The sequence below is a fragment of the Exiguobacterium sp. s56 genome, assembly GCF_018618255.1.
Lineage (GTDB): Bacteria > Bacillota > Bacilli > Exiguobacteriales > Exiguobacteriaceae > Exiguobacterium > Exiguobacterium chiriqhucha.
In genome coordinates this window covers 1-57671 of the sequence record NZ_JACSLR010000017.1, presented here as the reverse complement: position 1 = coordinate 57671, position 57671 = coordinate 1, and the positions used below count along the sequence as shown (strand labels likewise).

General features: G+C 47.0%; 53 protein-coding genes (1 of these 53 running past the window's edge). 26 read left to right on the top strand and 27 right to left on the bottom strand.

The genetic code is table 11. The features are described 5' to 3' along the window. Positions 1 to 701: the 3' portion of an MBL fold metallo-hydrolase gene (locus KNP71_RS13890; protein ID WP_251131465.1), read on the top strand. Its footprint begins 394 nt before the window's first position; 701 of the gene's 1095 nt are visible here — the last part of the coding sequence; its start codon lies beyond the left edge, outside the window; the stop codon is at positions 699 to 701. Positions 702 to 723: 22 nt separating this feature from the next. On the opposite strand, the gene KNP71_RS13885 is transcribed toward KNP71_RS13890, so the two are convergent. Further along, on the bottom strand, positions 724 to 1941 hold the full coding sequence (locus KNP71_RS13885; RefSeq protein ID WP_131471020.1) for an MFS transporter: 1218 nt from the start codon (positions 1939 to 1941) through the stop codon (positions 724 to 726). Positions 1942 to 2104: 163 nt separating this feature from the next. Between KNP71_RS13885 and relB the strand changes: the two genes are divergently transcribed. Further along, complete coding sequence (gene relB, locus KNP71_RS13880; RefSeq protein ID WP_029595913.1) at positions 2105 to 2323, top strand: type II toxin-antitoxin system RelB family antitoxin; 219 nt, start codon at positions 2105 to 2107, stop codon at positions 2321 to 2323. 54 nt (positions 2324 to 2377) lie between these two features. Here relB and KNP71_RS13875 read toward each other — a convergent pair whose 3' ends face one another. After that, positions 2378 to 3073, bottom strand: coding sequence for a DsbA family oxidoreductase (locus tag KNP71_RS13875; RefSeq protein WP_214799020.1), 696 nt, complete (start codon positions 3071 to 3073; stop codon positions 2378 to 2380). An 86-nt stretch (positions 3074 to 3159) separates the two neighbouring features. Continuing rightward, positions 3160 to 3804, bottom strand: a complete 645-nt coding sequence (gene trhA / locus KNP71_RS13870; protein WP_029595912.1) for a PAQR family membrane homeostasis protein TrhA — start codon at positions 3802 to 3804, stop codon at positions 3160 to 3162. A 124-nt stretch (positions 3805 to 3928) separates the two neighbouring features. Between trhA and KNP71_RS13865 the strand changes: the two genes are divergently transcribed. Then, complete coding sequence (locus KNP71_RS13865) at positions 3929 to 4453, top strand: DUF1836 domain-containing protein (protein WP_214799018.1); 525 nt, start codon at positions 3929 to 3931, stop codon at positions 4451 to 4453. A gap of 40 nt (positions 4454 to 4493) precedes the next feature. On the opposite strand, the gene KNP71_RS13860 is transcribed toward KNP71_RS13865, so the two are convergent. The 3 genes from KNP71_RS13860 to KNP71_RS13850 form a co-directional block, all read right to left on the bottom strand. Then, on the bottom strand, positions 4494 to 5108 hold the full coding sequence (locus tag KNP71_RS13860) for a PH domain-containing protein (RefSeq protein WP_021066768.1): 615 nt from the start codon (positions 5106 to 5108) through the stop codon (positions 4494 to 4496). A gap of 13 nt (positions 5109 to 5121) precedes the next feature. Continuing rightward, on the bottom strand, positions 5122 to 5955 hold the full coding sequence (locus KNP71_RS13855) for an aldo/keto reductase (RefSeq protein ID WP_214830924.1): 834 nt from the start codon (positions 5953 to 5955) through the stop codon (positions 5122 to 5124). A gap of 63 nt (positions 5956 to 6018) precedes the next feature. Further along, entirely contained in the window at positions 6019 to 6930 is a 912-nt protein-coding gene (locus tag KNP71_RS13850) for an MBL fold metallo-hydrolase (protein ID WP_214830922.1), read from the bottom strand. A gap of 362 nt (positions 6931 to 7292) precedes the next feature. Here KNP71_RS13850 and abc-f point away from each other — a divergent pair, with 362 nt between their 5' ends. From abc-f to KNP71_RS13835, 3 genes are all read left to right on the top strand, one after another. Then, the gene (gene abc-f, locus KNP71_RS13845; RefSeq protein WP_214830921.1) at positions 7293 to 8987 is read left to right on the top strand and encodes a ribosomal protection-like ABC-F family protein; all 1695 of its coding nucleotides are present in this window, start codon (positions 7293 to 7295) and stop codon (positions 8985 to 8987) included. Positions 8988 to 8999: 12 nt separating this feature from the next. After that, positions 9000 to 9776 (top strand): hypothetical protein, encoded by a 777-nt coding sequence (locus KNP71_RS13840; protein WP_214755708.1) that lies wholly within the window; start codon positions 9000 to 9002, stop codon positions 9774 to 9776. A 115-nt stretch (positions 9777 to 9891) separates the two neighbouring features. Next, a complete protein-coding gene (locus KNP71_RS13835; RefSeq protein WP_029595906.1) occupies positions 9892 to 10803 on the top strand; it encodes a cation diffusion facilitator family transporter in 912 nt (303 codons plus the stop codon). Positions 10804 to 10843: 40 nt separating this feature from the next. On the opposite strand, the gene KNP71_RS13830 is transcribed toward KNP71_RS13835, so the two are convergent. From KNP71_RS13830 to KNP71_RS13820, 3 genes are all read right to left on the bottom strand, one after another. Further along, positions 10844 to 11983 (bottom strand): zinc-dependent alcohol dehydrogenase, encoded by a 1140-nt coding sequence (locus KNP71_RS13830; RefSeq protein ID WP_029595905.1) that lies wholly within the window; start codon positions 11981 to 11983, stop codon positions 10844 to 10846. Between the two features lie 106 nt (positions 11984 to 12089). Further along, positions 12090 to 12947: a metallophosphoesterase gene (locus KNP71_RS13825; protein WP_029595904.1), complete on the bottom strand. Its 858-nt coding sequence runs from the start codon at positions 12945 to 12947 to the stop codon at positions 12090 to 12092. Between the two features lie 95 nt (positions 12948 to 13042). Next, positions 13043 to 13456, bottom strand: a complete 414-nt coding sequence (locus KNP71_RS13820; protein ID WP_021066776.1) for an organic hydroperoxide resistance protein — start codon at positions 13454 to 13456, stop codon at positions 13043 to 13045. Between the two features lie 118 nt (positions 13457 to 13574). Between KNP71_RS13820 and KNP71_RS13815 the strand changes: the two genes are divergently transcribed. Further along, on the top strand, positions 13575 to 14021 hold the full coding sequence (locus KNP71_RS13815) for a MarR family winged helix-turn-helix transcriptional regulator (protein ID WP_214830920.1): 447 nt from the start codon (positions 13575 to 13577) through the stop codon (positions 14019 to 14021). A gap of 19 nt (positions 14022 to 14040) precedes the next feature. After that, positions 14041 to 14967 carry a CAP domain-containing protein gene (locus KNP71_RS13810; protein WP_214830919.1) on the top strand — a complete coding sequence of 309 codons (927 nt, stop codon included), beginning with the start codon at positions 14041 to 14043 and terminating at the stop codon, positions 14965 to 14967. A gap of 43 nt (positions 14968 to 15010) precedes the next feature. Here the strand turns inward: KNP71_RS13810 and KNP71_RS13805 are convergent, their stop codons facing one another. Further along, positions 15011 to 15484 carry a glutathione peroxidase gene (locus tag KNP71_RS13805; RefSeq protein ID WP_029595900.1) on the bottom strand — a complete coding sequence of 158 codons (474 nt, stop codon included), beginning with the start codon at positions 15482 to 15484 and terminating at the stop codon, positions 15011 to 15013. Between the two features lie 163 nt (positions 15485 to 15647). Here KNP71_RS13805 and KNP71_RS13800 point away from each other — a divergent pair, with 163 nt between their 5' ends. Continuing rightward, the gene (locus tag KNP71_RS13800; protein ID WP_214830918.1) at positions 15648 to 16169 is read left to right on the top strand and encodes a VanZ family protein; all 522 of its coding nucleotides are present in this window, start codon (positions 15648 to 15650) and stop codon (positions 16167 to 16169) included. A gap of 290 nt (positions 16170 to 16459) precedes the next feature. Continuing rightward, a complete protein-coding gene (locus tag KNP71_RS13795; protein ID WP_214830917.1) occupies positions 16460 to 17752 on the top strand; it encodes a murein hydrolase activator EnvC family protein in 1293 nt (430 codons plus the stop codon). A gap of 33 nt (positions 17753 to 17785) precedes the next feature. On the opposite strand, the gene KNP71_RS13790 is transcribed toward KNP71_RS13795, so the two are convergent. From KNP71_RS13790 to KNP71_RS13780, 3 genes are all read right to left on the bottom strand, one after another. Continuing rightward, the gene (locus KNP71_RS13790; protein ID WP_214830916.1) at positions 17786 to 17992 is read right to left on the bottom strand and encodes a hypothetical protein; all 207 of its coding nucleotides are present in this window, start codon (positions 17990 to 17992) and stop codon (positions 17786 to 17788) included. A 42-nt stretch (positions 17993 to 18034) separates the two neighbouring features. Further along, positions 18035 to 18880, bottom strand: coding sequence for a GNAT family N-acetyltransferase (locus KNP71_RS13785; protein WP_214830915.1), 846 nt, complete (start codon positions 18878 to 18880; stop codon positions 18035 to 18037). An 85-nt stretch (positions 18881 to 18965) separates the two neighbouring features. Continuing rightward, complete coding sequence (locus KNP71_RS13780) at positions 18966 to 20180, bottom strand: dicarboxylate/amino acid:cation symporter (RefSeq protein WP_214830913.1); 1215 nt, start codon at positions 20178 to 20180, stop codon at positions 18966 to 18968. A 211-nt stretch (positions 20181 to 20391) separates the two neighbouring features. On the opposite strand from KNP71_RS13780, the gene zapA reads away from it, so the two are divergent. The 7 genes from zapA (at position 20392) to KNP71_RS13745 (ending at position 27556) form a co-directional block, all read left to right on the top strand. After that, positions 20392 to 20613, top strand: coding sequence for a cell division protein ZapA (gene zapA / locus KNP71_RS15895; RefSeq protein WP_021066785.1), 222 nt, complete (start codon positions 20392 to 20394; stop codon positions 20611 to 20613). Between the two features lie 8 nt (positions 20614 to 20621). Next, the gene (locus KNP71_RS13770; protein WP_021066786.1) at positions 20622 to 21158 is read left to right on the top strand and encodes a CvpA family protein; all 537 of its coding nucleotides are present in this window, start codon (positions 20622 to 20624) and stop codon (positions 21156 to 21158) included. A gap of 69 nt (positions 21159 to 21227) precedes the next feature. Then, a complete protein-coding gene (gene polX / locus KNP71_RS13765; protein ID WP_214830911.1) occupies positions 21228 to 22937 on the top strand; it encodes a DNA polymerase/3'-5' exonuclease PolX in 1710 nt (569 codons plus the stop codon). Further along, positions 22938 to 25292: an endonuclease MutS2 gene (locus KNP71_RS13760; RefSeq protein ID WP_131471036.1), complete on the top strand. Its 2355-nt coding sequence runs from the start codon at positions 22938 to 22940 to the stop codon at positions 25290 to 25292. Positions 25293 to 25299: 7 nt separating this feature from the next. Continuing rightward, on the top strand, positions 25300 to 25716 hold the full coding sequence (locus KNP71_RS13755) for a DUF350 domain-containing protein (RefSeq protein ID WP_144429829.1): 417 nt from the start codon (positions 25300 to 25302) through the stop codon (positions 25714 to 25716). Positions 25717 to 25985: 269 nt separating this feature from the next. Then, positions 25986 to 26447 (top strand): hypothetical protein, encoded by a 462-nt coding sequence (locus KNP71_RS13750; protein ID WP_131471037.1) that lies wholly within the window; start codon positions 25986 to 25988, stop codon positions 26445 to 26447. A 155-nt stretch (positions 26448 to 26602) separates the two neighbouring features. Beyond that, on the top strand, positions 26603 to 27556 hold the full coding sequence (locus tag KNP71_RS13745; RefSeq protein WP_131471038.1) for a sensor domain-containing diguanylate cyclase: 954 nt from the start codon (positions 26603 to 26605) through the stop codon (positions 27554 to 27556). Between the two features lie 95 nt (positions 27557 to 27651). Here KNP71_RS13745 and KNP71_RS13740 read toward each other — a convergent pair whose 3' ends face one another. From KNP71_RS13740 to KNP71_RS13730, 3 genes are read right to left on the bottom strand one after another with little or no spacing between them, the layout of a single operon-like run. Then, positions 27652 to 28272, bottom strand: a complete 621-nt coding sequence (locus tag KNP71_RS13740; protein WP_214830909.1) for a hypothetical protein — start codon at positions 28270 to 28272, stop codon at positions 27652 to 27654. Next, positions 28184 to 30820, bottom strand: a complete 2637-nt coding sequence (locus KNP71_RS13735; protein ID WP_214830908.1) for an ABC transporter permease — start codon at positions 30818 to 30820, stop codon at positions 28184 to 28186. Before KNP71_RS13735 ends, KNP71_RS13740 begins: the two co-directional genes overlap by 89 nt. Further along, entirely contained in the window at positions 30813 to 31505 is a 693-nt protein-coding gene (locus KNP71_RS13730; RefSeq protein ID WP_214830906.1) for an ABC transporter ATP-binding protein, read from the bottom strand. The genes KNP71_RS13735 and KNP71_RS13730 overlap by 8 nt, the downstream gene beginning before the upstream one ends. Positions 31506 to 31710: 205 nt before the next feature. On the opposite strand from KNP71_RS13730, the gene KNP71_RS13725 reads away from it, so the two are divergent. Both KNP71_RS13725 and KNP71_RS13720 read left to right on the top strand, forming a co-directional pair. Then, positions 31711 to 31914 (top strand): hypothetical protein, encoded by a 204-nt coding sequence (locus tag KNP71_RS13725; protein ID WP_021066795.1) that lies wholly within the window; start codon positions 31711 to 31713, stop codon positions 31912 to 31914. A gap of 9 nt (positions 31915 to 31923) precedes the next feature. After that, positions 31924 to 32250, top strand: coding sequence for a nucleoside triphosphate pyrophosphohydrolase (locus KNP71_RS13720; protein ID WP_058763135.1), 327 nt, complete (start codon positions 31924 to 31926; stop codon positions 32248 to 32250). Between the two features lie 43 nt (positions 32251 to 32293). On the opposite strand, the gene KNP71_RS13715 is transcribed toward KNP71_RS13720, so the two are convergent. From KNP71_RS13715 to KNP71_RS13700, 4 genes are read right to left on the bottom strand one after another with little or no spacing between them, the layout of a single operon-like run. After that, entirely contained in the window at positions 32294 to 32758 is a 465-nt protein-coding gene (locus KNP71_RS13715) for a hypothetical protein (protein ID WP_214799003.1), read from the bottom strand. Further along, positions 32758 to 34776: an AAA family ATPase gene (locus tag KNP71_RS13710; protein WP_214799001.1), complete on the bottom strand. Its 2019-nt coding sequence runs from the start codon at positions 34774 to 34776 to the stop codon at positions 32758 to 32760. Before KNP71_RS13710 ends, KNP71_RS13715 begins: the two co-directional genes overlap by 1 nt. Position 34777: 1 nt before the next feature. Next, positions 34778 to 34966 carry a hypothetical protein gene (locus KNP71_RS13705; protein WP_058763140.1) on the bottom strand — a complete coding sequence of 63 codons (189 nt, stop codon included), beginning with the start codon at positions 34964 to 34966 and terminating at the stop codon, positions 34778 to 34780. Between the two features lie 20 nt (positions 34967 to 34986). Continuing rightward, the gene (locus KNP71_RS13700) at positions 34987 to 36375 is read right to left on the bottom strand and encodes a DNA phosphorothioation system restriction enzyme (protein ID WP_214798999.1); all 1389 of its coding nucleotides are present in this window, start codon (positions 36373 to 36375) and stop codon (positions 34987 to 34989) included. Positions 36376 to 36496: 121 nt separating this feature from the next. On the opposite strand from KNP71_RS13700, the gene dptF reads away from it, so the two are divergent. From dptF to dptH, 3 genes are read left to right on the top strand one after another with little or no spacing between them, the layout of a single operon-like run. Next, entirely contained in the window at positions 36497 to 38797 is a 2301-nt protein-coding gene (gene dptF, locus KNP71_RS13695; RefSeq protein WP_214798997.1) for a DNA phosphorothioation-dependent restriction protein DptF, read from the top strand. A gap of 23 nt (positions 38798 to 38820) precedes the next feature. Further along, positions 38821 to 40230: a DNA phosphorothioation-dependent restriction protein DptG gene (dptG, locus tag KNP71_RS13690; protein ID WP_214830905.1), complete on the top strand. Its 1410-nt coding sequence runs from the start codon at positions 38821 to 38823 to the stop codon at positions 40228 to 40230. After that, on the top strand, positions 40211 to 44248 hold the full coding sequence (gene dptH / locus KNP71_RS13685) for a DNA phosphorothioation-dependent restriction protein DptH (RefSeq protein ID WP_214798993.1): 4038 nt from the start codon (positions 40211 to 40213) through the stop codon (positions 44246 to 44248). Before dptG ends, dptH begins: the two co-directional genes overlap by 20 nt. Positions 44249 to 44298: 50 nt before the next feature. Here dptH and KNP71_RS13680 read toward each other — a convergent pair whose 3' ends face one another. The 7 genes from KNP71_RS13680 to dndD (KNP71_RS13650) all read right to left on the bottom strand — a co-directional run bounded on the left by KNP71_RS13680 (position 44299) and on the right by dndD (KNP71_RS13650) (position 53384). Beyond that, positions 44299 to 45417, bottom strand: coding sequence for a cysteine desulfurase family protein (locus KNP71_RS13680; protein WP_214798991.1), 1119 nt, complete (start codon positions 45415 to 45417; stop codon positions 44299 to 44301). A gap of 1 nt (position 45418) precedes the next feature. After that, complete coding sequence (locus tag KNP71_RS13675) at positions 45419 to 45799, bottom strand: DndE family protein (RefSeq protein WP_214798990.1); 381 nt, start codon at positions 45797 to 45799, stop codon at positions 45419 to 45421. After that, positions 45783 to 47807: a DNA sulfur modification protein DndD gene (gene dndD / locus KNP71_RS13670; protein WP_214798988.1), complete on the bottom strand. Its 2025-nt coding sequence runs from the start codon at positions 47805 to 47807 to the stop codon at positions 45783 to 45785. The genes KNP71_RS13675 and dndD (KNP71_RS13670) overlap by 17 nt, the downstream gene beginning before the upstream one ends. Beyond that, entirely contained in the window at positions 47797 to 49452 is a 1656-nt protein-coding gene (gene dndC / locus KNP71_RS13665; RefSeq protein WP_058763153.1) for a DNA phosphorothioation system sulfurtransferase DndC, read from the bottom strand. The genes dndD (KNP71_RS13670) and dndC overlap by 11 nt, the downstream gene beginning before the upstream one ends. Positions 49453 to 49480: 28 nt before the next feature. Next, on the bottom strand, positions 49481 to 50581 hold the full coding sequence (dndB, locus tag KNP71_RS13660; protein ID WP_214798987.1) for a DNA sulfur modification protein DndB: 1101 nt from the start codon (positions 50579 to 50581) through the stop codon (positions 49481 to 49483). Positions 50582 to 50737: 156 nt separating this feature from the next. Then, positions 50738 to 51133 (bottom strand): hypothetical protein, encoded by a 396-nt coding sequence (locus KNP71_RS13655; RefSeq protein ID WP_214798985.1) that lies wholly within the window; start codon positions 51131 to 51133, stop codon positions 50738 to 50740. 4 nt (positions 51134 to 51137) lie between these two features. Beyond that, positions 51138 to 53384 (bottom strand): DNA sulfur modification protein DndD, encoded by a 2247-nt coding sequence (gene dndD / locus KNP71_RS13650; RefSeq protein ID WP_214798984.1) that lies wholly within the window; start codon positions 53382 to 53384, stop codon positions 51138 to 51140. A 150-nt stretch (positions 53385 to 53534) separates the two neighbouring features. Between dndD (KNP71_RS13650) and KNP71_RS13645 the strand changes: the two genes are divergently transcribed. From KNP71_RS13645 to KNP71_RS13630, 4 genes are all read left to right on the top strand, one after another. Continuing rightward, a complete protein-coding gene (locus KNP71_RS13645; protein ID WP_251131468.1) occupies positions 53535 to 53783 on the top strand; it encodes a hypothetical protein in 249 nt (82 codons plus the stop codon). Between the two features lie 127 nt (positions 53784 to 53910). Next, entirely contained in the window at positions 53911 to 55449 is a 1539-nt protein-coding gene (locus KNP71_RS13640) for a hypothetical protein (protein WP_214830904.1), read from the top strand. Positions 55450 to 55627: 178 nt separating this feature from the next. Continuing rightward, positions 55628 to 57205: an AAA family ATPase gene (locus KNP71_RS13635; RefSeq protein WP_214830903.1), complete on the top strand. Its 1578-nt coding sequence runs from the start codon at positions 55628 to 55630 to the stop codon at positions 57203 to 57205. After that, positions 57205 to 57612, top strand: a complete 408-nt coding sequence (locus KNP71_RS13630; RefSeq protein ID WP_214830902.1) for a hypothetical protein — start codon at positions 57205 to 57207, stop codon at positions 57610 to 57612. Before KNP71_RS13635 ends, KNP71_RS13630 begins: the two co-directional genes overlap by 1 nt. Positions 57613 to 57671: the final 59 nt, after the last annotated feature.

Below are 57671 nucleotides of genomic sequence, written 5' to 3'. Positions count from 1 at the left end.
AGCGGTTCAGCGAAGACTTGCCGTTCGAGCTCGACGACTTGCCGGACATCGATGTCGTCTTGCTCACGCACGACCATTACGACCATTTGGACTATGCGACGATTCAAGCGATTCAAGACAAGGTCGCCGTCTTCATCGTCCCGCTCGGCGTCGGTAGCCACTTGAAACGGTGGGGCGTCGGGGCGGAACGCATCGTCGAGCGCGATTGGGGCGAGACGTTTGACTTCGGCTCATGGACGTTCGTCTGTGCGCCGGCTCGGCACTTCTCGGGCCGCTCGCTCACCGACCGCAACGCGACGCTCTGGGCGTCATGGGTCGTCCTCGGCGAGACGGACCGCCTGTTCTTCAGCGGGGACGGCGGGTATGGACCACACTTCAAAGAAATCGGCGATGCGTACGGACCGTTCGATTTCGCCGCGCTCGAATGCGGACAATACGATGAGCGCTGGCCGGACGTGCACATGCAACCGAGTGAGACGGCACAGGCGTTCCGTGACGTCAAAGCCGACAAGATGCTCCCGATCCATTGGGGCGCGTTCACGCTATCGTTCCATGCCTGGTTCGACCCAGCTGAGCAGATGGTGGGGCTCTTACCACGAGAGGACGTGCTCACGCCACGAATCGGTGAGCGGATCACACTCGACGGACGGAACGACACGACCAACTGGTGGCGTGACATCGAAGACACGAACAAGCGATGACCGAATCGGTCACCGCTTGTTTTTATGAAGAGAGGCGTTCGGCCTCGTCCGGTTCGATATGAAGTTTGTGTTTGCGCGTATAGACGAGGAACGCTGCCGTCATGAGGATCGAGCTGATCCCGAACAAGACGACCATGAGCTGTAAGCCGATCAAGTCGAGGAAGAAGCCAGTGACGAGCAACACGACTTGGAAGACGATCCGGTCGAGCATGTTCCGGAACGAGAAGAAGCGGCCGTGATAGTCTTTCGGCATCCGTGTCTGGAAAATCGTCACGGCCGTCGGGAAGAAGCAACCGACCGAGAAGCCGAACAAGACGAATGCGGCGATCGAGACGGCCGGGATGTCGGCGAAGTAAAGCATGAGCTGGGCGATTCCAATCAAAAACGAGAACGTGAACAAGATGGAGAACACGGAGAACTTCTCACCGATCCGTTTGATGAGGAACGCACCGACCATGAAGGCAATCCCTTCGGCCGTGTAAATCCATCCTTTGATTGCCGTCGAATCTTGCAGCTCGCTAATGTTGATGACGAGCAAGTTGAACCCACCGATGAAGAGGAGCGGGATGAGCGTCATGACGAGTGTCATAAAGATGACCGGAATCGATTTGATGATTGGAAAGACGTCCTTGAACCCGCCGGACGATTTCGCGTCCACTTTCTTCGCAGACGGGACGGTCGTCTCGTCGATCTTCAAGAACCACGTCGCGACGGCGAGAAGCAGATAAGCGACAAGCGAGAGCGCGTAGACGTCCCGAAGTGAGATGAGCGTGAGCAAGATGCCGGCGATGGCCGTCCCGATGACCCGGGACAGCGTCGACACGTTCATATGCACCCCGTTCAAGGCGAGCAGCTCCCGTTCCTTGACGATGAGCGGGATGGCGGCCTGGAGTGCCGGGAAGTAGAACGCGGCCGACCCTTGCAGGAAGACGAGGAAGACGACCATCCACAGCACGCTTCCCGTCTCGATGGCGACGAACATGAATAGAACGCTCAGCGCCCGGACAATACTTGAGATGAGCATGATTTTCTTTTTCGAGCCTTGGTCGGTGAGACGGCCGGCGAGCGGCCCGATGGCGACCCCGGCGAGCAATCCGCCAGCGAGGATGAGCGCCTTGACGAAGTCAGACGGCACTTTCTCCTGCATGAACTCCAAGTTGCCGATGATGCCGAGCCAAAGCCCGAGACCGGCGACGAACTCCCCGGTCAAGATGATCCAGACGTTGCGATTTTTCCACATATGGTTAAGTCCTCGATTCTTATTAGGTAATAATAATTATCCTTCAGAACGATTTAGAAAGCTACAAAAAAGAAGCCGGGATTCGGCTTCCGAGAGATATAAGTTTTGACTACATGAACATTTCCATTTTGTAATACAATGTTCCATATAGGAGGTCGATTGTATGAGGACGATATCTTTTGAACTCAACGAAGAAGACGAGCGTCTGATTAGAGCGTATGCAAAGTCTAAGAACCTCTCCCTCTCGACTCTCGTTCGGGACACTGTCTTTGAACGTATCGAGAATGAACTCGATTTGAAATTTTACAACGAAGCAATGCATAGGCACAAAGAACGTTCTGAAACCATTTCATTTGAGGATATGATGAAAGATTTAAATTAACAAAAAAGCATTCGTCCAAATATGGGCGAATGCTTTGCTTTTATTCGTTTCACATCAAATATCGCAGTTATCGTCCGTGCACGTCGCGCCACCCGAGAGCACTTGAAGCGTCGGTGCCGATTCGGCCCACGTCTTCTCGAGCACTTGCGTGAACGCCTCGGTCGGCTGGGCGCCAGAGACGCCATATTTATTATCGAAGACGAAGAACGGGACACCGGTGATGCCGAGGTCGCTCGCGCGCTTCTCTTCAGCGCGGACGTCTTCTGTGTATACGTCTGAAGCGAGCACGTCTTTCACGGCGTCGGCATCGAGTCCGACACTTGTTGCGATCTCGACGAGGACGTCGTGGTCGCCGATATGTTTCGCGTCGACGAAATACGCCTTAAGGAGCGCTTCTGACAATTCTTTCTCTTTTCCGACCGTCTTCGCATAGTGCGTCAACCGGTGTGAGTCAAGTGTACCCGTGACGACCATGTTGTCGAAATCGTACTCAAGTCCGACGGTGCGGGCCTGGGCGGCGACTTGGGCCGTTGTGCCTTTCGCCTGATCGAGCGGCATGTTGTATTTCTTCGCGAGTGCTTCGTAAATCGAACGCGAGTCCGACGTCGGTGCGTTCGGGTCGAGCTCGAAGCTCTTGAACTCCACTTCGACGTTGTCCGCGTGCGGGAACTGTTCGAGCGCTTCTTCTAGACGGCGCTTGCCGATATAACAGAACGGACAGACATAGTCTGACCAAACTTCAATTTTCATAGTTAATCCCTCCTACAGTCAGTGTAGGATGTCTTGAAATCGAAGTAAATGAATGTGCTCACGAAAAAAGCCCTCGCAAGGAGGACTTAGAAAACGTACCAGAACACGCAGACGAAATGGGCGAAACTGCCGAACAAGATGAACAAATGGAACACCTCGTGGAAGCCCCAACCGCGCCAGTTGACGAACTTCGGCTTGAAGCCGTAGATGAGCCCGCCAATCGTGTACATGACGCCACCGAGGATGAGCCAGAAGATGCCGGCGTTGCCGATGACGTCATGAAGCGGTCCGATGAAGAACACCGATAACCAGCCCATGCCGATATAGAGCGCTGTCGACAAGAAGCGTGGTGCGTGGAACCAGACGAGCTTGAAGATGATCCCGAACAAGGCGAGCGCGTGGACGGTGCCGAACAACACCCAACGCGTCGGCCCTTCGAGCGCAAGCAACGTGAGCGGGGCGTACGTCCCGGCAATCAAGGCGTAAATCATCGCATGATCGATTCTACGGAAGAAGGCGATGACGTTCGGTGAGGCGATGATGCTATGGTACAGACCGGACGACAAATAGAGAAAGACGAGGCTAATGCCAAACAAAATCGCAGCCATAATGGCGAGCGGCTCGCCGAGCAGTGACGCTTTCACCGTCATCGCAATCAACGCGACGAACGCGAGCACGGCACCGGCCAAGTGGGTCAGTGCGTTAATCGGTTCCCGAAAAATCGAATTCATGTAAAACACTCCTTATCACGTCATGTAGTATCCATAACTACATGATAAGCTGTATACGTCAGAACGACAAGGTTTTTGTTTCGACAAATCCGGTTTGTCCGTATACTGAAGGGGAGGTGATTCGATGAAACCGCATGAAATTGTAGAGACGGAAGGGACGTTGCCGAAGCAGGTGCTCCCGACGATTGACTTATATATGGACCAAGTCATCCAGCTGTTCGAGCAACATTACGGCAAGATGAAACGGAGTGACGACGAGACGATTTTGACGAAGACGATGATCAACAACTACGCCAAAGGTAAGCTGTTCCATCCCGTCAAAAACAAGAAGTACACGAACGAGCACTTGATGTTGCTCAGCCTGATTTACGAGATGAAAGGATTGCTCTCGATCAATGACATCAAAGAGACGCTCCGGCCGCTGAACGAGTCGGACGAGGGCTTCTCGCTCGAGGACTTCTATGACGCGTACCAGGTTCAGAAAGAACAGAACATGCAGGCGTTCGAGGAACAAGCCGAGACGCTTCTCGCCAACGTGCGCACGAACGAGACGAACGGCATCCAACAGTCGCTCGCCATCGCCTCGGCCGTCCATATGAGCCACTTGTTCCAACGGCTCGCCGAACAGTTGATTGATGAAAGTAAATAAAAATGGCCTACGATTCGTCTGAATCGTGGGCCATTTTTCATTAGTTGTTGATGTACTTCTCGAACACGTCACCGAAATCTTTGCGGTTCCACTCGTGGTAGTGACCTTTAAGCCAGTCGAAGCTCTGTTCATTCAATTCCTTGAACGTCGAGGCGACATTCATATCGCCTTGACGAAGCCCGCTCAAAATCGACACCGAATGCGTGAGCGAGGCGTTGGCATACTCCATCATCTTCCGGCCTTCGCGTTGTTTCTCGGCGATGGCGAGGAGCGATTTGTACAAGTCTTTCACATGCTCGATTTGTTTCTTGTTCACGTCAATCGAATACGGCTTGTCGCCGATGGTGAATTTGATCTCGACGTCCATGTCGACCGTGCCGGCCGTCTCGAACATGACGTTATTCAATGGGAAGTGGGCGTATGGATAGCGATACAAGACGCGTTTCGAACTCATCGCGCTCGTCCCGTCGAGGTGAATCATCGCCAAGTTCGTGAAGCAGTACTCGTCCGATTTCGACTTGATTAAGAAGTAAATCTTCTCGTTGTCCTCATGGAGGACGTAATCGTCCGAATCCGCCTTATCGAAATCTTTCGGGTCGATGACTTCACCGATATCGCTGAAGCCCGTCAAATCAGAAGCTAGTTTTTTGAACATGTCAAATCTCTCCTCAGTAGTGGATTTTGTGCATCTCGTTCGGGTCAGACCCGGTCCGCTCGTTTCGGTTGAGTCCGTCGATCGCGTGCATCTCTTCTTTCGTCAACGTGAAGTCGAACACCTCTATATTCTCACGAATTCGACTCGGCGTGACCGATTTCGGGATGACGGCGACACCGTTCTGTAAGTGCCAACGCAGGATGACTTGAGCCGGTGATTTCCCGTGCTCGGTCGCAATCTCGGCGATGACCGGATCCTCAAGCGCCTCGCGCCCTTTCATGAGCGGGCTCCACGCCTGGATTTGAATATCGTACCGCTGGCAGAACGCGATCAACTCTTTTTGGGACAAGTATGGGTGGATCTCGACTTGGTTCACTGCCGGGACGATCGAGCACGACTGGATGATCTGTTCGAGGTGGCTGACCTCGAAGTTCGAGACCCCGATGGCCCGTACCTTGCCTTCCTCATACAACTGTTCGAGCGCTTTATACGTCTCGACGAATTTACCGAAGCGCGGCATCGGCCAGTGAATCAAGAACAAGTCGACATATTCGAGCCCGAGCCGGTCGAGGCTATCTTGGAACGCTTGGAGTGCCTCGTCATAGCCGTGGAACTCGTTCCACAGTTTCGTCGTCACGAAGATGTCTTCCCGCGGGACGCTTGACTCGCGAATCGCTTGGCCGACGCTCTCCTCGTTTTGATAGATGGCCGCCGTGTCGATTAACCGATAGCCGGCATCAAGCGCCGCTTTGACCGTGTCGACCGTGACCGCTCCGTCTTCCACTTTGTACACGCCGAGTCCGAGCATCGGCAGTTTCACATCATTGTTGAGTGTTGTCCATTCCATAAATTGATTCCCTCCCTCTCACCTCTTACGTTACCGAAAATCGTCCGGAAGTGAAAGCGAAAGCTACAGCCGAATGCTTTCGCCGTGCGCCTTGATCACGATTTGATCACGTTCAAGCTTTGCCGCGGCGACGAGTCGCTCATACGGCTCCTCGACGGATTCGTAGGATAAGACGAACGTGTCCCAATGCATCGGGAAGAAACGCTTCGCGCCGCTCTGTTTGAACATCGTCCATGCTTGTTCCGGCGTGCAGTGGGCTTCCTCGAACGACTCCGGTTGATAGGCACCGATTGGGAAGAAAGCGAGGTCGATCGGTTCTTTGTTCGCGAGCCCGTTGAACGACTCGGTGAACGCCGTATCCCCGGCGAACAACATGCGGACGCCTTTATATTTCAAGACGTAGCCGTTATAGCCCATATGTTTGTCCCACGGGAAACGATTACCCCAGTGGGCGACGGGGATGGCTTGGACGTGAAGCCCGTTCGCGAGCGTCAGCTTGTCGTGCGGATGCATCTCGAGCGTCTGCAGACTCGGGTATTTACGTAACAGCTTGCTCGTGCCCGGGGCCGAGATGACGACCGTGTCGCGGGTGATCAGTCGTTTCAGACTCTTATGGTCGAAGTGGTCCATATGGGCGTGGCTGAGCAGGATGACGTCGACGTGCCCGATCTCCTCAATCGAGAGGGCAGGGGCGGTATGACGTTTCATCCCGAACGTGACCGGCCCGACGTGGACGCCAATCCGCTTCGAGAACACCGGATCCGTCAAAATTTTCAAGCCGTACCAATGGATGAGCACGGTCGAATGGCCGACCCAAGTGGCACTGATCATCGTCTCATCGAACGAGGCGAGGTCCGGTTTGACCGTCGGGACTTTAAAAGCCGGTCGAGGCAGTCTTCGTTTCAATCGGGTATATAAGAACGTACCGACGCTCGCCAGGACGGCGCTCGGGACGAGCAGGTTTCGTAATCGCATAACAGTCACCTCATCATCTAAGATGGTTTAATCATACCGCTCGACCGACGACCCCGCATCCGCCGGAAGGTGTAGAAAAAATGGGAGATTGTGGTCCGGCTCTTGCGAATCCGCTTTCAATTTGGTACGGTGACAGTAACTTAGGAAAGGAAGGTACCGCGTGCCATGAAAAAGTCACACTCCCTCAACTGATGAAACGAATCATCACTGTTCGCACGAACAGTCACGGGTGAAGTGTGTCCAATTTCAGGCTAAGGGGTGACCCTTCTTTCCGCTTGACCGGATCTCTTCACACCACCGCACGTTGCGGATGGTGTTTTTTGTTTCATCGCGTATCGGACAAACTAGCGAGGTGAAACAATATGTTAAGTATGAAGCAAGTCCGGTTCGACCACGACCGGCAACCCTTATTCGACAACGTCTCGTTCGACGTCGCGGCAGGCGAACGGGCCGTCTTGTTCGGCCAGAACGGGTCCGGCAAGACGACGCTATTCAAGCTGCTCATAGGTGAACTGGCCCCACAGTCAGGTTTGATTGACGTCTTGGGCACGATCGGTGTCGTCGAACAGACGGTGTTTGATGGAGAAGAGACCGCGCTCGACTACGTCATGCAAGGCGACTTGGCGCGCTACAATCTCTACCTTGCCGTCACATCAGGGGATTCGGCGCGCGTGCTCGAAGCGTATGACGAGGCACTCGCGGTTGACGCCTTCGCGCTCGAACTTGAGGCGAGACAAGCCCTCAAACGACTTGGTCTTGACGGACATGACTCGAGCCGACTCCGCGAGTTGAGCGGCGGTGAACAGACACGGGTCCAACTCGCCCGTCTCACGATGCGACACGTCGATATCGTCCTGCTCGACGAGCCGACGAACCATCTCGATTTGGACTCAATCGAGTGGCTGACACGTTGGGTGGACGAGTTTTCGGGGATAGTGCTCGCTATCTCCCACGATCGTCAATTCATCGATGACGTTGCGACGGTCATCCTCGAGCTGAATGAGGGGACCATCGTCCGCTATCCGGGCAACTACACGGCGTATAAACATCAGAAGGCCGAGGAACGGGTACGCGACGAGCGAGCCCATGCCCGCTATATGGCGCGGAAGTCGGAGCTGCTCGATATGATCGCCCAATATAAGGGCTGGCATTTGAAAGCGAAAGCGACGGCGAGCGTGCGAAGTCCAGGCGCTCAAAAAAGCGCGGCGAACCTTGCCATCAAGATGAAGGCCCGGGAACGTAAACTCGAACAACTCGAAGGGACGCGACCTGAGCGTCCGAAAGATGCGGCCCATATCTCGGTTCGCTTCCAAGCCAACCCACTCGAGGCGAAGACGTGGATTGCGGTCGACGACATCTCGTTCGGTTACGACGTACCCCTCTTTGAGCGACTCTCGCTCACGGTGAACCGGGGTGACCGCATCTCCATCGTCGGGCCGAACGGGAGCGGGAAGACGACGCTGTTGAAACTATTGATCGGCGAACTCGCACCGGAGACCGGGGACATCAAGCGTCATCCGAAACTGAAAATCGGTTACTTCTCACAGACGCTCGCCCGACTGCCGGCCGAAGGAACGTTGCTCGAGGCGCTCCTGGCCGAAAGTGACATCACCGAGACGGAGGCGCGGACGCTGCTCGCCCATTTCTTGTTCCGCCGTGATGAGGTGTATAAGCCGATTCGAGAGGCGAGCATGGGGGAGAAGTGCCGCATCGCCTTCCTCATCTTGTACTTCTCGGACGCGGACCTGCTCGCCCTCGATGAGCCGACGAACTATTTGGACGTGGCCACACGGGAGCAAATCGAGGCCGCGCTCGAAGTGTATCGAGGCGGATTGATTCTTATCTCGCATGACCGGACGTTCCACCGCTTGACGGACCGGACGATTGAGCTCGGGGAGACGGTGCGCGTGCTCGAGTCCGGAGATACAAAGCCGGTCGACGTTGACGCGACGCTCCAGACGCTTGAGACATTGACGAGCGAACCGCATATTTTCTGCGACGAGGCAGGAAACGGCATCCCCCTTGCCGAATCCGAACAGAATAGACGAAACAAATAGGGGTGGAATCACATGAAAGAAGAAGTTCGGGCATCACGGGCCGCATCACGGAAACGGAAGCGGTTATGGCAAACGGCGACGGTCATCGCATTGATCGCTTCACTCGTCGGCGTCATCGCCTTCGCGGCCCTCATGGACACGAAGAAATCGGCGTTGCCGGAGACAGACGACATCGCGACCGAGTCGGTCAATAATGAATCAGAGCCGACAGAAGGAGACGAGCCGGAAGCGGAGGCCGACGAGTCAGCGGGAACGTACGTCTATATCGCGGCACCTTATACGAAAGTGTTCGCCGACGACCGGGCGACGGTCATTTATGAGGCCGACCTCGGTGACCGGTTCGAACAGCTCGAGGCCGTCAGTGGTTTCGTCAAGCTCCAATTGAATGAGCGGACGACCGGATGGGTGACGGAAGCACAAGTGACGGGAGAAGCGACGAGCATTTCCGATGACGATGTGACCGCGGCATGGAAGACCGTCGTCCCGACGGCGGATGCGGCGACAATCGAAGTGCTCGGCCAAGACATCGACAGTGTCCGGGCCACGCTCGGTACCCCGAAAGCGGTCCAGCGTGACCAAGTGAACGAATACCATTTCTATGACGGCTTCTTCTTGATGGTACGTGACCAACAAGTGCGGGCGATCGACTGGGACCGCCAAGCGGTCGCGACGCCTGATGTGACGGCGACGAGCAGCCAAAACGCTGGCAGTTGGTATGAAGGTGAGACTCGCCAGTTGAAGTTGTTCCCCTATGACGGCGTCATGCGGGTCCGGCTCGAACAGAAATAACGACAATCGTCGAGAGGACATCCCTTTCGGCGATTGTTTTTATGTATTCATTCAAATGAACGTTTGAATGTTTGAGGTGGAAGGTATAGACTATATAGAGAGAGGGGGAGAAACAATGGGCGCACATCACGATCATCACGGGCACGACCATCACCATCATCATACGACGAACCAACGGGCATTATTCTGGTCGTTCGTCCTGATTGCGACGTTCATGGTCGTCGAAGTCATCGGCGGATTATGGACGAACAGTTTGGCGCTCTTGTCGGACGCGGGGCATATGCTTAGCGACGCGGCCGCACTCGGGCTCAGTTTCCTCGCTGTCCGGTTCGGGGCACGGCAAGCGACGCCGGAGCGGACGTTTGGCTATCGACGCTTCGAGATTTTAGCGGCGTTCGTCAACGGCTTGACGTTGCTCGTCATCTCGATCTACATCAGCATCGAGGCGTATCAACGCTTGTTCGCACCGCCAGAGATTTTAAGCGGCGGCATGCTTTCGGTCGCCATCATCGGGTTACTTGTCAACGTGCTCGCGGCGTGGCTGCTCATGCGTGGCGAGCGTGATAACTTGAACGTCCGCAGTGCGCTGTTGCACGTGTTCGGTGATTTGCTCGGCTCGGTCGGAGCCATCACGGCGGCCGTGTTGATTATGGCGTTCGGCTGGACGCTCGCCGATCCAATCGCGAGCCTGTTCGTCGCCGTGCTCATCTTGATTAGTGGCTACCGGGTCACGCGGGAGGCGATTCACATCTTGATGGAAGGGACACCGGATCAAGTCGACGTCGTGGCGATGCAACGGGAGCTCGGAGGAGTGGCCGGGGTCAAAGAAGTCCATGACTTGCACGTCTGGTCAATCTCTTCGAACGAACTCGCCGTCACGTGCCACGTCTTAATCGAGGCGGACACGGACGACCAGCGCGTCTTGCGAGACGTGACGGAACGAATCCGGCAGTTCGCCACATTCGAGCGTTCGACCGTTCAAATCGAACGGGAAGCGCAATGTTGTGAGGAACGAACGATTTGGTAAACGAAGAAGCGGTCCCTGACAATGTCGGGGACCGCTTTCGTTATGGCTTCAAGACGACTTTGACGCAGTCATCTAAATGGTCGTTAAAGATTTTGTAGGCATCCGCCGCCTGTTCGAGTGGCAGGCGATGCGTGATGATGTCGGTCGGGTCGAACTTCTTGTCGACGATCATCTGGAACAGCTCAGGCATATAGTGGATGACTGGCGCTTGTCCAGTCCGGATGCTGACGTTGCGGGTGAAGAAGTCGCCGAGTGGGAACTGGTTATAGTTCATCGCATATATCCCGGTCAATTGGACCGTCCCGAACTTCCGGACCGCTTCTTTGGCGACTTTGATGGCGCTGAGCGTGCCGCCTTGGACCATCAACTTTTGCTCGACTTTCTCGATCGGGGACATCTTGCCGTCGAAGCCGACACAGTCGATGACGACGTCGGCCCCGCCGTTCGTGATCTCATGAATGTATTTGCCCGTGTCGACCGGGTCTTTCATGAGGACGGTCTCAACGTTGTTTGACAGTTTGGCACGGTTCAAGCGATACAATTCCGGGTCGACGGCGATGACGCGTTTCGCCCCGCGCACCCAGGCGAGCTTTTGGGTCATCAGGCCAACGGGCCCTGAGCCGAGGACGACGACCGTGTCGCCGGCTTTCATCCCGGAACTGTCCAAACTCCACCACGCCGTAGGGATGACGTCGGAGAGGAAGAGGAGCGCCTCGTCATCGAGTTCGCACGACTCCGGGATGACGAGCGGCATGAAGTTTCCATATGGTACTTTCAAATACTCGGCCTGCCCCCCAGGATGGTTCCCGAATTGCTCGGTGAATCCAAAGTAGCCGCCCGCGTCCGTATGGGGGGCGTGGTTCGAATTGTCACACTGACTTTCCATCTCGTTCTCGCAATAGAAACAATGGCCGCATGAGACGTTGAACGGCAAGACGACTCGGTCGCCTTTTTTCACTTTCGTGACATCCGGTCCGACTTCCTCGACGATGCCCATCGGCTCGTGGCCGATGACGTAGCCGTGTCGCGTCGGCATATTGCCTAAGTAGATGTGCAAATCTGATCCGCAGATGGCCGTTGAGGTGATTTTGACAATAATCTCTTCCCGATTCTCAATCTCCGGGTCTTTCACGTCCTTGACCTCGATGTTCTTTGCTCCTTGATAGGTTACAGCACGCATATGTTCACTTCCTCCTTTTTTTGAAAACAGGTAAGTTACAACAAGAGTACTCTACCCGTTTCACACGCATGCGAATCCGGGTTTTGGGGAAAATAGGAAAAGGGGCTCACTGAGGAGCCCCGGTCCCAGTGACGTCGATGACGACAATCTCCGGTGGATTGAATACACGTGGTACGCTGACGCTATAGTTGAAGCCGCGCCCGATGACGTGAGTGAACGACTCGTGCTCGTACAGACCGCCGGCATACTTCGGAAAGAAGCCCTGGTCCGGCGCGTACAGTCCGTTCAATAGATACGGGATGCGTACCTGACCGCCGTGGGCATGGCCCGATAGGACGAGATCGAACGGTAGGGCGGCGTATGTCTCGACTTGTTCGGCCCGGTGTGACAACAATAGGCTGAACGCCGTCTCCGTATCGACATCGCCTAGCGAAGTCAACGCCGTCTCTTCCCATCTCGCATGGATATTTTCGGTGTACGTTCGGAGCGGGTCTTCGAGCCCGCCGACGAGAATGTCGACGCCGTTGACGTTGACCGAGACCACCTCGTTCTCGAGCACCGTCACGCCATAGGAGCGGAACACGTCTTTGACGTCATGACGGACGAAATCGTCAGAGCCGTCAATCTCATGGTTACCGGTCACGAAATACATCGGCGCGATACCTTGCAATCCTTCAATCAATTCGAAGGAGGCGTCGGGTGAGCGGAAGCGGTCGAGAATATCGCCGGGTAGGGCGATCAAGTCTGGTTCTTGTTCCCGCACCTTGTCGATTAAGACGCGTTGGTCGTCCCCGTACGAGTAGCCATGCAAATCGGACAACAGAACGACCCGGAACGATTGTCCCGATGCGATTTTGTCGGACTCGACTGCGTAGTTTCGGATGGTCAGACCATTATAGAAAGCGGCGAAGAGGAATGCGACCCCGACGCCGATCGTCACATATTTGCGTTTACCTTTGAACATCGTCCGCCTCCTCTCGATGAATCGTTCGTTTCTTCATTCTACTCTGTAGAGTAGGGAGACGCAAAAAAAAGCCCGCTCGGAAGCGGGCCATCGGATTATGCTGCTTTAGCAGTCAACTTGACGTCGACGTTGCCGCGTGTCGCTTTTGAGTACGGGCAAACTTGGTGTGCCGCTTCGACGAGACGTTCCGCCGTCGCTTGGTCGACACCTTTGATTTCGACTTCGAGTTCGACCGAGATGAAGAAACCTTCATCGTCTTGGTTGAGCGTCACGTGTCCAGTGACGTTCGTGCCGTCTGTTTTAATACGTTCTTTGCCGATGACGAGGTTCAAGGCGCTACCGAAACATGCCGCGTAACCTGCTGCGAAGAGTTGCTCCGGGTTCGTCGCTTCGTCCGCGTGTTTTGAGCCAGGCATTGATACGTTCAAGTCGATGACGCCGTCCGTCGATGTGACGCGACCTTCGCGGCCACCAATTGCAGTTGCAGAAGCTGTGAATAATGGTTTCATGATTCAATTCCTCCATTTCGTTTTTAGGCAATTAAGTTGTACACAATCTAATTATAGGGCAGTCAAACAGATAAGCAAATGATATGCTTGTCCTAAGACTATAGCCGGAGGAAATACTATGAAAAGTTCGTTAACATTAGAGCATCAAATCTGTTTTCAGCTCTATACCGCTTCAAAAGAGCTTACAAGATTATATCGCCCAATCTTGGCGCCGTTAAACCTGACATATAGCCAGTACTTGGTGATGCTCGTCTTATGGGAAGAGGACAATATCGATTTGAAACAGCTCGGGGAGCGGCTCACGCTTGATTCGGGGACGTTGTCACCGCTCGTCAAGCGGCTCATGCAGATCGATTATGTGGAGAAAGTGCGGGCAACCGACGACGAGCGCCGTGTCCTGTTGTCACTCACGCCGTCCGGGAGCGCACTGCGTGAGCAGGCCGAGGAGGTACCGCTTAAAGTGAGTGGTATGCTGAATATAGATGAAGCGACGTATGTCGCTTATATGAAGATGCTCATCGACATCAAGGCGCGATTGCGTGCGTTCGGTGAGCGTGAGGAGTAGGTTTTCGAAAGGAGACGCGATGTTTCGTAAACTAGTGATTTTATTGCTCGCCATCGGCATGTATGCGGCCTGGAAATTTGAAGTGCCGAACGTGTCGGCGCCGACGAGCATTCAAGTGAAGTCGACGGAAGTGGCGGAGGAGCAGCAAGAACGCTCGACCGACGCCCCGCGCTTCACGAGCCAATATGCCGGGCACGACTGGTACTTGCTCGAGAAGAGCGGCGACCGCAGCCTCGAGTTGATCGATGCCGACGGGTCGAAGCAAGGCCAGTATCAGTTCGAGACGGGCAGCATCTTTGAAGGGCTCATCGTGGGCGAGACGACGCGACAACAAGTCGAGCAGATCGGCTTCGATGAGGTCAAGTCTTACAATAAGGGATTGAAACGGTACTTGATTCCGGACGACCCGTCGTTCAACGTCTATGCGATTGATGATGACTACGTGACACTGTTCTTCGATCAGCATGACGACGACAAGCTGAAGGCCGTGCTCACGGTCGACCGGGACGTCGAGGAGTCGAGTGACGGCTATTACGGTGACGTGTCGGAAGACAATCTCGTCGCGAATGAACAGTTGATGCGGATGCTCATGAACTGGGACCGCCAGAAGTTCGGACTGTCGGCGCTCGCCGACTATGAACCGTTGCTTCCGGTCGTCCGTGCCCATAGTGAGAACATGGCCCGGAACAACTTCTTCAGCCATACGGATCCCGAAGGCCGCGATCCGTTCGAGCGGATGAACGAGGCCGGCATCGCGTACTCCCTCGCCGGCGAGAACTTGGCGATGGGGCAGATGAGCGTTTTTCATGCCCACTGGGGATTGATGAACTCGCTCGGCCACCGGGAGAACATCTTGAAAGATGGCTTCACCCACGTGTCGGTCGGCCTCGTCTACAATGAGGAGTCGAGCCCGTTCTACACGATCAACTTCATCACACCGCGTTAACAAAAAGGATGGCCTGCCGGATTGCGGCGGACCATCCTTTTACTTATAAGAGACGTTTGACGGCCGTCTCGATCTCATCCGGCGTCGTTTGCGGCGAGAACCGTTCGATGACGTTGCCGTTCCGGTCGACGAGGAACTTCGTGAAGTTCCACTTGATTGTCTTCGAACCGAGCAGGCCTGGTGCTTCTTTCGATAAGTATTGGAAGAGCGGGTGGGCGTCTTTGCCATTCACGTCTACTTTGGCGAACATCGGGAACGTCACGCCGTAGTTCAATTGACAGAACTCGCTGATTTCCTCGTTCGACCCCGGGTCTTGATTGCCGAACTGGTTGCATGGGAAGCCGAGGATATGGAACCCTTGGCCCTGATAACGTTCATATAATTTCTCAAGCCCGTCGAGTTGCGGGGTGAAGCCGCACTTGCTCGCCGTGTTGACGATTAATAGGACGTCACCTTCGTATTTGGATAGCGGTTGGAGCTTGCCGCTCATGTCGGCTGCTTCATATTGATAGATCATGTTGATTCCCCCTTTTTTCTTTTCATTATACCAATCGCGATTTCAAGACACGACTTTGAACCGGTTGTTCGCAATCAAATTGTCATGAAATGATGAAGTCGTTGTTACAATGAAACGTGATGGAAGGCGTATAATGAGACTCGTTGTAGAAAGGAAAGGTGTCATGTACATATTGAAAAATGAATTTATATGGATCGGTTTGATCCTGATTGGCTTATTCTTCTCGAGCGCGACCCCGTATTCGGACCAAAGCATCGTCTCACCGCTCGAACGGATCAATTGGACGTGGGCTGAGCCCATCCTCTCGACCGTCGACTTCGAGTACGCCGGGGGACCGGTATCGCTCGAGGCGAAAGGGAGCGTCGGCTTGATCGAGTTCTTGATTCGGAAAGCGGCGCACTTCACCGTCTTCTTCGCACTCGGGGCACTTCTCGTCAAAGCGGTGTCGCGCACGCGACTCCATGCAGGGCTGACACTCTTGTTCGCCTGGGCGCTCGCGAACACGGTCGCCATCTTTGATGAGTTCCATCAAAGTTTGACGCCCGAGCGCACGCCGCTCATTCAAGACGTCATGCTCGACAGCTTCGGTGCCGCTTGCGGCATCCTCCTAATCGGCGGGTTTCTGCTGTTCAAACAAGGACGTCATAACCGGTCACGATCGGGGTTTGTGGCTCCAAGGTGGTAAAAAAATCGTATAGGTAGTTATTTGAAAAGCGCTTTCATGAAGTGCTTTTCTTTTTTGTTTATAACGTTTTTGTGACAACAAGAAATGTAAAACCCATTTATACCCCCATTTTCGAACGGATAAAACCTAAAACAGGTCAATGTAATGCGAATGAAATATAAGTGTAAAATAACTTTAGGTTTAGATTGCTATAATGAGTCTCAGAGCGATATTTAAATTCGCCTATCAACTTATAACTTATGCGATCTATTTTATATAGAAATTCAGAGAACTCAGCGGAGGGAAGCACATTGGTTAACTTGAAGAAACTTGCAGCAACCGTCACTTTAGGAGCTCTTCTCATTAGCGGCACGACACCTAGCTATGCAGCGTCATTGACGGAAAAGCAAAAAAAGGTGCAGCAGCAGCAACAACAGAATAACAGTAAGCAGAGCAGAGCGAACGCCTCAATCAAAAAACGTGAACAGGCGATCAGCAAAGAGCAGCAAGAAATCAACAAGTTAGATGCTGAACTCCAAGATGTCATCAATGACGTCGCGCAAAAGAAAGCTGAGATTCGTGCGACACAACAAAAAATTGCAGCCCTCCAAAAGCAGATTAAACAATATGAAGCAAAAATGAAGGCGCAAGAGGAGCTCATGAAAGAGCGCATGGCCACGATGCAAAAAAATGGCGGTGGCTCGATCGATTGGGCAGAGTTCATCTTCGGATCGAAAGACTTCGGTGACTTGCTCACTCGTATGATCACGGCAGGCACGATTCAAGAGAATGACAAACAGATTTTCGAAGAGTATCAAGCGACGAAAGAAAAATTGGCCGCAGCGCAAGCCGAGTTGAAAGCCGAGCGCGATGCTCTCGTGAAACAAAAAGAAGAACTCGAACAACGTCAAAAGACGCTCAACAAGAAAATGAAAGAGCGCGCAGCGAAGATCAAGAAACTCAACGCTGAGAAAGTGAAGTTCGAATCGAAATTGATGAGCCTCCAAGAAATGGAGTCGACACTCAAAGCACAAGAGAAAGCCATCAAGGCTGAAATGGAAGCACAACGACGTGCGGCTGAAGAAGCGAAACGTGCGGCAGCAGCTGCGAAGAAACAACAAGCCTCGAACACTGGCGCTAGCGCGGCAAGCACACCGACAGCGTCGGCAGCGGCATCTGTACCGGCAAGCGGCGGCATGTTCCAACGTCCGGCAAATGGTCGTCTCTCACAAGGGTGGGGCGCGGCAAGCGGTGCGAACGGCTACTCGTTCCACAACGGACTTGATATCGCAGCACCGGTCGGCACGCCGATCAACGCAGCCCAAACAGGTACGGTCACGACAGCTGGATGGGGTGGCGCTTACGGGAACCACGTCATCATTACGCACGTCTTGAACGGTCAAGTTTGGACGACTGTATACGCACACATGAGCTCGGTATCGGTATCGGCCGGCCAACGTGTGACACAAGGTCAAAACATCGGAGCAATGGGTAGCACGGGGAATTCGACTGGCTCACACTTGCACTTCGAAATCCACCGTGGTGGTTACTCGTACTCATCTTCGAGCGCGGGCAGCACGGTCAACCCAGCTTCATTCTTCTAAGCCTATACAAAAAGTGATCGACGAACGCGTCGATCACTTTTTTGTTGCCTTGTAGGCGATAAAGGTCAAGAGAGCGGCGCCGATGACGCTCAGCCAGAGCGTGTCCCAGTTCGGGTCGGCGAGCATGCTCCGGCTGCCGAGAAACACCATATAGCCGAGCACGGCCAACGTGACAAGCGTCAAGGCGGTCATCCGGACCCGGCGCGGGATGCGGAGCCACCAACCGAATAATCTGTTCATCAAAAATCGCCTCCACCTACAGTATAGGGGAGGCGCATCAAATCAGCTAGGCAATCGAATCCACGCCGAGGTGAAGATTTTTTGATAGCCGACTTCTTTATAAATCTTGTTCGATGTCGGGTTGCTCAAATCCGTATAGAGCGTACAAAATTGTTTCGACTTCAAGAGCTCTCGGCTCAGCTCGGCGACGAGCGAGCGGGCATAGCCGCGCTGGCGCAACGCTTTTGGCGTGTAGACGAACGAGACGGTGACCCCGTTCGCGGTCTCACGCGATTTCTTCGCGCAGGAAACGGCCTTGCCGTCGACTTCCCAGACGTACACTTCTTGATTCTCGAGCATCGTTGCAATCTTTTGTGTCGCATCTGCCTTCGAAGAGACCCGTAACCCGGTTTCCTTTTCAAACGCGTTGTACGCCTTCACAAGGAACGTCTCGTCGTCCTCGGTCGCCTGTCGCATCGACCCTTCCGACAGTGGGATGTCATTGACGTGATCAAGACGATACAGACCTTGCTCCATAAAAACACTCGGTTCTCTCGCCGTCAAGATGTGCCAGAGCGTGTAGAAGTTCATCGCTGAATCAGCTTGCGAGACGACCTCGGTGAAGGGGATATCCCCATTTAACAGTTCAGGAACGAGCAGACGAAGGACGTCATCCTCTCGCTCAAGTTTCACGAGCACATAATTGAGCGGATGGGGCGGCGTCACTTGCAGGATCGCGAGCACCTCACCGTCCTCTTCGACGGTCAGTTGATGATACGTCTCGTACCGGCCTTGCTTGATGGCATCGAGCACGCCAATCATCAAGCTGTTCTCGGCCTCATGTTCGAGCAGGTAGGGCATGACACGTTCTTCAAATCCGGACAGGTCGTTCCAACGAATCAGTTCCATATGAACACCCTTTCAGCGTATGTATACAAAACGGGCAAACCTGATGGCTTGCCCGTTTTTTCATTCTATCAAATTATAGATGAGATTATGCGATTTCTTCGTGTTCTTTTGCGTCATCCAAAATGTTGGTGTTGCGTTTGAAGTAATGAACGATTTTGGCGATGGCACCGTCTCCCGTGACGTTCGTTGCCGTACCGAAGCTATCTTGCGCCAAGTAAAGGGCGATGACAAGACTGAGCATCGTTTCGCTGAATCCGAGCATCGAACCGAACAAACCGAGCGAGGCCATGACGGCTCCACCTGGTACGCCTGGTGCCGCGATCATCGTGACGCCGAGGGCGAGGATGAACGGGAGCACGATCGCGAATGACATCGGCATGCCGTTCAAATACATGAGGGCGACACCGACCGACGTGAGCGTGATCGTCGACCCTGACAAGTGAATGGTCGCACAGAGCGGCACCACGAAGTTGGCGACGCCTTCGTCCGTGTTGTTCGCTTTCGATTGACGAAGTGTAACCGGGATTGTCGCCGCTGACGACTGTGTCCCGATGGCTGTGAAGTAAGCCGGCATCATCGTCTTCAAGAGACGAAGCGGATTCTCTTTGTTGAGAGCACCTGCGATCGAGTATTGAATCAAGAGCATCGTCAAGTGAAGAACGATGATCGTGACGAAGACGAGCGAGAACACCGAGAGAATCTCAGCGACTTGTCCGGCGTACGTCATGTTCATGAAAATTCCGGCGATGTGAATCGGTAGTAGTGGAATGATGACTTTGCTGATGAGTAGCTCAATGATATCGCGGAAATCCATAGCTAGGTCGAGCGAGCGCTTGCTTTCGATGGCGGCAATCCCGATGCCGATGACGAAGGCGAGAATGAGCGCCGTCATGACGCCGAATACTGGTGGGATCTCAAACTCCATGAAGCTTTTCAAAAGAGCTTCTTCCGGGTTTTCGGCAGACGCCGTGCTGCGTGACAAAATTTGCGGGAACAACGTGCTCGTCGTGAAGTAAGCGAGCGTCCCGGCGACGATTGTGGAGATGTAAGCGATGGCGGCCGTCAAACCGACCAATTTCCCAGCGCCTTTTCCAAGTTCCCCGATTCCTGGAATGATGAAAGCGAGAATGATTAGTGGGATGGCAAAGCCTAAGAACTGCCCAAAGACTGTGTTGAACGTGACAAATGTCCGGACAATCCAGTTCTGGCTTTCTGGTACGATGCTACCGAGTAGAATCCCGAATGCGATAGCGATGATGATGCGACCTAGAAGGCCAATACGTAATTTCAAATAAATCATCCTCTCTTAATGTTTGAATTGTTGCTATTTTCGCACATTTAGCGACGTGTTGCCACCCTATCTTTCATTTTTCAACGAAGATTGACGTTTGACAACTTTGAAATAGGGTATCACAAAATGTTGGAGTGGAAAAGGGAGGGACCTTCTTCTTTTCCTAATATACAAACGATGTTATGATTAATTTTGAATAGACGTAAAGGAGGGGTGACGCGTGCAGGTACAACGAACAACGATTCATATCGCGGGTCAGGACTATACGATCGTCAGCGAAGAGCCGGCCGATCATGTGAGGGAAGTGGGCTTTCTGGTCGATAGCAAGATCCGTGAGATTCGTGAACAGTCCCCTCATCTAGACGCTCGTCAGGCAGCGGTGCTCGCCGCTATCCAAATCGCGAGTGATCACGTCAAAACTAAACGAAATACGGGAGAATAAATCACTTTATGGTTACTCTACTTATACTGTTTTTCTTGTTCATCGGGATCATTAACGGATTCCGTCGCGGGGCGATTTTGCAGCTCGGCCATTGGGTCGCGCTCATCATCAGCTTCCTCGTCGCCAATGCATACTACCGTGATCTCGCCGAAGCGTTCAAGCTATGGATTCCATATCCGTCGCAACTCGATGGGTCGCTTCCAGAAGGTGTCATCGATTTAAACGCACTGACAGGACTCGAGATGACGTTTTATAACGTCTTCTGGTTCGTCGTCTTGTTCGTCATCACGAAGCTCGTCTTGCATCTCATCCTATCGATGCTCGACTTCTTGACGGACTTGCCGATATTGCGTCAATTAAAAGGAATCATCGGAGCGGTCCTCGGCTTCTTCGAGGCGTACGTGATCACGTTCTTCATTTTGTGGGTCATCGCGTTCGTACCGATGGCAAGCGTCCAGAGCGCCGTCGACAACTCGTCGCTCGCGACGTACATCATTCAAGACACGCCATATCTCTCTGAATGGTTCTCGAATAAGATGTTGTAACACGACAGGCCGGAATGCAAGCTAGTGCTTGTGTCTCGGCCTTTTCTGTATGGAAAAGGGGGAAGCACGATGAATAAAGTCGAAGCGATGATGCTGCTAGAAAAAATCGCGCAATATATGGAGATAAAAGGGGAGAACCCGTTCAAAATCAACGCCTTCCGTAAAGCCGCGACGGCGCTCGAGAACACCGAACTCGAACTCGAGGACATCGAGGATTTGACGACGATCTCCGGGATCGGCAAAGGGACGGCCGCCGTCCTCGAAGAGTGGCGGGACACGGGCCGCAGTGAAACGCTCGAGTCACTCCAAGAAGAGATTCCATACGGCCTCATGAAACTGCTCAAAATCCAAGGGCTCGGTGGCAAGAAGCTAGCCAAGCTCCGCGAAGTCGGCGTCGTCGATCTCGAGACACTGATTACCGTATTAGAAGACGGTACGGCTGCGAGCCTCCCGGGCTTCGGTGCCAAGAGCGTCGAGAAGTTGCTCACGGCGGCACGGAACCTCGAGTCACGCCCGGAGCGTCTCGCATACGCCATGATGCGCCCGGTCGTCGAAGAGATTGAAACGGTGCTCGAAGCTGAACCGCTCGTCTTGCGCCATTCAGTCGGGGGCAGTTTCCGCCGCGCCGAGGAGACGTGTAAAGACCTCGACTTCATTATCGCGACCGAAGAGCCTGTCGCCCTCCGTGACAAGTTGCTCGCCCTTCCGTTCATCAACGAGGTGATCGCGGCCGGAGAGACGAAAGTGTCGCTCGTCCTCGAGCGCGAGGAGATGGTGTCGGTCGACTTCCGCATGGTCGAACTGGGCGCCTTCGCCGCGACGCTCCATCACTTCACCGGCTCGAAAGACCATAACGTGCGCATGCGCCAGCTCGCGAAAGCGAAAGGTGAGTCGATTTCTGAGTACGGCGTCGAGACGGCGGACGGCCTCTGGCAACCGGAGACGGAAGCCGAGCTGTTCGAACGTTACGGACTGCCGTTCATCCCGCCGGAGCTCCGGGCAGGCAACCTCGAGTTCGAGCACGACCTCTCGAAGCTCGTCACGCTCGACGACATCAAGGCCGACGCCCATATGCACACGGTCTGGTCGGACGGGAAGTTGACGGTCGACGAGCTCGTCGCGGCGATGAAAGCGCGCGGCTATGAGTGGATTGCCATCACCGACCACGGCAAATACATGTCGTTCGTCAACGGCTTGACCGAGGAACGGCTCGAGGCGCAAGGGGAAGAGATTCTCGCTGCCGCCAAGAAGCACGATATGCACGTCCTCCGCGGCGTCGAGATGGATATCCGCCCGGACGGGACGCTCGACTATGAGCCCGAGTTCTTGGCGACGCTCGATTACGTCGTCGCCTCGATTCACTCGAAGATGGACCAATCCGTCGACGAGATTATGGCCCGGCTCGAGAACGCCTGCCGCTCGCCGTACGTCAACGTCATCGCCCATCCGACCGGTCGCCTCATCGGGCGCCGTGACGGTTATCCGATTGACGAGGAGCGCTTGATCGCCCTCGCGAAAGAGACGGGGACGGCGCTCGAGTTGAATGCGAACCCGAACCGGCTCGATTTGACGGCCTCGACACTGAAGAAAGCGAAGGCGGCCGGCGTCAAACTGATGATCAACACCGATACGCACCACCCTGATATGATGGAAGATATGGCACTCGGCGTCCTGCACGCCCGGAAAGCCTATCTCGAACCGTCAGACATCATCAACTGCCTCTCGTTCGAGGACGCCAAGGCGTTCATCGACGCGAAGCGACAGAAAGGAACATGCTAGATGGATCACGCGTTACGCGTTTTAGAATATGAAAAACTCCGCCAGCAGCTCGCCGCCCACGCCGCGAGCTCGCTCGGAAAAGAACGGGCGCTCAACATGCAGCCCGACTATACGTACGATCGGGTACTGTCGAACTTGAACGTCACCCGCGAGGCGACCGAGGTCGTCCGACTCCGCGACCGGTTGCCGCTCGGTGGACTGACCGACGTCCGCAGTGAAGTGAAGCGGGCCGCCATCGGCTCGGTCCTCTCGACGAGCGAACTGCTCGCCGTCGCCGCCGTCATGTACAGCGGGCGCCAAGTGAAGAACTTCTTCGAGAAGCTGCACGAGGACAATGAAGATCTCCGTATCCCGCGTCTCGATGAGTATGCCGAGCGCTTGACGAAGCTGATCGAGGTCGAACAGACGATCCGTCACGCCATCGACGACCAAGGCACGGTCCAAGATTCGGCGAGCGACCGTCTCCGTGGCCTCCGGACCCAGCTCCGTAGCTTCGAAGGCAGCGTCCGCTCACGGATTGACAACATCCTCCGTAACAATGCGAAGATGCTGTCGGACGCCATCGTCACGATTCGGAACGACCGCTACGTCGTCCCGGTCAAGATGGAGTACCGCCAAGCGTTCGGCGGGATCGTTCACGACCAATCGGCATCGGGCCAGACGCTCTTCATCGAGCCACAGGCGATCGTGTCGATCAATAACGAGATTCAAGAAGTACGCTTGAAAGAACGCGCCGAGATCGACCGCATCTTGAGCGAACTGTCGGACCTCGTCGGCGGTGTCGCCGATTCGGTCGTGACGAACCTCGACGTGCTCGCCACGCTCGACTTCGTGTTCGCGAAAGTCGCGTACGGCCATCAGCTCAAAGCGACGGAACCGAAACTGAACGATGAGCGCGAAATCAAATTGAAACAGGCGCGTCACCCGTTCATCCCGCAAGACGAGGTCGTGCCGATCACGGTCGAGCTCGGCGAAGCGTTCACATCGCTCGTCATCACCGGACCGAACACCGGCGGGAAGACGGTCACGCTCAAGACGCTCGGACTGCTCCAACTGATGGTGCAGTCAGGTCTGTACGTGCCGGCCGAATTCGGGACGGAGCTGTCCGTCTTTGACGCCATCTATGCCGACATCGGTGATGAGCAGTCGATCGAGCAGAGCTTGTCGACGTTCAGCTCGCATATGACGAACATCGTCAGCATGCTCGACAAGATTGACTTCATGTCACTCGTCCTATTCGATGAGCTCGGTGCCGGGACCGACCCGCAAGAAGGGGCGGCCCTTGCCATCGCTATCCTTGACGAAGTGAAACGTCGTGGGGCCCGCGTGGCGGCGACGACGCATTATTCGGAACTGAAGGCGTACGCCTATAACCGCGAAGGCGTCATGAACGCCTCGATGGAGTTCGATATCGAATCGCTCAGCCCGACGTATCGTCTATTGATCGGCGTACCGGGCCGTTCGAACGCGTTCGAGATTAGTCGACGTCTCGGCTTATCGGAACAGGTCATCGACAAGGCGCGGAGCCACGTTGGCACCGACGCCGAGTCGGTCGAATCGATGATCAATGAGCTCGAGGCGGCCAAGCATCGCGCCGAGCAGCTCGAGAAAGAATTGATCGTCAAACGCCATGACCTCGAAACTGAACAGGCTGCGTTTGAAGCGAAGCTGACCGATTTCGAGCGTGAGCGCGACACGATGTACGGCGAAGCCGAGGCGCGTGCCGAAAAGGCCGTCGAACAAGCGAAGCGCCAAGCGAACGAAGTCATCGACCGCTTGAAGAAGCTTCGTGAGGAAGGCATCGTCAAAGAGCACGAGATTATCGCCGCGAAGAAACAGCTCGAATCGGCGAAACCGACGCTCCAAGATAAAAAGATTCAAAAAGTGAAACAAAAAGCGCAACAGAAACGTACGTTCAGTAAAGGCGAAGAAGTGAAAGTGACGACGTTCAACCAAAAGGGCTATATCGTGAAGCAATTGAACGATAACGAGTATAACGTCCAAGTCGGGATTATGAAAGTGAACGTCAAAGCGGACGACCTTCAAAAGATTGGCCCTTCGAAAGAGCAGTCGCTCCAGTCGAAAGGCAGCTCGCTCAAGCGTCAGAGCTCGACGAAGTCGGAGCTCGACTTGCGCGGCGTCCGGGTCGAAGAAGGACTTTCCCGCCTCGATAAATATATCGACGAGGCACTCGTGTCTGGATATGACAACGTCCGCATCATCCATGGTCTTGGGACCGGGGCGATGCGCCAAGCGACGCAGGAGTATCTTAAAGGACATCGTCACGTGAAGAGTCAGCGCCCCGGTGGGATGGGGGAAGGCGGACTCGGTGTCACGGTCGTCGAACTGAAGTGAGGGGAACATGGTAATGGGGAATGTGAACGTCAACGTATTGCTTGAATCGCTCGGCCTGTATACGATTGCCGGACTCATGATTGTCGTCGGTCTCGCCATCTTCGAGGTGACGACGCCCTACAGCAATTGGCGCGAGATTCAAAAAGGCAATATCGCCGTCGCACTCGCGACCGGCGGAAAAATCGTCGGTCTCGCCAACATCTTCCGCGTCGTCGAGAGCCACCACGACCAGACGATGGATGTGTTGGTCGGGGGGAGCTTCGGCTTCGTGCTCTTGTTGGTGACGTATTGGCTATTCGAATTTTTGACGCCGTCGCTCAAAGTGAACGAGGAGATCGGGAAAGGGAACATCGCCGTCGGCCTGATGGCGTTCCTGCTCTCGATTGGGGTCTCGCTCGTCGTCGGCGCAGCGTTGGTGAGGTGAAGACATGGTATATGAGAGACTAGCGAAGATTCTCTTCATTGGGGCTGGCCTGTTTTTAGTGGCAGCGGCACTGTGGTTTATCTTTTATTGATTCGAAGCACGGAGCGTCCGAGATGGGCGCTCCGTTTTTGATTAGTTTCTAAAAACGCATGCCCCTGCTGTTTGAATTTTGGGCAATGAGTAAATCTGATTTGAATTATAATCATCTCTATCGGTAGAGAATGAAGGCAGTAAGTGCTTATTAGAACAATCGATTGGAGGAAGTATGAATGGCGATTGATTTAGATTTTTTGATGACGACGGAAGATTATGTGCTCGAGACGGAATCGTTTCAGATGAAAGGTGTCACCTATTATCCACTTGAGTGGACGTTTTTCGGGGCAAATGACCCGACGATGTTGCTGACGTGGGACGCGGAACGTGACCGCATCCTGATTCGTTTTGAGCAATATGCGGTGTTTCTCGGGACAATCGAAGACCATAGTATACATGAAGAAGGACTACGCAATGCTTACCCAATCGTGAAACTGAAGACGTCTCGCTTCACACGATTCGCCGCAGAGAACATGGGTACTGAGCGAGTCAACACGTACCGAGGCGAACTATCGCATTATGTGATTCGGACGTTCGAACAAGAGTTTCACGTCTTGGCATACGACGATCCGACCGTGCTCGACTTGGGGAAAGTCGGAGAGACGGGCGTCGTCATCGAGGTCGTAGAGGAGGCATGAACGAAAGCGAAGGAGCGAGTGATCAAATTGAACGTTCGTCCATACGCCTGTCTCTATTTTCAATCCTCCCATGGTAAAATGAAGGAAGATGAAAAAAGAGGCACAGCCTTTCAATCCATAGGCTGTACATAAAATGGGATGGGGTGGAAGGGTGTATGAACACACAATTTGAAGAATTGAAGATGTATGAGAGCTTTGACGAGCTGGCGAATGATGTCCTTGACCTCGCAAATGAAATTTTGCCCGAGCAAATGTTTTATTTGACGGCGTTCACGGATTCACAACAGGTCATCTTGAAACTGTCCAATCAAAAATCATCGATTCAGATTACGGAGAACATGGTCGTAGATTTGAGCAATTCTGTTTGCGGTCGCATCGATTTCGAGAACAATCGACCGTTGCGATATGAAGACGTCAAGCGAGACTGTGATGTGGAGGAAGTGGAGCGGCTACTCAACGATGTGAACATCCGCTCATATTTAGGCATCCCAATCTCACTGACGAACGGTGAAAAGTTCGGCACGTTGTGTGCCGTCAATGATGAGGCGAGTCTGTTGGATCCGAGAAACATCGCGTTACTCCAACGAATCGTCAAGCTGTTCTCGTATTATTTGGAACTAGAACGTTTTGTATGGCGAGATATGTTGACGGAGCTGTACAATCGACGCTACTTGACGAAGTACTTTGAAGACGACTTGAACGCGCACGGTGCGCTCTTTTTCCTCGACTTGGACGGGTTCAAAAGCGTGAACGATCGATACGGTCACGACATCGGGGACACCGTCCTGCAAGAAGTGGCGGCAAGGCTTCAAACGATTGTGAACGAACAAGGTGATGCGTTCGCGGTTCGGTTAGGCGGAGATGAGTTCGTTCTCCACTTTTCACAGGCCGCGGGTCGAGACGAATGGGGCCACATCGCGACTCAGATTATCGATGAGTTAAGTAGGTGGGATGAAGGTTACCAAGTCTCGACGAGTATTGGCATCGTCACATACATACGTGATGAGCGTACGACGTTGGTCACGCTGTTGAAACAAGCGGACGAGGCGCTATACCGTGCCAAGTCTTCCGGAAAACGAACGTTCAAATTCGTTCACGAACCATATTGAACAGACTGAATAAGACGAAAGAAAAGGAAGATTGTCCCGATGCGAGTCGGTTCAATCTTCCTTTTTTGTGCTTAGATTTAACGAAGTGATTCAGGTTAAGGCACATCAATTTTAACGGTATACACTTTCGGCATGGCGCCACTTGAAGCATACAAGACGAGCGTTTTCTCTTTCTCTGGAACGAGGAAGACCAAATCGATTTCGGATTTTTCGCCTGCGAAATAACGAAAACCGTTTTTGAACGCTTTTTTATTGTGGTTGACCATATCGATTGGACTATATTTTTTCCCGTCTGGCGTGTACATGCGGAACCCGTTCGGTCGATAGTCCATAGTGCCGCCATATCCATCATCCTCATGAAAGAGAGAGAGGGGCAGATTGACGAATCGTTTTCCAGCTTCCGGTTCGGTCCCATCCGGTGAGGCGTAGACCGGTTCCCCGACTTGGAATTCACGTTTCTTCATTAGTGGATCCCCGATAAACGTTTGGAACGTACCGAGGTTCATGATTTTTTGAAGATTATCTTCTTTTGGTGTGGTAGCTTTGGTTTCTTTCGGTTTATCAGCCTTTAAATCAGCCTGTTTCGCACCCGTTGTCTGTGCGGTTGGGGGTGGTGTCGACTTCGCCTCATCCTTGACCGGTTTGACTTCTGGAGACGTGAAGACGAACAAGCTGATGATACCGACGACGAGAGCGGTCGCGGTCGTGCCGAGCACGAGACGGAACCGTTTTTCTACTTTTTTCTGGTTGACGACGTGTCCGCATCACACCGGTCACGACCGGGATGAAGATGGTCGCGAACAGGAACGGTAACTCGGACGTCGGGAACTTCTGATACATGATGGTGACGATGATGATGGTGACCGTCACGCCGAGCAGCCCGGCGAAGAAACCGGTCAACGCGCCTTCCGTCAAGACGAGGCGACGAATGGACGTGTTCTGCCAGCCGAGCGATTTCAAGACGGCGAGCTGTGGCTTGCGCTCCGAAACGTTTTGCCACATGATCTCGGTCGTCGTCAGCATGGCGATGAGCAAGGCGACACCCATGGCGACGTAATGCATCGTCCCGACTTCAAGGGCGACGAACTCGCCGATCCATGTCGTATACAAGACGCCTTGGAGGCGGAATGTGACGAACAGGAAGAAGCCGAATAGACTCGTCGGTAAGGCGATGGCGAGAATCGACAACGTCGTCCGCGGCCAATACGTCACGAGCTGGTTCAAACTCATGCCGACGCTCGAGCGGGAGCGGAGCAGGCGGCGTCCTTTCGACACTTCGCCAGACTGCATCGTTTCATACGGTTTGATGCGTCGGACGAGTCGAATCGGGATGAGCGTCCCGAGCCAATAAATCAACAGACCGGGCAAGCCGATCAAGACGATGCGGGCAATCGATGTCGAGCCGGCTGCCGTCCACAGGAACGTCCCGAGAATCATCCACGAGATGAGGGCGACCATCGAACCGAGAATCGTCGCCTCTAGGAACAAGAGTTTCGACAGTTGGCTCGGTCTCCAACCAAGCGATAACAGAATGGCGAACTCTTTCTTTCGCGCATACAGCATGATGATGTTCGAGCTGAACACGTATAGCATCGCGACGAGAATGACACTTGCGACGACGCCGGAAAAGCCGAGTTTTGCTTCTTGGAAGATGGTGATCGACGAACCGAGTTTAATCCACGGCTGTTGAATCCAGCCGAGGGCGCTTTCGCCTTTGAGTCCTGGGAGATACGTGACGGCATATTGTGGAGACGAGCCGAGCGTGACGTCCGTGATGAGGCCGGTCTTGTCTTCAATCTCTTTGGCGACCGCTTGCAGTTTCGCTTCACTCTCTTCGTTTAAGACATCGACGCCTTTCACGTTGACGCGAATCGCCGAGATGGCTTTGTCACCGGCGATGGCGAACGCGGCATCGAGCGTCGTCAACATCGAAGGTGGTTTCGTGAGGAAGCTGTACGGGTTGTTCGTCGGCTTGACCGTCGTCGGTGGGTTGACCGGTTCGTCTTTCGAGTTCATGACCCAATCGGCGCTCGCCGGGAAATACGTCTCCATCGGGAGTTCCGTCAGCGGATCTTTTGACAGCTTCAGTTTCGATGGGTCGAATAATCCGATGTAGTTATATTTCACTTTCGGTGCATCGTTGAGGTCTTCCGCGTATCTATTTGCCTTTCGATACATACTTTCTTGGCCGTAAGCCACTTGACCCTCAGCGAGGAACGGCTTGATTTGATACGAGTATGGCCAACGTTTCGGGAACGGGCTCGTCACGCCTTCATAGACGAGTGGCGACGCCTTCTCCGCAATCCACGTATATTCCATGGTGAGGCGAGGATCTTGTGGCTGAGGTTTCCCTTCTAAAATGTGTTTTGTGATATTGTCGTGCATTTGTTGAGCCGTAAAGTCGTATGAGGCGACTTTTGTCCCTTTCAAGCTATCGAGGTATTCATCTTTCCCTTTCTCGAGATACGTTTTGATGAATGCCTCTTGATCAGTCGTATCGACATCCACTTCTTCAATCGTGTAGTTGATCGAGGCATCGACATAGTCTTTTGTACTCATCAAAATCGGAATCGTCGTGATGTCCTCATCGTAAGGCTCTGGGACATCCTCATCATTGAAATAACGACTGAACTCTGTTGCTTGTACGGCATCGTCTAAGCCGACGAGTTTCGCTTCGGCGACCGGGTCAATCCCAGCGAGCATGACATCGCTTCCGTAATCGAGTGGGAATTCTTCATACAGGGCGGTCGGACCGATGCCGATGTGGGTCGAATCGCCGTTCGGCATCCAGCCGACCCAAAAGTAGGCTTTCAAGTTTTGGAAGTCATTGATTTTTTCAATGCCCGTATCGATGAGTGTGTTCATCTTGAGGCGATAAAGACCCGCTTTATCAAACGTATGCGTTTGAGTGAACGAGCTTGAATAGGTCGATCCGATCATGGCGATTGGTGCCGCGACATCGATGTCGGCAATCTGTTGAATCGTCTCGTACTGTTCGCGCGTAATCCCGCCCTCGAGCCCGCTCATATAGTTCGGCTCGAGCAAGTTCAAGTCCTCGGTCACGCTGCGGCTGCCTTCTGGACGGACGACGATATGGTACGACGAGTCCCATCGTTTTTGCAATTCGTTGACGACCGTGCCGTTGTTCGCCTGGGTCACCCCAAGCAAATAGCTGAGCCCGGTACTGACGATGAGCATCCCGACCATGAGTAGGATGAAGCGTTCCTTATTCCGCCACCATGAGTTCCAGATAAACTTAAGCATGATGGACGTCGCTCATGGCGACGACCTGCCCGTCGCGCATCTCGATTTTTCGGTTCGCCCGGTCGGCGAGCTCCGGGTCGTGCGTGACAAACAAGACGCCACAGCCGTTGTCCCGATTCAGACGCGTCAACAGGTCGAAGATGATATCACCTGTATGCGTGTCGAGGTTCCCGGTCGGCTCATCCGCGAGCAGCCACTTCGGACGGTGGATGAGGGCCCGGGCGACGGCGACGCGTTGTTGCTGGCCACCGGACAGTTGCGACGGCAGCGAGTTCGCCTTATCGCTCAGTCCGACTTCTTTCAACAGTTCGAGCGCCCGTTCCTCCCCGTCATAATCGACTTTCCGTCCGAACAGCGGTGCCATGACGTTCTCGAGTGCCGTCAATGTCGGGATCAAGTGGAACTGTTGGAAGATGAAACCGATGTTGTCGAAGCGGAAGTCGGCGAGCTGTTTTGCGGACAAGGTCGAGATCGGTTCGCCGTTGAACAAGAGCGTGCCATCGGTCGGACGATCGAGCGTACCAATCAAGCTGAGTAGCGTCGATTTTCCTGAACCGGATGGACCGATAATCGAGATGAAGTCACCGTGGGCGAAGTGAAGGTTCACATCATCAAGCGCGAGCGTCGCGATGTCGCCGTTATCAAACCGTTTCGTTAGATGTTTGCATTCAAAATCATAGGCCATTGGAAGCTTCCTCTCTTGGTGGAATGAAATAGTCATTATTAAATATGTAAGAACACGTAATTTTATGACTATTTATCATAGTTTATAGGAAAAAATTTCCTGTTGATAGCCGAGAAAATTTTCGTCTTGGTTTCGAGAGGAGTCTGGGACGGAATGGGGAAAAGAGTTATGAGAGTGTTGAATCGAGTGAAAGGGAGTGGAAACAATGAAACAGTTCGAAATTGAGTTCCATATGATTAACGATGAGGTGTTGACGCAAGTGGTGGAAGCGGAGAGTCGTTATGCGGCGCTCGAATCGATTTATCAGTCGTTCCGTCATGCGACGGACGGGTTCGTTCAGTTCGAGGATGAGTGGATCATTTTCCTCGACCATGTCGTGTATGTGAAGGCGTTTGAGATTGTGGAGTAGGAGGCAACTATGGTAAAGCATAACAAGTTGGTTCGAGACCGGGTGCCTGAACTGATTCAAGCAGAGGGGAAGCAGGTCATCGTCAAGCACTTGAATCAAGCCGAACATTTCGAACAAGCACGACTCAAGCTATATGAAGAATTAAAAGAGTATGAAGATGCGAATATTGATGAGGAGTGCCTTGAAGAGCTGGCAGATATCCTTGAACTCGCGTATGAGTTAGGAAAGATGCATGGGGCTTCGTTTGAAGAGATGAATGCGATTCGTGCTGAGAAGCGCGAGCGGAAGGGTGGATTTGAGAAAGGATTGTTTTTGGAGGAAGTTATCGAGGAGTAAAAAACTGCCTACAAACTCATTTCGAGTTTGTAGGCAGTTTGAGTTAATTGAATGGGAGTTCGTTGATTAAATCTTCCGTATTAAATTCTTTTTGTTCATACTTTAACATTAAATCTAAGTAAGCATTTTGAGCTGATTCCGAATCGGTTAGAAAAACTTCTAACTCATGATATAAAGCGTCCAATCCGCCAGCAGCATATTCTTCAATAATATCGAAGTTTTCAAGAGGTGCTTCCTCATCATCTTCTGAATCGTGATCTACTGAGAAATTTTCAAATGCATTTTCTAGATGCATAATTAGTTTAATTAGTTGCAAATCTTGCTCTGAGAAAACAGATAGAGGTATTTCTGAACCGGCTTTGATTTTCTTTCTTCGCTCGTTGCTATAACCAAATAATAATGCTGCCATAAATATATCTTTGTAAGTATCAAATAATTGTGCATCTTCTTTTAACGTCATGTACATATGATCTTGTGTGCCGTCACGGCGTAAAGAACGTTTTGCCATTACATTACCTCCGCAATTTCCGTATATTCACCTGATTCATCATTCGTATGGTTGAGTAATTTATATGATTTTCCAATACGATGATTGATTGCTTCATCCACCTCACCACGCCACTGCGATGTGGACACGATTACGACAACTTGATCCGATAATTTAGGAAGATTTGTCGCCACACGAGAGCGGTGATCTGCATCAAGAGCCCCAAAAGGAGAATCCATGACAAGCGGGAAAATGTTTCCGAGCTTTAGCTCTTCATCTAAAGCATGACCCTTTTCTTTGTCTTTGTATTCACGTGTCAAATCGACAATGGCTCCGATGAAAGCTAAGCTCGTGATTTGCGATTCACCCTGTGATAATCCAATACTTCCGCCGTTTACATCAGAAACAAGGAGTTCATAATTTTCCGTTAACGATATCGGATAATCTTTTCTTAACAATTGTGAATAGGTCAGTTTAATTTTCTCTTCTAACTCCGATTTAACCTGAGATTCTCTTAACTTCAGAAGACCAACCAAAGTGTTTTTTACTTTTGTCGCAGAGTCTAGCGCAAGTTGGAGTTTAAGCTGTCGCTCTTCTGCCTTGGTCAATTTACTCACTTCTTTATTCAGTTGTTCTTCTTCCTTTGAAATTTCTTCAATTGAGCGAAGTAAGTCTTCGATATTAGCCTCTGCTTTTACAATGGCAGTACGAACTGAAGATTCTCTTTCAATTAAATTAGTAGAGTTTTCGATATTGCGTGAACTCGCCTTCATTCGCTCTTCGATTTCACGTAACTCTTCTTCCAAGCCTCTAAGTGTCTCTCTTAATTCCTCACGTTCTCCAACGAGACGTCTAATTTCAGCATAGAAATGCGTTCTCGCAACTTCCCAACCGCTTAACTGGAAATAGAGGTGGTCCATTTCATTTTTTGAACTTGATACGTCTAATACTTCTTGCTGAACTTTTTCTAATGTCGAGATTGTAGCTGTTTCAAGTTCGTGCCCACAAAGACATTTACCACTTGAAAGTAGAGTTGGAATTAATTCGGGATGAATTAATTTTTCAATCGTGTCTCGACTGTCAGAATGAGCAATTCGTTGAAATCTTTTCAATGGCAAAGTCGAAAAAGCTAAGTGGCCTGAACGAGACAATAAACTTCTTAACTCTTTTAATTTGTCATCAAAAGCGTTTTTCGTTTCAATGATGGATTCGACAAGATGATCTCGAGTGACTTGAAACGTTCTTGTCTCTTCACCGTTACGAAGTGCATTTTCGATACTTTTCAATTCATTTTGAGCGGCAGTTAGTTCTTGTTTTGTTTCAGCGAGGCGATGTTTCTTTTTACCTTTGTCATCCTCGAGTTGGTTAATACGTACATATTTCTCACTCAGTTCACTTTTAACATTTTTAGAAACTTCGTCACGCAATTTAATAATGGTTTTGCTTAGATGCTCGATTGAGTTATCAAATAATTCTAACCCCATCATCCGTTTAATTGAATCTCGAATTTCCGTGTAAGCTTCTTTTTTCCCTAGGTGATCCATGCGTTCACCATCGAAGAAAAAGAATGTATGCAGTTTATATGGCAAGATTCGATTGATTTCATATGAGATATCTTTAATTTTTGTTGATTGATTCGTATCTACGTTTCGTTTTGTCAGTTCGACTTTTTGATTGATTGTTTTATTTTTAGGTAAATTCAGTACATTTTTTTCGTCATCAAATTTTGCATATAATACCCTGCACAGTTCATATTCGTATTCATTATGTTCGAATTTGATTTGAACTGATGTGCTTAAATCGTTACGATTAATTGTACTTTCTTGAATGGCTTTGTTGTTGAAAATGGACTCAGGGTTCGGTAATTTAAGTTCTCGACCATAAAATCCCCAAATTAAAGCAGTTAATAGAGCGGTTTTACCACTACCATTTTCTCCATGAATGACAGTAACGTTTTTACTGGATCCATGTGCAAATTCAACTTCGCTCTGCCCATAGTATTGGCGGAAATTTTCAATGACGATTTGCTTAAGAATCATGTTAGATGTACTCCTTTTTGATTAGTCTAGAGAATTCATCAGGGAGCTGTGCAGCAGTAAATGATCCTTCTTTGTCTAAGTAGTCCTTCTCTAAACGAATAATATTTTGCAGAATCTGTTGTTCAGTTTCTGATAGCTCACTCAATAATGCATATACATCTTTTTCGTTGGTTGATTGATTCGGATTCATTGTATTCACCTCATAATTCATTATAGGTCGACAAGATTAAATGCCTCTTTTATTGGGTTTAAAACACGAAGTGCTTGATAATGGTTTTCTGAGATTGATGCAAATTCATTCACTCGTTTCAATTCATTCATCAATAGTCGTCTTTCAATGTTAAATTCTTTATCCGTGAGCAAGTCGATTTCAGACAAGGGACGAGGAATCACGATGTAATCGTGAATATAAGCATACTCTTTTCCTGGGTGCTTTCTTAAAATACGTCCGCGGCGTTGAATGAACTCTTTTGGGTTGGTTGTACTGGCTAAAATGTAAGCGGTCTCAGCCGAAGGAACGTCTACACCCTCATCTAAACAACGGATGGCAACGAGCGCCTGAATGTTATTCTCTGAGAAATCTCTTAGCAACGTCTGGCGAAGTTCTTTTGTTTCAGTCGAAGTGAAGGTTTTGGCTGTTATTTTCAAATCATCGTTTAAGAATTGAGCAATGTGATCGACGTGTCGTTGGTCTTCCTTAGAATGATCACCACAATACACGATGGTATGAGTCAAATTATCTTGAGTGCTAAGTTGCTGCTTCAACAATATATCTTTCTCTTGCGCTGCATTAATTAAACGGGCCCGCTTAATTAACAGCATCTCTAACATTCCTGTATCATTCCCTGACGATTCGATTGATTTATCATCAGACAGGTTAATCAATTTCGAAATTTTATTTGTAAGCTCATGATAAATCTCAAGTTCTTCTTCAGTAAGTGACACTAAATGAGGGTAGTAATAATACTTCGTCAAAAAGCCTTTTTTAATGGCTTCTTCCAAAGTAAACTTATATATTGATCCACCAAAATAATTTAACAACTGCTCGGTTCCGATTTCATCGTGATGCCGAATTGGAGTAGCGCTCAATGCTAATCGATTTTTAAATTGTACAGGAAGCGACTGCAACGATTGCTTCGTTCCTAAATTGTGAGCCTCGTCGGCGACAAGCATGCCTGCATCTGCAATTCGATTAAGTTGAGCCTGGAAATGTGCATTTTTGAATGTACTGTTGGTGGTGATGACACACATGAAATTTTTGATTTTGAAATTATATTGCGTGATTTTTCCTGAAAGAGTAGCGCTCCATTGAGATTTTGAACCGTAACAAAGGATTGGATCCATCCTAAAGGTTTTAGCATCTTTAGCCCATTGATCGACCAAGTGCTGATAAGGACATAAAATAATCACAGCTAAACGACCGCTTTCCTCAAATCGTTTTGTGATAGCAGTGAGCGCCGTAAGAGTTTTTCCGGTGCCGGTGGCCATCTCTAATAGACCCTGATAATTATTGGCTCTCCATTCTGAAATGGCTTCAAGTTGATAGTCTCGAGGTGTGAACCATGAAGGTAAAGAAGGAAATTGAATTGTTGAATCCATATTATAGCTCCTTTATCATATATAGGAGTAGGTAAAACCTACCATATACTCTTATTATAGATATAATAAAGAATATAGTTAATAAAAAAGTTGTTAAGGTCGATCGAAAGGAATGAATGACATGGAATACTTTTTCTCATTTCTAAAACCCATTAATTCAAAGGCGGAAGAGTTAGGGCAAATAGTTCAAGATAAGTACTATACTGACCCTGAGAGCGCCTTATTGAATTCACGGAAAATGATTGAAGCCATCGTAAATGGATGGTTAGAAGTTTGTGGTCTCCAGAATACATATAATTTGAATGACAATATTCGAATTCTTTTAACCGAAGAAATTATTGACCGCACGATTGCGACCGATCTTCATTATGTACGTAAGAATGGAAACAATGCAGCTCATGAATTATTCACGAAAGAAGCACATGAAATTCTACCGAAAATTTGGTCAAGTCTATATAATATTGTCGATTCATACGTCTTAAGTTACGAAAATCCACCTGCAGTTCCTAAGTATGCGCCACCTAAGCCTCCTACTCCCAAGAACGATGGGGTGAGTCATGACGATATTCTGAAAATCGTAGAAGAACAGCTCAAGGCTAAGCTTCGGGCGCTAGAGGTCAATAACAAAGTGGAAGAATCACCCGTAGTGACAATCGAAGAAGAAACAAATAGATTGTACGAGTTTGTTCCTCATATTGAGAGTCGCAATGAGAGTTATCTTTACAGCCTTTTATCAAGATTAAACGAGTCATCAAAAGAGGCTGTTGAAAGTGCCGAACTTCCATTAAGCTCTCTAAAGAAATATCTACACGTTGAACGACCAATCGAGAAAAAATTAGTTCAGCTTTTACAGCAACCTGAGCAAAAGCGATTAACGCTCTTAATTGGTAGTGTAGGCGATGGAAAGTCACACATCTTATCACATCTACAGTCTGCTGAGCCTGAATTGATGAACCGATATAAAAATAAAATTTGGAATGATGCAACTGAAAGTCTTTCTCCTCATAAGACAGCGATGGAAACCTTATTTGAGAAGCTCATTCCATTTTCGGACCAACGATTGACGGAAGGCTCAGATGAGTTTGTTTTGGCTATAAACCTAGGTGTATTACATAAGTTTTTGTATGACTACGTAAATTCATTGGACAATGACTATACATTTAGCGAGTTAATAGCATACGTCGAGCAATCAGGAATCTTTGAGAATGAAATTTCTCAAGCCTTAGAGCATGAGTGTTTTTCAATGGTTAGTTTTTCGGACTATCCAATGTATGAGCTCACGAAGGGTGGAGTGGAGTCGAACTTCTTAATGCAAATATTATCGAAGATGTTCGATCAGAACGATGACAATCCATTTTATTTGGCATATGAAGAGGATGTGAGGCAAGGTATTGACTCCATCGTCCATCGCAACTTTTTACTCATGAACAACTTGAATGCACGACGCAACCTTGTGAATCTAATCGCCCGTTCTCTCTTAAAGGAAAAAGCGGTTTTATCGATGCGTCAATTTTTCAATTTAATTTATGAAGTGATGGTTCCAGGAAATTGGTCAAACATAAGTAAACAGAAAATTGTGCTTGAAACGTTACTCATTCATGGTCTTCATCAAAAGATCTTTACGAGTCAAAATGATTCCCCGATTTCTGTCATGTTAAGAAACGAGGATCCAATTGCTTATCGTTCTGAAGAAATTGATCAAATCATTCTTCAAATTAATCTTGAAGCTGACGTAAGTGGGTTCGTTTCTAGGTTCGATGAGTCGACTAGACAAACGTATCAACTTGATTTATTGGATCGAGAGCTCATCACCGAGCATACGCAATCGCTGCTGCGGTTACTTTATCTATCTAACCCTCGAGAGATGAACATTTCTCAAACAACTATTGAGACATTTTCAAAATATCTGTACGCCTATTACACGGGACAAAGATATGAGCTCAAGTCACTTTATGAGAAATTCGAAAATGCGCTCATGTTATGGTTTGGTTTCAAAAAAGACCAAAAGAAATATCTATTTGATACAAGTGCAAAAGTTTCAAAGCGTTATCGCATCGCAAAACCGGTCAGCTTCACATTAGACCCAATCAGCATGGTGGCGAAGAATGAAGAACAAGTCGTTCAGTTCCGCAACTCATTATTTATTCAGTTCGCTGTAGGTGAGAATAAACAAAGAATCAAACTTGAAATCGATTATAAAATGTTCAATTTGATTACGAAAATTGATCAAGGTTATCAACCTTCCAAAATTGATTTTGATGATGCGATTCGATTCAGCGAATTTGCAAATGCCATCCGCACATATAATTCAAACAATGAAGAAGTGTTGATTTATATAATTCAGACGGGAGAAACATTTGTTTTAAAACAAGAAGCAGATCCATTTAGTAGTGAAGAAAAAATTGTGTTCAGTAAATTGTAAGTTCTGAAAGTAGGTGTAAAATGATGAGATTATTACCAGAAAAAATATTTGATGAGAAACAAGTGATTGTGCTAGATAAAGATCGAAAAAAAATAGCAAAACGTCAAACCTCGAATTTTTATCAAGTTCTTCCTTTTACTACAGGGAAGAGTGATTCGATTAAAAATGCCCTCTTAGATTGGGAAAAGGAAGTCGGGGCTTTCTCTAGAAGACTTCTCAATCAAGATTTATCAGCCAAATCATTCAATACAGATCACCTTTTAGAAGGGGTGCTCGATCGAGTCGAGAGTTTACCTGAACACGAAGATGAAATTCATACCTTTTTCAGTGATTTGCTTCTTCAAAGAGATGGTGGATTGAATGTTACTCATCCGAGTATGTTTATGTACATTCAAGGGAACCCTGCTACTAAGAAAAAATTGGGTACTTTTTTAGCAGACTTGACGCACCATGCTTTGGATGATGAACAAATTGAAAAGATTAGACAGATTTTTAAGTCTGAGCAGAACGAGACATTGTTAGACAAAGTGATTGTGAATTTACTGCCTAACCTTACTGAGAAAAAGTATTCCGTGGAGCATGCTTTATATTCTTCGTTACCAATAAAATTATTGGGCGAAGATTTGATCTATTTGGCACAGCATCCTCAATATTTTTTGAAAGAAATCAACCATTTACTTAAGTACTACTTACACTATGTTGTTTCCCAGACGACAATTAAGATTAATAATTTTGAAACTTCTAATTGGCATCAGCCGTCTAAGTTGTTTTATACCATTCATCACGAAACGACTGTTACCTCAAGACGTAAGACAATGAACTCTGGTATGGGCTTATTAAATAGTGCTAGTGAGAATATATTTGTACATGAATTGACGATGGCACAGTTAAGCTGTAATTCTCATAACCCATCATTAGAGCAAGATAAGTCTAAAATCATGACTTACGATGAGGTTTATAAGTATTTTGAATCTTTAGAAGAGACTGACCAAATTCAATTTTTAAGTGATATTGATTTGCAAAGTGAACGGATTCTCACATATGCGGGTTTAGAAAATCAAGTGAAGAGAAGTGAGACATTCAACGAAGCGGTTAAACAATTATTTAACACGATGAAAATTACGACTCCTAAAGAGGCACAGTCACGTTATGGCGATCACGTAAAGAATATTGCAAAGTCACACTTTACGAAACGTCGAGGACGTTTAGGGTACGTATTATCGTTGAACCAAGAAATATTGATCCTGATGTGTGCCGTCAGTTGTAAAGATGATCGAATCACATTTGTAGAGCTGCTGGAGCGTTTGAGTCAAAGAGGCATCAATTTTGATACCGAATCATCAACAGCACTTTTACAATTATTAGAAAAAATAAACGTCATTGATAAGAAGAGCGATAGTGGGGAGGCGCAGTATGTCAAACCAATTTTATGAGTACGTCACGAAGAAAATAAACGGTCATTTTTTAGTAAACACTCCGCAACCTGGAGATAAATATTACTTGCAGCTAGAAGAAGAAAGTCATGTTAAATATTTGAAAGACTATCTTGAACAAGAAGCAAGCGAACGAGTTAAAATGTTTGAGTACGAGCTGAACGGTGTTACTGAATACCGCACAATTGCAATTGATTACGGGACAAGCGAGTTGATTATTGCGACTCAAATCGAGGGAATTCAACCTGATTTCTTTGTTAAGCTTCGCAACTTGGTCAGTGAACAAGAAGGGGAAGGCGTGAACCGCTCACTTCTTGTGATTTATCATGGACAGCTCGACAGTATTGATGGTGGCGGCGCCAACCTTCAAAAAGAAGGAATGCCTTTGAACCCACAAAAAATTCTAGAAGAACTGAAGAGTGAATTAAAACAGATGGCCGAACGTAAAGGCGCGTTGGTTGAAGTAATTGATTTTCATTTGAAAGAAATTGAAGAAGAGTTCAGTTCGTTCAAAGGTGTCTCGTTCTTTGATTTTGAAGAAATCTTATCCCTCATGCAAAAATCAGAACTTTCAAAGTCTGATTTTCTAACGCTACGATTCTTCCATGACCAAGAACTCGAATCATTTGTGCAGACATCTTCCAAAAAAGAAATACGAGAAAGACTGCGTGAAAACAGAGATTTATTTGAATTTGTTCAAGACAGTCATTTTAACGAAACAGTTGAGACGCAATTACCTAAAAAATTCAATGAACAAGGTGTCAATAAACTGAAGCATGACCATTGGAACGAACTCACCTTACAAGAAGTCATCAAGCTTAAAGCTGAAAAGAACAATAAAGTGTTTGAAATTGATGAAATTACAGTCGTCAATGAACATTCGTCGGTAGTCGTTTGGGATCGACCACACAAAACGACTAAGACTGGAAAGCGTACGCGCTATGTCGCCATCTTCAATCCGTCTCACGAGCAAGAAATCAAATTGCGAGCTAAGTATGTGATTGAAGGAAAGGGTGTGCGCAAGAGTTTAGAAGAATCACAAATCAAAATTGAATATTGCAATCCTTTACTTGAAGTGACGCCAAGTGTGAAAACAAATAATTTATATATGACGCTTACATCTACTCAAACGCAGGGCGCCACACAGTGTACGGTGAAATACAAAGTGAAAAATGAAAACACACTCTATTCAGAGTTAAATATTATGGTGTTCCCATTCTCGAGCGAGGTCTTTAAAGACTACGCTGGAACTTATGAAGTGAAGCGGATGAAAGGGAACGATATCGAATATTTGATTTTAGGGAATAAAGAAGGCGAGCTACGATTAGGGGACGGTTCACAAACCCCTGTCTCTCAAGAGCAAGCGCTAGTAAAAGTAGATGATGAACCGAACGTCACGTATCATTTTGATCAAGATTTGTTTGAAGAAGATCAATTTTTGCAGTTAAGCGTTGGAGAATCAACTCCAATTAATATCAAGCTTAGTGTTGATGCCTCTAAACCGCATCCAATCGCAAATATTAGATTGTACAAAGAGAAACGTGAGAAGCGTTCTTCGATTGTCCACGGTACAGATGGGAAATTAATTTTAAAGAACCAAATTTACTATCCACAGAATGAATATAAAGATTTTTTAGAGTATGAAATGGAATGGCTTGATCAAAGTATGCAAACAGCTGTATTGTCTTCCGGTGTCATCAGTCCTGTCAATCTAGAGTTTGGTGCTTTCTATGAGCTGAGAGAAGCGTACAACCTATTCCTAAATCACTTTAAAATCAAAAAGACTGTCCCGATGTTAGCATATTGGGATGATGAATATAAGCGAGTCGCTTTGAATTATGTGCAAGCTTATGTAAAAGCGATTGAATCGATTCAAGAGGCCGATCGGTTATTTGAAGTCGGACACTCGATTTTAAAATTAGGCGTGTTGTTTAATAAAAAAGAAGAAATCGTCTATTTCACTCCATTCCATCCGGTTAACGTCGCGTTTCAATTAGAGTTGAATACGCAACTTGGAGATGAAGAAGTATCAGAAAGTGTGCTTAAACGTTTACGCGCAGATGCACTGGCTCCATACCTATGGTTTGAAGGTAAAGCATATAAAGCAGAAGCTCAGTCGAATTTACCAGAGTGGATGATTTATCGAGTAAAGGAAGAAGTTGTTGTAGCTGAGGCTGACCGCTTCCTATCAGAAGTGGTCAAAGAAAAATTAAATCAATTTGTAGACCACTTCACCTCGCTGTTTTATCAGACAAATCAAGTCGTTAGAGCGCCTTTATATTTAAATGTGATTGAAATTCGAAATGATGAGATGGTATTAAAAGGTGTTGTTGAATGGATTTTCCGTCAACTGAAAGACAGCTACGAAAAGAATAAAGATGAAGTGATTCCTGTTGAAGTAAAACTTTATTGCGATTCCGGTCGATACAGAAGTGCATTCGATCAATTTGCAGCTAAAGATTTTATGGAAGAGGATTGGGAACAGTTTGAGTATTTATACACGCTCATTCCAAAAAACTTTATTCTTTCTCCACAAGAAGTGGCAGAGAAGATTCAATCGTTCATCAATCACTATCATATTCAAAATGAGCAATTTAATGATTTTGATTATGCTCACATTAGTTTCTATAAAATGAGTGGTGAGGAGCAAGTCATTACCGATAAAATGGAGTACATTAAGAGCGGTAATGCGATGAGTGGTTTGTATTCGACGCTCGCACCGACCATCAAAGACGGGCAATTTAGTATGGGCTTTGGACTTCGCGGTTATGAAATTGAAGACAATGATTTACTCTTGCGCTGTGCTAAGTCGTTTAATGAATTGAACGTTCATATGAAAGACAACGGTAGTAGTTCATTCGCACATGGTGTCACGGCACTGGCTAGTATTACTGATGCTAGAGATGGCTACAAGTTGCAGAATATCTATGAAAGTTCTCATTGGGTCACGTTAATTGAACCGACTGTTGACCTTGGATATTTTTCATCTAAGCAAGGAAATCCCGATAATGAATTGATTATCATTCACTATAACGATCAATCTTCTTCTTACCGGTATGATGCGATTACTGTTACGAAAAAAACAGCGCAATATCAAGCGGTCATTAAAGATTATTTGAACCATGAAAAACCTGATTTGAATACAGATGAGAGTATCAAAGAGATTATTCAAACGTTCAACGTCATCAACGGTGAATGGCTGCTCTCTATGATCCAACAAGGGCTCAGCAATGAGACAGCTCGAAACATCCATAAGAGTCGAGAAAAATTCAGTTTGTTGGCGGCTGTGAAATATTCGTTGGCTATGTTCACAACCGACGACATCACGTGGGTTCCGATTTCGCTAGAGGAAATCTTACGTGTTGCAAAAGCAATTGGTCTAAATCACGCGAGCTCACCGTTTACCGTTAAGGCGCTAGGGAAATCGGGAAGCTACTCAGACGATTTACTCTTAATTGGTATTCAAGAGACGGAAGGTAAATTGAAAATGCATTTCTACCCGATTGAAGTGAAGATTGGTAGAAACTTGAATAACGTATTAGATAAAGCACGAAATCAAGTCGTCCGGACGAAATCCCTCTTTGACTACGAATTAGGTGTTGGAGAGACGGAGACTACATTCTCGCAACAGTACTATCGGATGTTCTTTGCCCACTTATTCTTAGCGAATGCCAAGAAATTGTTCGAAGGGAACTTGTGGTGCGAAAAAGATAACGACTATGATTTTGAAAATGAACGCCTTTCTGTCGTCGAGAAATTGATGAAAGGCGACTATGAGATTTCTAACGAATTAGCCGATTACTTCAACAAAGGTGTAGTTGTATCGTTTAAAACGGAAGAGACCATTTCGTCAGTAGAACGAGTGGAGGATGACATCCTGTTGCTCAATTTACCAGAACAATATGGAATCAGTGGTGGTTCATATTCGATTGAAGAGATTCGACAATCAATTGTACACGGGAAAAAGGACATCCCTAGAGAAGAAATGCTCGAAACATTCAAAATTAATAAAGTTTGAACGTAAAAGACCGGCTCAATTTAAAATGAGCCGGTCTTATTTTATGCTTTTCAAAGTTGTTTAAAAATATCCAAGTCTTTTGAAGAGATACTTGAAGAAAGAGAGAACCGAATCGATGATCGCACTTCATCCAATGTTAATCCAATTGCTTGCAACACGTGACTCGGCTTACTTGAGCTACAGGCTGATCCGGTGGAAACAGCCATTACCGGAGCTAACTGCTTCACGAGTACCTCATTATTAATCCCGATAAATTGAACATTCACAATTCCAGGTATTTTATCAGTATGATCACTGTTGAACCGAATATTTGACCCGAACTTCTCAGATAAAAGATGAACCAAATGCTGTTCAAGTTTTTGTAATTTTTGAATGTTCTTAGACAAGGATGCCTGATGCATTTCAGCGGCTTTCCCCATTCCTACGATTAAAGGAACAGCTAACGTTCCACCGCGCACGCCTTGTTCTTGGCCACCACCATGTATTAAGGGTGTCAACTTTCTTGGAATACCATCCTCATCCTTTTGCACATAAGCGACGCCGATACCTTTTGGACCGTTGAACTTATGCGCAGAAGCGGATAAGAAATGAACGTTCGTCAGTTCTGACAGGTTGATTTTCATCTTTCCGATGACATGTGTCGCATCGGTGTGGAAGAGTGAACCATATTGAGCAGCTAGTTCAGAAGCTCTCTGAATGTCATTTAACGACCCTAACTCGTTATTTCCCCAGATGATTGAAACGAGTGAAGTAGGGCGTTTTTTTAGTAGAGACTCTAATTCGGAAAAGTCGATTCTGCCGAACTGATCAACAGATAGATACTCGACGTGGATTTTCAATTGTTCATTCAAATACTTTGCAATTTCCAAGTTAGATGAATGTTCGGCTACCGTTGTAATCACTTGATGGTCCGGTAGGGAAGAACCCACACTTTTTAAAATCCAATTGTTACTTTCTGTGGCTCCCGAAGTGAAGTAGAGCTCTGAAGAAGAACAACTAAAAAATTTGCTTAACTGTTCTCGAGCCTGTTCAACAGCATCCTTGGAGTTCTCTGCGAGCGAGTAATATTTACTAGAAGGATTTCCGAACTCTTCAAGAAAGTAGGGGAGCATCGCTTCAAGTACTTCAGGATAAACAGGTGTTGTCGAACTGTTGTCTAGGTATAGCATGTTACCCCTCCTGTAGAGCCAATAACTCTCTTAAGAATTGATTCGTACTTCTTGAGAACTGAAACATTTGATAAAGTTCTTCAGCGCCTCTAGTAATGTGTGCATTGAAATAGTCAGGAAAGTAATGCTCTTCCTCAATATGCTTATTTGCATGTTGGAGAATCATTATTTTGAACATCTCATCATGCTCCCCAGTTAAAGTGGCACGATTAATTTCAAAATTTGAAATCGTTTGGCCCTTAATGCTGGTTGGAGTTTGTTTGTTCTTTAATGAAATACCCACGGCAAAACGAGCCAGTATATTTGGCGTGATATGAGTCGAGTTTGAAATCTCTTTAAAATAGAGATGAGTTTGCTCAGTTAGTTTAAGACGGTAATTCATTAGTTTTCACCTGCGCGTTTTCAAATTCAAAATACGATGGAATGACTTGTGTTTCTAAAAGCTCGTTATCAAATTGGAGACTATACTCTCTAGAAATAGACGGTTTTAGTACGTCATAGTAATCTTTACTGATTTCTGAGTCAGTAGATAGTACTAAGACCTGTTCACCGAATTTAGGGAGCAAGTTGCGAAGAATATTATAACGATGGTCTCGGTCCAGGCGACCTAACAACGTATCGAAAATAAATGGCATTTGGTTTTCAGAAACTTTAAAGATTGCCCAAATCAATGAAAGCAATAGAATCTGTTTCTCACCAGAAGACAAAGTGGCCACAGAGATTCGAGATTGATCTTTGGATAATAAAGTCAAAGAGAAATCTTCAGGCATAATCGATAGCTTCTCAATGTAATCTTCTTTGCGCATCAATGTTTTTAACATCCGTAAAGCATTTTCTTCAACATTACGAATGACTTTGTAGCGTTGTTGTAGTCTAAAGTCTTCAAGTAAAGCTAATGTAAGATTTGCGTTCTGCGAAAGAAGACTTGATTTTGAAGTGATTTTCTCAATCTCTTGCTTGAGTAGGGCATTTTCTTCTACTAAATTTGAGTATTGAGCATGAAGTTCATCTTCAGTTTGAAGGATGTGTTCAAAACGTTCTTTTAAGTGAAGGTGATTTACTTTTAATCGATTTAGCTCTTCAAACTGCTTCTCGAAATCGATATGATTTTCTTCTCGAATGATCAGTTTTCTTCGCAACGTTTTCAATTCGTCGATGATTTCATCATCTCGATTGAGGTTTGACAATAAATTTTCAGATGAATGAGCATCAACAAGCGAGAGCATATTTTCTACTTTTGCTTTCGAGCTGAATGAAGCATCGTGAATGATTTCAGTAGATGGGACCGCCATTTTTAAAGCGGCATTGAATTCGTTCTTTAACAAATCATGTTGAACCGTACCGCCTAAGTTGCGTGAGACATTTTTATAGAACTCATCGGAGAAGACCTTTTCTAAGTCCTCCACACTTCGCACTAATAATTCTGACTCCACTTGATCAGCAGCTTGCTTAAGTAAGTCGTGATTAATCGTAAAGGCATAATATTCGCTAAAGAAGTCTGAATTCAATTGCTTCAACGATTGACGCTCATGTTCGAGTCTTCTAATGTCATCTTTTAATTTCGCTTCTTCTTCTTTACTAATCACATCATGGGCTTTTAGTGATTCAGAAAAAGAGGCGACTTCAGCTTCACTGATTTCGATTTTCTTAAGAGCTTGTGATTTTTCAATCTGATTTTTTTGAAGCTTTTGTTCAGCCTCAATCAAGTCATTCTTGATTTCATCCAAACGTTTTGATTTTTCTTTACTCAGTTTCGTTTTCGCTTCATCGCGAACAAGCGTTTCAATAGTTTCCGTTAACAAATCAGGAATTTCCAACTTAAAGGCACTTTTCATTAAGTCATCAAGGTACTCCGAAAGCTTTCCTTCGTTGATGATTTGGTTAATGGTTTCGCCATCAAATAAAGAGACATTGAAGAGGTATAACGGAGTTCGTTCCAAGAATAATGAATAAACTTGGCTCTGATCTTTTTCTGCTAACGGTAGGGTACTCCCGTCCCGATAGATATTAAAATATTCTTTAATATTTTTTGCGTCGATTCCCCAAGACCGTTCAAACAGATAGCGAGACATTGTTTGATTCGTAGTCGTAGTGAACGTGATTTGAATCTTTGAAATCACTTTTTTCACGTTATACCATTCACGCTGGTCTCGAATTTCGCTATTGATTAACTTTTCAATCTCACGGAAATAAGAGGGAGTTGGCGCTTTGATTCCAAACGCCTGACTCCCGTATAAACCTGTGCGGAGAGCATTCAAAAATGTCGTTTTACCTGCGCCATTCTTCCCTCCGATTAAAACAACATTTTTATTAGAATTTTGATTCGTAAAATCAAACGTTTGATTCTTATAGGCTCCGATGTTTTTCAGGACAATCGATTCAATCTTCATAGTTCTTTAAATCTCCTTGCTCTTTATACAGATTCAAATAATCTTGGCTCAATAATGCAGCAACATCTTTATTGAATCCACGCTTTACTTTTACACCTAGAAAATCATTTGCCGTCGTAAATAATTTTTGAACCATGTTGAAATCAAGACCATGCTTTTGAGAGAGTAGCTCCAAGTCATTTGCTTGATCACTCGTCAAGATTTGGCGATCGTCTTGTTCCCAATCCAAATCGACACCGAATACTTCACGATATAGTCCAGGTAACGTGTCTTTCCAATCACCTTCACGAAGCCATAGACGACGAATTGCACGTAGTTCATCGTTTTGAATCAACTTATACTCCACCGAGTTTGGAACTTTTAAGTCACGTTGTAGGATGAGCAAATCACGCATCAGTTCAATTCGAGTAGCTAACGTGAACGGTCCGAGTCCAAGATGTGAGTAAACAGCTTGCCCGTCGTTATTCGTTTCAAGAACGACAAATTGAATATTGAATTCCTCTGGTTTACTCAAATCAATATTATGTGTCGCAATGAACTGACTTAATTGACGTTTCGGAACTGCAAGAACGCTCTCGTCTGTTAAGTCCTCAATACGATCTACAACTTTATGAGAAGTAGCTGCACGACCACCTTTTTTCTTTTGAGCGATATAAATACCATCTTCTTTAATTTCGTGTGGAACTTCTAGCAAGTAGAAGGCACCATTCATCCGCTTATGCATCCGTTTCGAACGGTCGTCTCGAATAAGTACCATCTTATTACGGAATTTCAATAAAGGCTTCAACCAGTCATGTTCACCAGTTTGAATGAAACCAGTCAGCGATTTATCTTGGTTGACGACGGTACATGTCCAACAGCCGAAGCGACTGTTCCCACACGAACCAGCGCTCTCTTTTATATTTTGGTCGACGACTAACGGACATTCGCTACTTGAGTCCATGTACATTTTTTGAAGTTTATGATGATCTTCTCCCCAAGGGGCGGGGTTTTGAAGAAGGTAGCTCCAAACATCATCTAACACAAACTCTTTGATTGGTGCGAAAACATATGCATTAGCCAATGAAGTGTGTCGCATCAATTCGCTGCCCATGATTTCATGGTCTTTAATAGACTGTCCCCGGCTCGTACTCTCAGATGAACGGACTCCAAGCACCATAATAATTTCACCATATTTGGAGACTTTATCTTTAATGAAGCGGTTAGCTGGATCGATTTTTAGGCGGTCTGTACACCATCTGAAAGTCTGGTTAGGGGTAGGGTAGCCACGGCCGATAATATTCGTCCAAAACGTCTTTTCCGTTAGCGGTTTGACCTTCTGTGTTTCAATCGGGAGATTATATTTTAACGCGGCTTCCTGCATCCGATGGAGTGATCCATTAATCATCGAGACGACGAGCGGGTTCTCGACCAATGTATCAGATGAAATGATAAATACTTTTTTATGGAGTTGTTCTGGTGAGAGCTCCAACAGCGCTTCAAAAATAAGTTGTGTCGTCAGTGTTGAGTCTTTTCCGCCGCTGAATCCGACTACCCACGGACGTGAGTCATTTAAATAGACTCGTTTAATCAAATCGATAGAGCGTCTAGAGACCGTGTCTCCTTCATGCTGAGTAAATAAATTACTAATAATACCTTGTGTCATAAATCATCATCCTCTCGTGCCAAAACAGTTATATAACGTTCATGCTGGATTTTTGTTGGTCGAAGTCTTTCTCTTCTTTAGTAAGTTCGATGCCAAGTAAAGATTTGATGCGAATGGCAGTTAAACGAATCGTATAGTTATTCTTTAATATTCTTCCATTCTCATTAAAAGCACGACCTTTCCAATCCTTCTCATTCGATCGACTCCAATCGATGTCTTTGAATTTTAAAAGATATGCAGTCCATGTATCAGGTTTCTGTTCAATCAAAGCACGAGCTACTTCTGCTGCAGCCTCGATGAATAGACCTTGACCGGCAATTGAAATCATACGAAGATCACGGGGAGAGATTTCTTTATTAAATACCTGCTCCCATTCATGAATACTATTGCATAGAGTCGTCCAAAACGTTTTAATGTTCAATGCGTCTTCTTCAGTTAAAAACGCACCTTTTTTCTTGTTGATTAAGCGCTTATTCGCATTGTAAATATGATTCAATGCCAATAGTTTTGGCGAGTTTTTAGACAGCGAAGTCTTTTCCATTTCTGTATAGCGCTTTAAAAGCGGTATCTCTTCGACAAGTTCCTTTGTCAAAAGTGACAATTGGTCCCGGTGATCGTATAAAATCCCAATCGAAGACGTAGTGTTCACAGCATGACGGTTCAAATCCGAGAATATTTGTTGAGAACGCTCTAATCCTTCGTCATGGAAAAAGACGACCGAAATCGTTTCATTTCCTAACTCAGGCATAATCTTAAGGGCTTCTTCAATGGCGGCTCGTCGATGTTGGCCATCGTTGATTAAAAAGCGTGAATCTAGCGCGATAGCGAGTTTTCCTAAGTCCTTAAAATTCGGTTCGTCTGAAAATGGAGTAAATTGAATCTCACCATCAATCGATGCAGTCAAAGAAGAAAAGACATAATCCTTTGATTGATCTACGATATAATTTGTAATCTCAGGAACTCGAGATTTATTCAATATACGTTGTGAGCGGTATTGTGGAGGAACTTCTTCCTCGTCAAAAAGAAAGATTTTTGGAATCAATTTAAGAGGGCACATCACCACGAAATATTCTTTTTCGGCTTGATGACCTCGTAAAGCAGGGAAGTTATAACTGAAATTAGGATCCATAGCTAATCTCCTTTAAAATAAATTACGTACGTAATTTAAAGAAAGTACAATGTTTTATTAGGTAAAGTTTATCATATGCTTCTTTTCAAAAATAGCGGAAAGCTCAATTAAATTAGAAATTTAAGCAAGAAAAATCTCAGCGATAATTCGCTGAGATTATGCAGTCAGTAGCTTGATTAAAAACTCTTCTTCAAATAGGGCATCATCTGATTCAAGTAAAGATGAAATATGTGCTACTCCTAATTCGATAAACCGTTTCATATAATCACGGATGATTTTTTCATCTTCTACCTCTTTTTGTAACTCATTGATGATGAGATGTTTGGCAAGCAGGTAGTCGTTACCGTTGATGATTGATCCCATATCCCATGCCCCAGAACTTAGTTCAGAAGGGAGCTCGGATGTGATAGAGTAGTTTTCGATTCCATGCATCAAACTGAGCTTAACGACAAACGGTCTCGGATCCTTTGGTACGTAGTGCTCCAAGTGACTGATGATGTTGTCGATTCGATCTTTACTTACTTGAGACAGCTTAATTCCTTTTGAGTCCATGATTTTATCCTTTCACTAGTTCGAAGTAACCTTCACGAATCAATGTATACTTCTCTTTTTGGTTATAATCCAACATGATTTGCTTAGACGTGTATTCTTTCATCAGTTCTACATACTCAGGTGTGATTTCCGTATCTGTCGACAGGATAACAACTTGTTTACTGAGATGCTTGTAAAAATGTTCTACTAAGTTTTTACGGTGATAACTGTCCAAGCGACCGAGCGGGGTGTCGATGATCATCGGCAAGTCCAAATCAGCGGCTTTAATCATTCCCCAAATAAATGCAGATGAGATGATTTGCATCTCGCCAGCCGAACGTTCTTCGACTGAAATTTCAGCGCCGCGCTCATTCTCGATTCGAATGATCATCTTATGGCGATCGACGAAAGCACGACCAAATTCATCTTGTTTTCGCATGAGCCTATTCAGCATTTTATCGAATTCGCGGCTGATCAAATCAATTTTCCAGCTTAAAACTTTTTCTGAGTATTCATCGATAGCTTCTTTGATTTTACGATACATATCTACATCGTTTATCAAATCATCGGCGTTTAAGGCAGTGGACTTTGTTCCTTTTAACTTCGCTTCTAATGAACGAATCTCTTGGACGCACTCTTGTTCTTTCTTCTTGATATTCATATGAATGCTCTTCGTTCTTCCGAGCACTTCTGTAATTTCTTGAATTTTTTTATCTTCTTCATCGACACTGATTGAGGATGGAGCTAAATCAATTTTTTGTTGTAACGACTCGATTGAATGCTTGATGTTGGTTGCCTTTTTAATCAATTCAACAATTTGTTTCTTAACAGATGAAGCATTGACACCCATGATAAATCTGCGATCATTCGGAGACAGGTCATGCCACGTTTGTTGATTGTCTACTGATGTCGTAGCCTTATAGTTCTCCTTTGATAACCAAATCGTTTTTCCAATCTCTTCGACTTGATGTAATTGCTCTTCAGTCAAGGGCGGATTGATTGGCTCAGAAAGAAGTTTCGACATAAATTGATGATAAGGCGTCAAAATTTGTTCAACTCTTTGCTGATCAGTAGCATATTGTTGTTCCAAATTTAAGCGTTTTTTTAAAGCATCAATCTTTGTAGGGGCAAAAGACGGAATTCCTTGCTCACCAAACAGTTTGGAGATTTGCTCCATGATTTGAGTATGCTGAGCTGTCAATGAACTCATAGTTGAGATAAATTTTTCTCGTGATTCGTTGTTTTGCATCAGCTTCTCATTGCGAAGCTTTTTGAGTTGATCAAGTTGTTTATTGTATGTGGAAACGCGCCCTTCGGCTTTAGTTCTTTTTTCTGTCAGTTCACTTAATTGGTCTTTTAATTCAGAGATTTTTTTGTTGAATTTTAATAGTTCAGTGCTCTTTTGAGCAGTGGCTAGTTCATTGACTTTTCGTGAATAGATTTTGTCTAAATCGCCTTTGAGTTCATTAAAGTATGACATCCCGTTCATCCGTCGGATTGTTGCTTTAAAGTCTGCTGAATTACGAGAAGAAATAATCCGTCGAATTTCTTCACCATCAAAAATCAAAAATTGCGACGCTTCAAATGGAATCAATTTGTCGATGGTGCGGTTGAAGTCGTCAACATTGTGCGGCCCGATTTGTTCATTCCGTTTTGCACGGGCAGCACCGATTGTACGCTTACTGAACGTCTTGCTTTCTGAGACAACCTGTTTCTTACTATTGTATTGCCACACGACTTTTATTTCATAGTGGTGACCATCCCCAGGCTCGAATACAAGAGAGGCACTAGCTTCACGTCCGCCTTGTTCGAAGAATGAATTATTTATGGTGTTCGTGAACTGTTGTTGAAACTCAGCATCAGTCATGCCCCGCTTACCGTATAATAAGTAGCGAACGGCCTTCAAAATCGTTGTTTTCCCGGCACCGTTCAAGCCACCGATCAGAATTATGTTTTTATCGTCCGAGTGTGTATCGAAATTAATTGTTTGTGAATTTAAGTATGTTTTGTAATTATTTAATTGAATGCGAACTAACTTCAATCCGGATCTTCTGCTTGATGAAGCCGAATGGGTTAAAGAGTCCCCTTTTTTGATTAAATATTTAAGTTCTTCTTCTAACTCTTTTTGGCGTTTAGTAGGGGATATTGCTTCACCGTAATAATTAGCCTTTGAAGTAGTGAGAACGTTTTGAAGTAGGTTAGGAGATAGTTGGTGATTGGCAGAAACTTCTTTTAGAATGTCTTGCTCATTCTCATAAATCTTGTGATTCATAGTAAAATCCTTTCTAGAAAATAATATGTTGAGACTATATTGTTATTATAAAGGAAAATAACTTAAAAACCTGTAACTTTTTTAGAAGAGGTTTGGATAAATAAACCATGTAGTAATACATACATAAAAGGGGAGATTACATTGAAAAAAATGTTACTTCGCAAAATCCAATTCGCCCTCCAGCATCACGGTGGGACGGCGTCATTGAAAGAAATTAACGAATACATCGAGCGGTCATACTATCAACTTGAACTCGATCGGTATAAAGATTGGAAGGCTCACGTTAACAAACAGATTCGGGCCCATTCGAGTGATTCGGCCAGCTTCGCGGGTAAAGAAGACTTGTTTTATTCCACGGGAAATAAGGGCATCTGGGGCCTTCGCCAACCGAATAAGTAACCGAAAGCGGAACCATTTCAGTTGGTTCCGCTTTCAATATTTACAATCCGTCACACCCCCTTGTCACAAAGTCGACAATACGTTACACTTCGAGACAGTGTGAAAAAAATGTATAAGGGGTTTATCCATGGAAATCGTTCAGCAATTATCGCAAGTACAATTACTCAACCAATTCTGGTTGCTCATGGCCTTCGTCATCCCGATGGTCATTTTATCGCGGATGGTCGTGGCCGGGTCACGGTTCTCGCCAATCCTCGTCATCGTCATCTTCGGTCTCGGACTTGGCTTCGCCATGGTCGAGATGGGCATCGCGACACCGGGTCTCCCTGAATTCCCGCTCGTCGACTTTATGTCACGGACGACGATCATCGCGCTCGTCGTATCGTTCTTCGTCGGTGGACAAGAGCTCCGCAAGATTTTAAGCAAGCAAGAGCTCGACATGAAAGACATCGTCGTGCCATCGAAAGAAGAGATGTTCCTTGGGACAGGGCGGACACAGTTCATCTTCATCCTCCGTTCATTCTTCTTGCTCGTCGGTCTCGAAGGATTCTTCCGCATGATGATTCAACCGGGCGCGGCAGAGGGCATCATGCTCTACTACCCAATCCTCGCGTTAATCGGTCTCGCGGCATCGTTCCTCTTGATCGACCACAAGGCACAAATCGACGATAAGAAGGTATACATGCGTAAAGGCGTCATCGAGACAGTCTTGATGCTCGTCATCTTGTTCGTCTCGTACGGCATCGCCATGGCGGTACAGCCGATTATCGCGCTTCCGCAAATCTTCTTCGCCATGTTGCTCTCGTCAGCACTCGGTGCCATCTTCCACAACTGGACGTATGGACCGACCGTCCGTGCGCTTCTATTCGCCGGGATCCCGGTCGTCTTGGCCGCCAACTTCATGGTCGGTGGTTCACGGATCGGTGATGCGTTCGCCATCGAAGGCATGAACTCGATTCTCGTGTACGGTTTCTTCGGTCAATTGTTCTGGATGTTCGGTGGGATTGCGCTCCTCATGTGGTTCGCCCGCACAGGACATATCCGCAACCTCGCACCAGGTATGGCCGGCTCGCTCTCGCACAGTGGTCTCACAGGCGCATGTACAGCCGGTGACTTCGGTCAAGTGGCAGCCAAACGTGCCCCAATCATGATCAACATCCCGTTCTTCGGTCACATTTTCGTGTTCTCGATTTTGGCAGTCAGTGCCGATAACGGGGCGCTCTGGATTTGGCCGACGGCGATCATCGTCTTGGTCGGTCTTACATTGACGGCGCTCTCGCTCAAGAACTTGCGCGGTGCCAACGGAGAAGACTTCAAAGAAGTGAAGGCGCTCATGCAGTTCTCGTTCGGTTGGCAGATGATGGCGGTCTTCGGTGGACTCGTCATCCTCAGCTTCAGCACGATCGCGTTCGACTACACGACGATGGCTCAATCGTCAGCCATCTCGCACTTCGGTCTCTTCGCAGCCGTCCAAGGCGGCATGTTCGGGACAGAAGCGTCGCTTCTCATCCCGCTCATCTTCTCGATGCCGTTCCTCGTCCACCCGATCGTGTTCTACATGTTCGGGAAGGCGCTCGATAACAACGGTGAAATGCCACGCGTACCGGTTTACGCCATGGCGCTCATCGGTGTCGTCGGAGTCTCGTTCGCGATTCTCGGTGTATAAACAAACAGCCGCTTCTACCAATGCGTAGAAGCGGTTTTTGTGTACTGTAAAAAAAGACAATATTCTATGTGAGCATTAGTAATATAATTTTTTGTGATTAAATCAATATTAATTATCTGTTAACGCCAGAATGGTTATAATTAGGTAACGCATATTAAGTTCGATGGGGGACTAAACAATGATTTTTATTCAAGAAGATTTCCAAGGCAATGATATAAATTACGATGAATATGTTTTACTAGTTAAAGACAACTGGAATGATTGGTGGGAGTACAAGACTTTATACTCTGTCTATTATGTTCTTGAGGGGAAGTCGGAATGGTTAGGTAATATTAAAATTGGTTTTTTAAATGAAAATTACATAGAAGAAGGAAAGAATCATAAGGCTAAGCGCCCTAATTTACCGCCTCAATTTTCAAGTTTAGCACCACATTTTTTTTCAGTGGGACAAGATTTAGAATATTACAGCAAAATAAATTCTTTATTACTAGAAGATAAAAGAATAGAATTACTTTCTGGACTTTGTGATATTTCTCTATCATCTGATCTTTATAGCAAAGTTATTGATTTACATGTAACTCGCAGGTCAATAATAAGAAATGTAGCACGTAGTTCAATTAAAGGTCAATTTAAGAGACTAGCTAATGGAAACGCTGAACTTTCAAAATTCAACTTTAGTTTTAGTCCACCAAATAATGAAACAAGTTCGAAATTAAAAATATCTGTGATTCCAAAAACTCTTCCTCCAACAAATATTCATACATTGATTGGAAGAAATGGAGTAGGTAAAACACATTTTTTGAGTAGCTTGATTAAATATTTATGCACAAGAGATAGTAGTTACGGACAATTTGAATACCAATCTAACGAGAATGTTTCAGAAAATGAAGAATTTGCCAATCTCATAGCTGTTTCGTTTAGTGCTTTTGATTCAGGTTTTGATGAGTTAAAGAAAGAGTTCTCTGGGGAGTTTATTAATTTTGACACAATAGGTTGGTCATATGTTTCTGACAGTATTACCACGTCTCCTGATGAAGATGATATTTTTATTAAAGATAGAAATATGCATCTGGATTTCTTAGAAAGTGCATCGAGAATGTTTATACTAAGTCTAGAAACTATAAATGCTAGTGGTAAATCTATTCGTTGGAAACGGACAATTGAAAAGTTGTATAGTGATCCGATGTTCAAAAATTCCGAATCGTCAAATTTAATGAATTTTATTAATGAAGACAAAAAATATATAGTTAAAGTTTTTGAAAAAATGAGTTCGGGACATAAAATAGTTTTGTTAACATTGACACAGTTAATTGAAAAAATCGAGGAACGTTCATTGGTGATTTTAGACGAACCAGAACTTCATTTGCATCCTCCATTGCTCTCAGCTTTTATTAGGGCACTCTCAGATATTCTTATTTATAGAAATGCTGTCGCTATTATTGCTACACATTCGCCAGTGGTCATACAAGAGATTCCAAAAAAGTGCGTATCGATTATTGATAGATTACCTCAATCAAATGCAGTGTTTTTCAGAGAACCCACTATTGAAACTTTTGGGAACAATGTGGGTGTCTTAACATCAACAGTATTTAATTTAGAAGTCTCTAATTCGGGTTTTTACGAAATTTTAAAAAAATTAGTCAAAAAAAATAATGACTTTGAGGAAATAATGTCCGAACTAGATTGGCAACTAGGGCCAGAGGGTGTTTCAATCTTACTTTCATTAATTAATGAAAAGAATAAAGAGGAATTCTAATGAAAAACATACCATACCCAGAAATAAAAACATCAGATTTTTTAATCAGTCTTTTCAACTTTCAGAGTTCTGAAAAAATAAAACGATTTAATACGGCAGCGGGTTTGATATTTCTATATGAGCGTCTTTATGCTTCAAAGGCTAGAAAGGGTCTTCTACACACTTTTCCTTCTGATAATCCTTTAACAGGATTAGTAGAAAAAGATGAATTAACGAAGTTATACACCTCTAAATTCGTAAAAGAAAATGGACGAGAAGATTATCTCGCTTTAAAAAAATATATGTCGTTTGATTTTTATAATTACATTGAGATTAATCCAGAATGTCCTTATTGTTGGGTTAAAAATGTAGAACAATTAGATCATTATTTACCCAAGTGTATTTTGCAATACAAATGTGCACAATAATGCAACGAAAAGTACAGAACTTTGCCAGCTGGGTTTTAGTGTTTCGACAACGCATGCGT

What these genes read in the sequence shown, in the direction of transcription:
- KNP71_RS13760 (WP_131471036.1), top strand. Translation starts at nt 22,938, where the DNA reads ATGGATCACGCGTTACGCGTTTTAGAATATGAAAAACTCCGCCAGCAG.
- dndD (WP_214798988.1), bottom strand. Translation starts at nt 47,807, where the DNA reads ATGAAGATTGAATCGATTGTCCTGAAAAACATCGGAGCCTATAAGAAT.
- KNP71_RS13885 (WP_131471020.1), bottom strand. Translation starts at nt 1,941, where the DNA reads ATGTGGAAAAATCGCAACGTCTGGATCATCTTGACCGGGGAGTTCGTC.
- KNP71_RS13655 (WP_214798985.1), bottom strand. Translation starts at nt 51,133, where the DNA reads ATGGACTCAAAAGGAATTAAGCTGTCTCAAGTAAGTAAAGATCGAATC.
- KNP71_RS13715 (WP_214799003.1), bottom strand. Translation starts at nt 32,758, where the DNA reads ATGGCAAAACGTTCTTTACGCCGTGACGGCACACAAGATCATATGTAC.
- KNP71_RS13860 (WP_021066768.1), bottom strand. Translation starts at nt 5,108, where the DNA reads ATGTTCAAAAAACTAGCTTCTGATTTGACGGGCTTCAGCGATATCGGT.
- dndD (WP_214798984.1), bottom strand. Translation starts at nt 53,384, where the DNA reads ATGAATCACAAGATTTATGAGAATGAGCAAGACATTCTAAAAGAAGTT.
- polX (WP_214830911.1), top strand. Translation starts at nt 21,228, where the DNA reads ATGAATAAAGTCGAAGCGATGATGCTGCTAGAAAAAATCGCGCAATAT.
- KNP71_RS13815 (WP_214830920.1), top strand. Translation starts at nt 13,575, where the DNA reads ATGAAAAGTTCGTTAACATTAGAGCATCAAATCTGTTTTCAGCTCTAT.
- KNP71_RS13875 (WP_214799020.1), bottom strand. Translation starts at nt 3,073, where the DNA reads ATGAAAATTGAAGTTTGGTCAGACTATGTCTGTCCGTTCTGTTATATC.
- KNP71_RS13700 (WP_214798999.1), bottom strand. Translation starts at nt 36,375, where the DNA reads ATGGATTCAACAATTCAATTTCCTTCTTTACCTTCATGGTTCACACCT.
- KNP71_RS13790 (WP_214830916.1), bottom strand. Translation starts at nt 17,992, where the DNA reads ATGAACAGATTATTCGGTTGGTGGCTCCGCATCCCGCGCCGGGTCCGG.
- dndC (WP_058763153.1), bottom strand. Translation starts at nt 49,452, where the DNA reads ATGACACAAGGTATTATTAGTAATTTATTTACTCAGCATGAAGGAGAC.
- KNP71_RS13840 (WP_214755708.1), top strand. Translation starts at nt 9,000, where the DNA reads ATGAAAGAAGAAGTTCGGGCATCACGGGCCGCATCACGGAAACGGAAG.
- KNP71_RS13745 (WP_131471038.1), top strand. Translation starts at nt 26,603, where the DNA reads ATGAACACACAATTTGAAGAATTGAAGATGTATGAGAGCTTTGACGAG.
- KNP71_RS13725 (WP_021066795.1), top strand. Translation starts at nt 31,711, where the DNA reads ATGAAACAGTTCGAAATTGAGTTCCATATGATTAACGATGAGGTGTTG.
- KNP71_RS13675 (WP_214798990.1), bottom strand. Translation starts at nt 45,799, where the DNA reads ATGAATTACCGTCTTAAACTAACTGAGCAAACTCATCTCTATTTTAAA.
- KNP71_RS13830 (WP_029595905.1), bottom strand. Translation starts at nt 11,983, where the DNA reads ATGCGTGCTGTAACCTATCAAGGAGCAAAGAACATCGAGGTCAAGGAC.
- KNP71_RS13825 (WP_029595904.1), bottom strand. Translation starts at nt 12,947, where the DNA reads ATGTTCAAAGGTAAACGCAAATATGTGACGATCGGCGTCGGGGTCGCA.
- KNP71_RS13720 (WP_058763135.1), top strand. Translation starts at nt 31,924, where the DNA reads ATGGTAAAGCATAACAAGTTGGTTCGAGACCGGGTGCCTGAACTGATT.
- KNP71_RS13750 (WP_131471037.1), top strand. Translation starts at nt 25,986, where the DNA reads ATGGCGATTGATTTAGATTTTTTGATGACGACGGAAGATTATGTGCTC.
- KNP71_RS13645 (WP_251131468.1), top strand. Translation starts at nt 53,535, where the DNA reads ATGTTACTTCGCAAAATCCAATTCGCCCTCCAGCATCACGGTGGGACG.
- relB (WP_029595913.1), top strand. Translation starts at nt 2,105, where the DNA reads ATGAGGACGATATCTTTTGAACTCAACGAAGAAGACGAGCGTCTGATT.
- KNP71_RS13640 (WP_214830904.1), top strand. Translation starts at nt 53,911, where the DNA reads ATGGAAATCGTTCAGCAATTATCGCAAGTACAATTACTCAACCAATTC.
- trhA (WP_029595912.1), bottom strand. Translation starts at nt 3,804, where the DNA reads ATGAATTCGATTTTTCGGGAACCGATTAACGCACTGACCCACTTGGCC.
- KNP71_RS13820 (WP_021066776.1), bottom strand. Translation starts at nt 13,456, where the DNA reads ATGAAACCATTATTCACAGCTTCTGCAACTGCAATTGGTGGCCGCGAA.
- KNP71_RS13785 (WP_214830915.1), bottom strand. Translation starts at nt 18,880, where the DNA reads ATGGAACTGATTCGTTGGAACGACCTGTCCGGATTTGAAGAACGTGTC.
- KNP71_RS13835 (WP_029595906.1), top strand. Translation starts at nt 9,892, where the DNA reads ATGGGCGCACATCACGATCATCACGGGCACGACCATCACCATCATCAT.
- KNP71_RS13730 (WP_214830906.1), bottom strand. Translation starts at nt 31,505, where the DNA reads ATGGCCTATGATTTTGAATGCAAACATCTAACGAAACGGTTTGATAAC.
- KNP71_RS13630 (WP_214830902.1), top strand. Translation starts at nt 57,205, where the DNA reads ATGAAAAACATACCATACCCAGAAATAAAAACATCAGATTTTTTAATC.
- KNP71_RS13855 (WP_214830924.1), bottom strand. Translation starts at nt 5,955, where the DNA reads ATGGAATGGACAACACTCAACAATGATGTGAAACTGCCGATGCTCGGA.
- KNP71_RS13735 (WP_214830908.1), bottom strand. Translation starts at nt 30,820, where the DNA reads ATGCTTAAGTTTATCTGGAACTCATGGTGGCGGAATAAGGAACGCTTC.
- KNP71_RS13865 (WP_214799018.1), top strand. Translation starts at nt 3,929, where the DNA reads ATGAAACCGCATGAAATTGTAGAGACGGAAGGGACGTTGCCGAAGCAG.
- KNP71_RS13800 (WP_214830918.1), top strand. Translation starts at nt 15,648, where the DNA reads ATGTACATATTGAAAAATGAATTTATATGGATCGGTTTGATCCTGATT.
- KNP71_RS13710 (WP_214799001.1), bottom strand. Translation starts at nt 34,776, where the DNA reads ATGATTCTTAAGCAAATCGTCATTGAAAATTTCCGCCAATACTATGGG.
- KNP71_RS13780 (WP_214830913.1), bottom strand. Translation starts at nt 20,180, where the DNA reads ATGATTTATTTGAAATTACGTATTGGCCTTCTAGGTCGCATCATCATC.
- KNP71_RS13810 (WP_214830919.1), top strand. Translation starts at nt 14,041, where the DNA reads ATGTTTCGTAAACTAGTGATTTTATTGCTCGCCATCGGCATGTATGCG.
- dptG (WP_214830905.1), top strand. Translation starts at nt 38,821, where the DNA reads ATGAGATTATTACCAGAAAAAATATTTGATGAGAAACAAGTGATTGTG.
- KNP71_RS13805 (WP_029595900.1), bottom strand. Translation starts at nt 15,484, where the DNA reads ATGATCTATCAATATGAAGCAGCCGACATGAGCGGCAAGCTCCAACCG.
- KNP71_RS13705 (WP_058763140.1), bottom strand. Translation starts at nt 34,966, where the DNA reads ATGAATCCGAATCAATCAACCAACGAAAAAGATGTATATGCATTATTG.
- abc-f (WP_214830921.1), top strand. Translation starts at nt 7,293, where the DNA reads ATGTTAAGTATGAAGCAAGTCCGGTTCGACCACGACCGGCAACCCTTA.
- KNP71_RS13680 (WP_214798991.1), bottom strand. Translation starts at nt 45,417, where the DNA reads ATGCTATACCTAGACAACAGTTCGACAACACCTGTTTATCCTGAAGTA.
- dptF (WP_214798997.1), top strand. Translation starts at nt 36,497, where the DNA reads ATGGAATACTTTTTCTCATTTCTAAAACCCATTAATTCAAAGGCGGAA.
- KNP71_RS13635 (WP_214830903.1), top strand. Translation starts at nt 55,628, where the DNA reads ATGATTTTTATTCAAGAAGATTTCCAAGGCAATGATATAAATTACGAT.
- dndB (WP_214798987.1), bottom strand. Translation starts at nt 50,581, where the DNA reads ATGGATCCTAATTTCAGTTATAACTTCCCTGCTTTACGAGGTCATCAA.
- KNP71_RS13770 (WP_021066786.1), top strand. Translation starts at nt 20,622, where the DNA reads ATGGTTACTCTACTTATACTGTTTTTCTTGTTCATCGGGATCATTAAC.
- dptH (WP_214798993.1), top strand. Translation starts at nt 40,211, where the DNA reads ATGTCAAACCAATTTTATGAGTACGTCACGAAGAAAATAAACGGTCAT.
- KNP71_RS13755 (WP_144429829.1), top strand. Translation starts at nt 25,300, where the DNA reads ATGGTAATGGGGAATGTGAACGTCAACGTATTGCTTGAATCGCTCGGC.
- KNP71_RS13850 (WP_214830922.1), bottom strand. Translation starts at nt 6,930, where the DNA reads ATGCGATTACGAAACCTGCTCGTCCCGAGCGCCGTCCTGGCGAGCGTC.